Source organism: Bradyrhizobium guangdongense (assembly GCF_006483445.1).
Taxonomy (GTDB): Bacteria; Pseudomonadota; Alphaproteobacteria; order Rhizobiales; family Xanthobacteraceae; genus Bradyrhizobium; species Bradyrhizobium guangdongense_A.
In genome coordinates, this window is record NZ_PPPT01000007.1 from 1 (window position 1) to 46,847 (window position 46,847).

Here is a 46,847-nt window from a genome sequence, read left to right on the forward strand (position 1 = left end):
TGCCGTAATTGCCGGCGCCAAAGGAGGCGCCGCAATAGATCGTGATCTGCGGCACCGTCGCCGAGGTCACGGCCTGGATCATCTTCGATCCATGCTTGATCATGCCGGCTTCTTCATAGGCCTTGCCCACCATGTAGCCGGTGGTGTTGTTCAGATAGAGGATCGGCGTGCGGGTTTGGCAGCAGGCCTGGATGAAATGGGTCGCCTTGTTGGCGCCGGCCGGATCGAGCGGACCGTTGTTGGTGATGATGCCGATCGCCTCGCCCTCGATGCGGGCATGGCCGCAGACGGTGGCGGGGCCGTAATTCGGCGCCATCTCGGTGAAATCGGAATCGTCGATGATACGCGCGATCACCTGCTTCATGTCGACGGGGCGCTTGTGGTCCATCGGCATGATGCCGAGCAGTTCGTCCTGGTCGTAGCGCGGCGGCTTGTAGTCGGCGCTCGCCCGGCCCGGCCGGTCCCACTCCAGCGCTGCCATGATCTCGCGCGCGATGCGCAAGCCATCGCGATCGTCCTCGGCGAGATAGTCGCCAAGGCCGGAGATTGACGTATGCATCTCGGCGCCGCCGAGTTCTTCCTCGGTCGCGATCTCGCCGGTCGCGGCCTTCAGCAGCGGCGGCCCCGCGAGGAAGGCGCGGGTGCGGCCGCGCACCATCACGATATAGTCGGAAAGGCCGGTCTGGTAGGCGCCTCCAGCGGTGGAGGAGCCGTGCGTCACCGTGACGACAGGGAGGCCCGCCGCCGACAGCCGCGCGAGGTTACGAAAGATGTTGCCGCCGCGGACAAAGTCCTCGACGCGATAGCGCAACAGGTTTGCGCCGGCGCTTTCGACGAGTTGCACGTAAGGCAGCTTGTTCTCCAGTGCGAGCTCCTGCACGCGGAGCGTCTTGTCGAGGCCATAGGGCTGCAGCGCGCCGGCATCGATACCGGCATCACTGGCGCTGACCATGCAGCGCACGCCCGACACGAAGCCGATGCCGGCGACGACACCACCACCCGGCACGCTCTTGTTGGCGTCAGGCACGTCGAACATGTAGCCGGCGAGCGTGGAGAGCTCGATGAAGGGCGCACCGGGGTCGAGCACCAGCGCGACACGCTCGCGCGGCAGGAGCTGGCCGCGCTTGTGGAAGCGATCCTTTGCGGCAGCCGAAGCGGCGCGGGTGCGCTCTTCCAGCGCGCGCATGCGGTCGATGAGACCGAGCATGCCGTCGCGATTGGCCTGATAGGCCGCGCCACCGGTGGAGATGGTGTTTTCGATGATGGACATGAACTCTTTCCGCTCGTCATTGCGAGGAGCGAAGCGACGAAGCAATCCAGACTGTCTCCGCGGGAAGATTCTGGATTGCTTCGCTTCGCTCGCAATGACGGTTGAGGCGATACCTTACCGATTCGTCCCAAAAATCTTCCGCGCTTCCGCCGGGCTCGCGATCTCGCGGCCGGCGCGCCTTGCACAGGCGGCGACGGCTTCGATGAGCTGGCCGTTCGACGTCACCTTCTTGCCGTCGGCGAGATAGAAGGTGTCTTCGAGGCCGGTCCGCAGGTGACCGCCGAGATCGGCGCAGCGCTGGTGCAGCGGCCATATTTCCTCGCGGCCGATCGCGGTGACCTGCCAATGCGCCTCGGGGCGCTTCAGCTTGATCAGGATCGGCAGCAGTTCGGGATCGGCGGGCATGCCGGAGGCGACGCCCATGACGAAATTGTACTCCAGCGGCCCCTTGTACATGCCGACTTGGGTGTACATGCCGACGCAGCGGACGATGCCGACGTCAAAACATTCGAACTCGGGGATGGTGCCGACGGCGTTCATAACGTCGAGATAGTCCTTCACCTTCTCGACCGCGTTATCGAACATCATCGGCGGCCAGGCCCAGGTGTTGTCGGCCTTGACCTTGAGATAGTTGAGCGAGCCGGCGTTGCAGGCGGCAATCTCGGGTTTGGTTTCGCGGATGCAATCCAGCGCGCCGGAATAATTCGGGCCGGAGACGCCCGAGGTGTGGTTGATGATCACGCCGGGACAGGCTTCACGGATCGCCTGCTGGATCTCCCTGCTGACGGCCACCTCCCAGGACGGCAGGTGCCCCTTGTTCGGCGCCTGCTGACGCAGATGGATGTGCATGACGCTGGCGCCGGCATCGAACGCGGCCCTGGCCTCGCGCGCCATCTGCTCGGGCGTGACCGGCACGTTGTGCTGCTTGGGATCGGTGAGCACGCCATTCAGCGCGCAGGTGATGACGGCCTTGTCGCTCATGCCTTGGATGTCTCGCAGGTTGAGAATTCAACGCTGCGATCATGTGACGCGCGACATCCTTCTTCTTGCGCGGAGAAGCTAGCGAAAAACGAAGCTTTTCGAGCCGCCTAGCTTGCTTTCGCAAGCTCCTTCACCGTCGTTTCGCCACTGCGATAGATCGCAAGGTCCCGCGAGCCCACGAAGATCGCGCGTGGCTTCAGGCCGTAGAAGCGGCGGATCGAATGGCTGAAATGCGTGGAATCGGGATAGCCGATGTCCTGCGCGAGATGAGCGAGGTTGAGGTCCTGATTGGCGAAGTGCAGCAGATGGCGGGCACGCTTCCAGGCCCGGAAGGAACGGAAGGAGATGCCAGTCTCCTCCTTGAACAGGTGCAGGAAGCGCGACGCCGAGAGGCCGGCTTCCGCAGCGCAACTATCCGCCGTCACGGGCTCGCCGGAGAAGCGGCCGATGCGCGCCACCGCGCGTGTCACACGCGGGTCGAGCGTGCGGCGCGGCAATGCCTCGCCAAAGCACATCTCGTCGAATTCGGCATTGGTGATGTTGCCATAGCGACGCTCACGCAGCATGGCGTAGGCCGCGAGGATCTTGCGGGCGTAGAAAATCTTGTCCGGCCCGGTCAGGCGTTCGGCAAGGGCTTCCAGCGTTCCATCCGGCATGCTTTCCGGCTCGAGCGTCACGCTGATCACAGTGCGGTAGTCGGCGGCAATGGTGTGGCGCTGGTTCGGGAGGGTCACGACCAGCTCGGACGAGGTGTGCATGTCGTCGAGCGTCAGATGCAGGCTGCCCTTCACCGCAACATAGACATGGCAGCAGCCGGGGGTGCGCTTGCGCGGCCGGCCGAGCAGGCCTGCGTAGAACACGCGCTCCGGCGTGATCAGCATCAGGTGGTCGGATTCGCGACCGCTGTCTTTAACTTCGTGGCCTTCCATGGCGGTCCTCCTCGCGCGGCTCTTTAGGCCGCTGCGGACGAGGCCACCTTAGACGAAATTCCAGCGCTGTCACGAAGGGATAGCGCTGTCATTCCGATACGCGAAACGAGTTTTGGAACCTACGCTCGGACCCGCGGCGCGATGTTCTGCTCAACTCCGGCCTTACGTTCTGCTGCAACTGCGCGCTTAAAACCGTCGCGCTGTTGCAAACGCGCCCAATACGCTGCGACATTTGGCCCAAAGTCCTTGGCAAGACCGATATTTTCCGCGAGGCGGAGCGCGTAGCCGATCACGATGTCGGCGGCGGTGAAACGGCCGGCGCACAATGTTTCGGCACTTGCCGTCGCTGCCTCGACGGCACGCAGGCGTCCCAGGAACCATTTTGCGTAGTCGCCCGCGACCTGAGGGTTGCGCCGCTCCTCCGGCTCGAGCTGGGTGTATCGGAGCACCAGCGTTTGCGGGAAGGTTAACGTGGCATCGCTGAAATACATCCAGTTCAGGAACGCGCCGTAGGCGGGGTCCTCGACATCGACCATCAGCGGTGTCGGCGCGTATCTGGTGCCGAGATAATGGCAGATGCCTGAGGACTCCGTCATCTTGGTCTCGCCGTCGACCATGAATGGGATGGTGCCGAGCGGATTGATCGCGAGATATTCCTTGGCGAAGACGCGCGGCGGGAACGGCAGCATCTTCAATTCGTAGGGCAGGCCCATCTCCTCCAGCATCCAGAGCGGGCGGAACGAGCGCGCGGCGTCGCAATGATAAAGCGTGATCATCAATTCTTTCCTTTGCTGCCGGGCAGCGTACCCATCATCTTGCACAATACCATCAGCATGACCTCGTCAGCACCGCCGCCGATCGAGGTCAGGCGGCTGTCGCGATAGGCCCGGCTGACGGGCGTTTCGTTGGTGAAGCCCATGCCGCCCCAATATTGCAGGCAGGCATCGGTGAGCTCGCGCCCGAGCCGGCCGGCCTTCAGCTTGGCCATGGTCGCGAGCTTCGTCACATCCTCTCCCGCCACCAGCGCTTCGCCCGCACGATAGATCAGCGCACGCAGCAGCTCGACCTCGGTCTGCATCTCCGCAAGCTTGAAGTGCACGACCTGGTTGTCAAGAATGCTCTGGCCGAAGGCCTTGCGGTTGCGGGTGTAGTCGATGGTTTCGTTGATGATGTATTCGTGCGCTTTCAGGCAGGCTGCCGCGCCCCAGAGCCGCTCCTCCTGGAACTGGATCATCTGGTAGGTGAAGCCGTTGCCTTCCTCGCCGATCCGGTTGCGCTTGGGCACCCGCACATTGTCGAAGAAGATTTGCGCGGTGTCGGACGAGCGCATGCCCATCTTGTCGAGCTTGCGTGCGATCGTGACGCCCTTGCTCTTCATGGGCACGCAGATCAGGGATTTGTTGCGGTGAACGGGTCCATCGCCGGTGTTGGCGAGCAGGCAGATCCAGTCGGCCTGGGTGCCATTGGTGATCCACATCTTGCCGCCATTGATGACGTAGTCGTCGCCGTCGGAGCGCGCATTGGTCTTGATCGAGGCAACGTCGGAGCCCGCACCGGGCTCGGAGACGCCGATGCAGGCCACGAAATCACCGGCAATGGACGGCGCCAGAAATTCGCGCCGCACCTCGTCCGAGCCGAACCGCGCCAGCGCCGGTGTCGCCATATCCGTCTGCACACCGATCGCCATCGGCACGCCGCCGCAATTGATGGCGCCGAGCTCCTCCGCCATCATCAGCGCGTAGGAATAGTCGAGGCCCGAGCCGCCGAACTCGACCGGCTTGTTCAGGCCAAGGAAGCCGAGGCTGCCCATCTTCTTGAACAGCTCATGCGCCGGGAAGATGTCGGCCTTCTCCCATTCATCGACGTGAGGGTTGACCTCGTTGGCGATGAATTTTTGCAAGCTACGGCGGATGTCGTCGTGGTCGGCGGTGAATAGCATTCTCTTCCTCTCGTCATTCCGGGGCATCGCGAAGCGATGAGCCCGGAATCCATTTCACAGCGGTGCGTACGGCCCGATGGATTCCGGGCTCGCGCTTCGCGCGCCCCGGAATGACGGGTCACAACCCCATCTGCCGGCTGGCCAGATCCTTCATGATCTCCTCGGTGCCGCCGCCGATGGCGTTGACCTTGACCTCGCGGTAGATGCGCTCGGCCTTGATGCCGCGCATGAAGCCGGCGCCGCCGAAGATCTGCACGGCCTCCGAGGCGCAGAACGCCATGGTCTGCGTCGCCTGGTTCTTCATCATGCAGATTTCCGCGACCGGGCTCTCGCCCTGCCCCAGACGCCAGGCCAGCAGCTCCAGCATCGCCTGCGACGCGGCGACCTTCTGGGCCATATCGACGATCTTGTGGCGGATGACCTGGTGCTGGGCGAGCGGCTTGCCGAAGGTCTTGCGCTCCCGGGCGTAGGCGATGGCTTCATCGACGCAAACGCGCGCAAAGCCGGTGCAGCCCGCCGCCATGCCCATGCGCTCGCTGTTGAAATTTTGCATGATGATCTTGAAGCCCTGGCCTTCCTCGCCGATCAGGTTCTCGACCGGCACGCGGCATTCGTCGAAATGCAGCGTCGCGGTGTCCGACGCCCACCAGCCCATTTTCTTCAATTTCGTGCGCGACAGGCCCGGCGTATTACCTTCGATCAGCAGCAGGCTGACGCCACCGGCGCCCTCGCCACCGGTGCGCACGGCAACGGTCAGATAGTCGGCGCGCATGCCGGAGGTGATGAAAGTCTTCTCGCCGCTCACGACGTAGTGATCGCCGTCGCGGCGCGCCTTGGTGCGGAGGTTCGCGACATCGGAGCCACCGCTCGGCTCGGTGATCGCGAGCGCAGAAATCTTCTCGCCGGCGAGAATTTGCGGCAGCACTTTTGCCTTCACCTCGGGCCGTGCCGCGCGCGCGATCGGCGGCGAGCCGATGGTGTGGCTCATCAGGGAGGCGCTGACGCCGCCGGCACCGGCCCGTGCCAGCTCCTGGCTCGCCACGATCTTCATGAACTGGTCGGCGGCGACCCCGCCATATTCCTCGGGGAATCCGAGGCCCAACAGACCGATCTCGGCCGCCTTGCGATAGAGCGTGCGCGGGAATTCGCCAGCCTCGTCCCATTCATGGGCGAACGGCTCGATTTCCTTCTCGACAAAGCGGCGCATCATTTCGCGAAACGCTTCGTGCTCGGCGGTATAGAACGGGCTCTTCATCGCTGTTGCTTTCGCTTGGCGCGCGATTCTTCGTGGTCACCATGGCCGGATCGCAAGGCATGCACTTGCGCGGAGTGGCTGACGCAAGAACGCGCGCCGATCAAGCCACGCCCCAGCAACTCAACGCAAGACAGTTTTCGCAGTGCAACGGCCAACTCCCGGTCAAAAAAGAACCTTGTACATATGACTTTTGGCCGGCCCTTCGGGGTCGGCTCAACATGTTGCAAGGCGTTGGAATTCAGGCGGCACAAGGCCACTCGCTTGTGGAGGACAGATTGCCCGTTCGCTACTACGACTGGATCGCCCACCACAGCCGCCGCACCCCCGGCAAGACCGCGGTCATCGACCTCGCGAGCGGACGCCGCTTCACCTACACCGAATTCAACGACCGCATTGCACGTCTGGCGACGCATTTGCGCGACAGTCTCAACGTCTCGCGCGGCGACCGCGTCGCGGTGCTCGCGCTCAACACGACCGATACGCTGGAGGTACAGTTTGCCTGCGGACGGCTCGGCGCCGTCTTCCTGCCGCTGAACACGCGCCTCACCGTCCCCGAATTGCAGTTCATCACGGGCGATGCCTCACCCAAGGTGATGATCCACGACACGGATCTCGCCGAAACCGCGCTGAGCGTCGCAAAGCTCTGCGGCATCGCCTCGTCGATGTTGCTCGGCCCCGGAGGCTCCTATGAGGCCGGCATCGCCACGGCAAAGCCGCTTGCGGCTGCCGAGGACGTTTCGCTCGATGACATCTCGACCATCATGTACACGTCGGGCACCACGGGCCATCCCAAGGGCGCGATCATCACCCACGGCATGACGTTCTGGAATTGCGTCAATCTCGGCGGGCCCGCCTATATCAATCCGTCCACGGTCCTCCTGACGGTGCTGCCGCTGTTCCACACCGGCGGGCTCAATTGCTACACCAACCCGGCGCTGCATGCCGGCGGCACCGTGCTGATCATGCGCGCGTTCGATCCCGGACAGGCGCTGCAACTGATCGGCGACCCCGCGCAGGGCATCAACGTGTTCTTCGGCGTGCCCGCGATCTACCAGTTCATGGCGCAGCATCCGGCGTTTGCGACGACCGACATGAGCCGTCTGATCATCGGTGGCGTCGGCGGCGCGCCGATGCCGGTGCCGCTGCTCAAGTCCTGGGAAGCGCGCGGCGTCGCGCTGCAGCAGGGTTATGGCATGACCGAGACTTCGCCCTCGGTGCTGGTGCTCGACCGCGAGGATGCGGCGCGCAAGGCCGGCTCAACGGGCAAGCCGGTGTTGCATACGGAGGTCAGAATCGTCCGTCCAGATGGCAGCGATGCCGATGTGGGCGAACTCGGAGAGCTCTGGGTGAAGGGGCCGAACGTCACGCCCGGCTACTGGAACAGGCCGGAGGCCAACAAATCCTCCTTCACCGACGGCTGGCTGCACACGGGCGATGCGACGCGCGTCGATGAAGAAGGCTTCTACTACATCGTCGACCGCTGGAAGGACATGTACATCTCCGGCGGCGAGAACGTGTACCCGGCCGAGGTCGAGAACATCCTGCATCGGCTCGCCGCCATTGCGGAAGCCGCCGTCATCGGCATTCCCGACGCGCAATGGGGCGAGGTCGGCCTGGCCATCGTCGCGGTGAAGCCCGGCCAGCGACTGAGCGAGACCGACGTGATGGCGCATTGCGCGGCCAATCTCGCGCGCTTCAAATGTCCGCGCCGGGTCCGCTTTGTCGACGCGCTGCCGCGCAATGCTACCGGCAAGATCCACAAGCCGACCTTGCGCAAGGAATTCTCGGTGGCCTCCGAGCTGGACAAGGCAAAAGCCGCAAACGCCTGAACGCGACGCCTGGCATCGCGCTTTGGTTACGGCGCTGTGCAAACCATGGTACAGGTGCCGGAGCAGTGCGGGGACGACCTGACTCGGGACAATTTGATGAAGCAGGCCGCCAGCCTCACGGCCGAAAGGCCGTTTTTCTTTCTTCACATCCGCAAGACCGCAGGCGTGTCGTTGCGCGGGCTCTTGGCCAACCGCTTCCCCGCGGACAGAATCCTGTTTCAGGCGCATTCCCGGAGCGGCCCGCAACGGCCCGGCAACGCGCTGTTTGCCACCGGCCATGTCGACTTCGACTATGCCGGGTCGTTCCCGATCCATCCGACCATCTTCACGGTTCTGCGTGAGCCGATGTCGCGCTGCGTCTCCGCCCATGACTTTTTCCAGAGCCACAGCGAGCCGTTCTTCCAGACGCTTGCAACCGAGCTGAGCACCGACGAATACGCAGCGCGGCGCCGGTACCAGGAGCGCGCCCGCGCCCTCGGGCCAAAACGCTTTCTCGGCGAAGAGGAACCTCTCGCGCGCTATTGGCTCGCCAACGTCCAGACGCGGCAACTGGCGGGCGCCTCGTTCGCCAGCCTTCGCGACGACGACCCGCGCCTGCTGGATGCGGCATTGACCAACCTCGCACGGATCGATCTCACCGGCATTCTGGAACGGCAAGCCGATACGCTGAAACTGCTTGGACGGATGATGGGCTGGGGACCGCTGGGTCCCCTGGCTCATCTCAACCGCACCCCGCGATCGAGCCAGAGCGAGCTCGACCCGGCGTCACTCCACATCCTGCACTCATGGAATGAACTCGATCTGCGGCTCTATGAGGAGGCGCATCGACTGTTCGAGCACAGGCTCGCGGCGTCGCCATCCGCCGAAGACAAGGTCCAGCTTGCGGCTCCGCTCGGAGCCGACGGCTTTACGCCGGATCAGCCCCTGCACGGCGCAGGCTGGCACGAGCGTGAACGTCATGAAGGGCGCTGGCTGTGCTGGAATTCCGCACCGTCAGCCACGCTCAACTTGCAGCCAGCAACGCCCGCGCCACGCCGTTTTCAATGTCTGCTGTCGCACGTGTTCAACGAGCACGCGCTCAACCGGATCGGGATCGCAATCAACGACCGGCCCCTCGTGTTGCGCAAGCGTGCAGCCGAGGGCGGCATTCTCATCGAGAGCGATATTCCAGCAAGCGCGTGGGCCGCCGACCCGGCGCACGCCGTCCTGACCTTCCAATGCCCCGTCATGGGAAGCCCGCAGGATCTCGATCCCAACTCATCTGACGCGCGCCAGCTCGGTTTTGCCCTCGCCCGCGTGCTGCTCGACTGAGCATCACATGGGTTTGGCGGATGCAGGCGGCGCATCGCCGGGCTTGGCGGACGATGCACTGACGTCGATGGCGCTAACCGGCAGGCCGAGGCGACGTACGTCCCCGGCAGCGGGAAAGCGCGGGCAGGTCCATGCAAGGGTGACGATACCTGATGCCGGAACGTCGAGGTCCAGTTCGAAAGCACCGTCACGAACCATGATCGACGGATCGGCGATGCGGGCTCCATTGCAATGGAATCGCACCCCGATCCGATCCAGCGGCTCGCGCACATCGAGGCATTCGATACGAACCACATTGCGGCCGGGCTGTACCTTGATCCTGACTGCGGCCTCGGGTTCGCTCCAGCGAAAACTGCGGCCTTGCCAGGTCTCCATGGCGTGAAAGCCGGCCTGGGCGAGCACATATTCGCCCAGGCGCGGCAACGCACTGCCGCCGGCACGGCGCACCTGATGGATGCAGTCGAGCCGCTGCAGATCGATCAGCGCCGCGATGTAACGCTTCAGCTCAAATGCGACGCGCGGGCGCGAGCCGATCCTTACCATGACGGTCAACGTGCAACGCGCACGGACCGCGGCCAGCCACGCCACCGCTCGTGCAAGCCGATCGCCGTACAAGGCGGGCCCGGCCCAGCGCCGGAGTGCCGGCCGTGTCTCGCCGGATCTTCGCGGATCTCGATGCTGACGATTATCCTGCAGCAGCGCGGCAAGCACGGCGCGCGCGAGGCCGGCATCGAAATCATCCTGGCAGTTCCATTCAACGGGAATTTCCAGGAGCGCGCTTCCGGGGCCACGCCTGTCCCCACTGAGATAGCGGATCTCGCCCTGCACGAAGTCGAGCGTGAACCTTTTGAGGTCGCCGACCTTGCCGATATAATAGTGATGGAAGCGCGCGCCCTCGAGATAGCCGATGGCATGGCCGCGCACGTGATAGCTTGCGGCGAGCACCCATTCGGCGAAATGGCCGAGTTCCTCGCGCAAGCCACCGCATTCTTCGTAGACGTCGCGCCGGGTCACGAAACACTGGTCGAGCACTTTTCGCCAGGGATGCACTTTCATGCCGAACTCGATGTCGGCCTGGTACATCTGCGCCTCCGCCTCCGACAGGCGGTTGTGACAAATCGGAATCGACTGGCAGGAAAATCCCGACCATTCCGGATGCTCCGCGATCGCCTTGATGCAGAGCTCGATTACGTCAGGCTCGGGCCAGCAATGCGACTCCGTGAAGAACAAATATTGGCCGCGTGCCCTGGTCGCGCCGTACGCACAGAGCCCGATGTCGTGCGAGGATTCCGTGAACTCGAGGCGTGCGCCGCCGCCCGCCAAGGCCTTCAACTCCGCGCGCGCAGAAAAATCCGGCGGCACGACCAGGATAATCTCGTAGAGGGACCGATCGGCGGTCTGCGACATCCAGCCGAGCCAGGATTGCTCCCACTGCCCGCGGTGATATTCGAGCGGGATGATGACCGAGAACAGCGGCGCCTGGGTATCGGTCTCGGAGTGCGCATTCAGCATGCTGAGGCTGCTAGACGGGCAGGAAGAGTGCAAACGGCTCTTCGACCGTACGGCGCAGATGATCCCGGTAGAGCGTGTAGTTGGCGTTGTCAGGGGCGATGCGGCCGAGCGTGGGGGCCTTGACGTTCGCGAGCGGGACGAAGGCGATCGGCGCGGCGATCGGCGTCAGTTGCGATCCGGGGCCGGCGCGCAATGTCGAGATGATCCCGTACATCTCGCCGGCCACCGTCGGCCGCGACACGGTGATAACGCGGTGCTGGCCATGGCGGTTGATGACGAGGTAGATGAAGCCCGACTGGTGGGGTACCGCGACCTCGCCGGAGTGCTCATAGGCCGCATCGGTCCGTTCGCCTTCGCGGAAGACGAGTGAGGAGACCTTGGGCTCCCAGGCGATTTCGGTGCGGTAGGCGAAGATCGCGTCCTTGTCGCCGAAGGACGGCCGCAACGTGATGTAGACGTCCTCCAGCCAGGTCACGGCGCGGTGCGAATAGGAGCCGAGACTGTCGGGCGCGACATCGTTACCGACCGGCGCGACAGGCGCCGCCGGAGCGCTGCGGCGTAGCGAAACGCCGAGCGCCTGCTCGAGCCGCACCGTGGTCGCCAGCGTGAACGGGCGACGTCCGCCGAGCGCCTTCTCCAGGGTCGAGAGGCTGAGCTTGGCCTGCTCGGCCAGGGTCTGTCGGGAAATCCGGCGTTTGGCGATCTCCTCGCGAATCTTGTCGGCGACTTCACGGCTTTGCTCATCCGTGAGCTGCTTGTCCGGCGTCTGCATCGAGGTCCCTGCTCCCATGGCGCCAGTCTAGCAGACGGACAAATCAGCACAAAACCGTACATCGCCTCCGCCGACCCGCCATCCCTGCACGGACCGCGGCCGAACATTGCCGATCAATCCGCTCGCGAAAATCCGTATTCCCGGCAGATTTGGAGCGTGACCAGCGGTCTTCGGGAGCAGGCGAAATGACCACCATCGACGACTTCGAAAGCGACGAACACCCCATGCTGAAGCGGCTGATCAAGCTGGGGCTGGTTCTCCTGGCGCAGGGCATCGCCGTGATGTTGATCGGCATCGTCGCCCTGCTTGTCAGTCTCTTTGTCAGCCTCGATCCGGCCTGGTCGGCCACCTCGGAGCAGGCGACCCTGCTGCAACCTGCCGATGCCCGTTCGGGCACGCTGCTCCTCAAGAACGACGGCGTCACGAGCGAGGCCGTCAGGCTCGGCATCGACGTCGACATCACCGTGTCAGGTCCGACCTTGCGCGCCCGCGTCACGCAGGTGTTCCGCAACCCCGGCAAGGACTGGGTGGAAGCGATCTATGTCTATCCGATGGCGACAGGCGGCGCCGTCGACACCTTGAAGATGGTGGTCGGCGACCGCGTCATCGTCGGCGACGTCAAGGAGCGCCAGCAGGCGCGCGTGATCTACGAGCAGGCGCGCCGCGATGGCCAGAAGGCTGCGCTGACCGAGCAGGAACGGCCAAATATCTTCACCAACTCGGTCGCCAATATCGGGCCCGGCGAGACCGTGCTGGTGCAGATCGAGTATCAGGAGCCCGTGCATCAGTCCGGCAACGAATATTCGCTGCGCGTGCCGATGGTGGTCGCGCCGCGCTACAATCCCTCACCCGTCGTGCAGAGCGTCGACTTCCGTCCCGACGGCTCCGGCTGGGGCGCGACCAAGACCGATCCGGTGCCCGATCGCGACCGCATCTCACCGCCGGTACTCGATCCCCGGAAGCATCCGCCGATCAATCCGACCAGCATCACGGTTCGCCTGCAGGCCGGCTTCGCGCTCGGCGAGGTCAAGAGCCACCACCATGCCGTCAAGACCGAGAGCCCCGATGCAACGACGCGTATCGTCAGGCTCGCCGACGACACCGTTCCCGCGGACCGCGACTTCGAGCTGACCTGGAAGCCGGCCGCCGAGAAGGCACCGTCGGTCGGACTGTTCCGCGAGCATGTCGGCGACGCCGATTATCTGCTCGCCTTCGTCACGCCCCCGACGCTGGATCAGGCCGCGCAAAAGCCGCTGCCCCGCGAGGTCGTATTCGTGATCGACAATTCCGGCTCCATGGGCGGCACCTCCATCGTGCAGGCCAAGGCCAGTCTTCTCTATGCACTCGGCCGTCTGCAGCCGAACGACCATTTCAACGTCATCCGGTTCGACGACACCATGGACGTGCTGTTTGCGACCTCGGTGCCCGGCGATGCCGAGCACATCCGCGAGGCGACGTCTTTCGTCGGCGCGCTGCAGGCCCGCGGCGGCACGGAAATGGTGCCGGCGATGCGCGCGGCGCTCGCCGACAAGCTCGGTGACATCAATTTGGTCCGCCAGGTCGTGTTCCTGACCGACGGCGCGATCGGCAACGAGCAACAATTGTTCGAAACCATCACCGCGATGCGCGGCCGTTCGCGCATCTTCATGGTCGGCATCGGGTCCGCACCCAACACCTATTTGATGACGCGCGCCTCCGAGCTCGGGCGCGGCGCCTTCACCCATATCGGATCGGTCGAGCAGGTCGAGGAGCGCATGCGCGGCCTGTTCGCCAAGCTGGAAAATCCGGCAGTCACAGGCCTCAGCGTCAAATTCTCGGAGGCGCAGGCCGACGTCACGCCGGCGATCGTGCCCGACGTCTATCGCGACGAGCCGCTGGTGCTTGCTGCAAAGCTCGACAAGCTTCAGGGATCGTTCGAGATCAAGGGCCGCGTCGGCGACCGGCCGTGGTCGGTGACGCTACCGCTGCAAAACGCCGCCGAAGGCAAGGGCCTGTCCAAGCTCTGGGCCAAGCGCAAGATCGGCGACGCCGAAGTCGCGCGCACCATGCGCGAGCTCTCTCCGGAGGACGCCGACAAGACAGTGCTTGCGCTGGCGCTCGAGCATCAGCTCGTCACGCGGTTGACCAGCCTCGTTGCCGTCGACAAGACGCCAAGCCGCCCCGAGGGCGAGCCGCTCAAGCTCAGCGAACTGCCGATCAACCTGCCGGCCGGCTGGGATTTCGACAAGGTCTTTGGCGAGCAGATGCAGCGCGTGCCGGCGCAACTCCTGGAGCGTCGTGCCGATGCGAGCGGCCGGACGACCACCGCGCGACGGCTGGCGCCTGCCGCGCAACCCGACACCGTCCGCCTGCCGAAGACCGCGACCACCTCCGAGCTGAAGATGATCGCGGGCCTGATCCTGCTCCTGCTCAGCCTGTTCCTGTTCGTGTTCAACCGGCGTCAACTCCTTGCTCATTGACGCCGGGTGAAAGAGGAGACCTCACCCGACTCCTCTTCTTGTGCGCGCGCGGCTGCCCGTCCCGTCCAACGGCCGCGCGCGCCTTTTTCTTCTTGAAGCGAACGCAACAATCGACCAATGCCCCGCTTTCACCCACCCCTCGCCCTTGCCCTCGTCGGCGCGATCCTGTTCGGCGATGGCGCCTCTATCCACGCCAAGGCGTGGCTGGCGCAGGTGTTGCTCGAACGCGCCTTTGCGCAGAGCATCGCGACGGGGCAGCCGGTCAAGCCGTGGTCCTGGGCGGACACCTGGCCGGTCGCGCAAATCGAGGTGAAGCGGATCGGCGCACAGGCCATCGTGCTCGCCGGCAGCAGCGGCCAGGCACTCGCCTTCGGACCCGGGCATGTCGAGCAGACTGCAGATGCCGGCGAGCGCGGCGTCGCGGTCTATTCGGCGCATCGCGACACGCATTTCCGTTTCCTGCAACATGTGTCCATCGGTGACGACATCGACGTCACACGCAGCGACGGCAAGCGCTTCCGCTACCGTGCCGACCATTCCGCCGTCGTGCGTTTTGACGCGTCCGGCATCGACCTTGCGACCCAAGGCCACGAGCTGGTGCTGTCGACCTGCTGGCCATTCGACGCACTGACGCCGGGGCCCGACCGCTATATCCTGCACGCCACCCTGATCGGCCCCGTTAACCAAGCGGCCGACCGGTAACTACCTGATCCACTTAGCTCTTCTCATTCGAAGCATGATTCAGGATGCCGCCATTTCGGGCGCAACTGAACTGGTATTGCCGGCCATAGACCTATAAAGGGGGGCAGCGTGCGGAAGCCCTTTTATTCTGCACCTGCAGGACATTGGTATGGACGACGAATTTCAGAAGAAGCTCTTGCAGCAACTGGAGCAGATCGAGAACCGCGTTGCGCTTCTGGAAAGAAACCAGCATCTGATCGCGGCGGGTCAGCGGCGAACGTTGCTGCGCGGGCTGTGGCGGCGTCCACCGATGTGGACCTTCGAGCAGTATCCGCCGCGCCTGCTCAGCACGAAGACGTTTCAGCCGATGCCGTCTCCGCCCGCGAACGCACCGCGCATCGCGATGGTCACGCCGAGCTACAATCACGCGCAATATCTCGGCGCCACGATCGACAGCATCGTCGGCCAGAATTATCCGAACCTCTACTACCACGTCCAGGACGGCGCCTCGATCGACGGCACGCTCGATCTCCTGAAGAGCCGCGGCGACTGCATCAGTTGGCGCAGCGAGCGTGACACGGGTCAATCCAACGCCATCAACCTCGGCCTCGCCGGCGTCGATTGCGACATCATGGCCTACCTCAACAGCGACGACATGCTGCTGCCCGGCACGCTCGCTTACGTCGCGGACTACTTCACGGCGCATCCCGACGTCGACGTCGTCTACGGCCACCGGGTGTTCGTCGATCGCGACGGGCTCGAGGTCGGCCGCGCCGTGCTGCCGCCCTACAATGGCAGGGTGCTGCAATACGCCGACTACATCCCGCAGGAGACGATGTTCTGGCGCAAGCGCGTCTGGGACAAGATCGGGCCGATCGACGAAAGTTTTCACTACGCCATGGACTGGGATTTCATCCTTCGCGCACAGGCGGCCGGATTCAAGTTCCGGCGCCTGCCGCGTTTCCTGGCGTGCTTCCGCATTCATGACGCACAGAAGACCGCGGCGACCTATGCCGTCGGCGTCAAGGAGATGGGCCTCTTGCGGCGGCGTGCGCTCGGATTCGATCCGACGCAGGCCGATATCCGGAGGGCCATCGTGTCGTACCTGGTGCTCCAGATCGGCTTTCACTACGGCTACAAGCTCGGCGTCTTGCGCTACTGAGCGCGGCTGTTCGATCGAATATCCATCAGCACCTATTCCGTCGCGCGGCATTCGGCGCACGCGGTTGCCACCCTTCCAAACTCACCCTACAAAAGAGCGACGCGCCGCCGAGAACGGCGCAGCTAATAAGCGGTGGGGATCGCGCCATGGAAGCTCAGGTGACCAAAGCATCCGTTTCTCCGAGCTCATGGTCGCCCGCGCCGGGTGCCGACGATGTCGTCAAAGGCATCCACGCGATGCTGCACCCGCGCAACATCGTGCTGGTCGGCGCAACCGACAAGCCCGGCAATTATGCCGAGCGCATCTGGAACAATCTCGTCAAGTACAAGTACGAAGGCGGGCTATACCCGATCAACGCCAGGCGCGAGGCGATCTGGGGCGTCACCTGCTTCAAGGACTTTGCGAGCCTGCCCGAAAAACCCGATCACGTGCTGGTGCTGGTGCCGGCACGCTTCGCGGTGCAGGTGATCCGCGACGCAGCCGCGGCCGGTGCGCGCTCGGCCACCATCGTCACGTCAGGCTTCAGCGAGTTGCAGGACGAGGAGAGCCAGCGGCTCGCCGCCGAACTGCAGCAGGCGGTGCGCGAGACCGGGCTTGCGGTCACGGGCCCCAATTGCCTGGGAAACCTGAGCGCCGGTGAGAAGCTCTTCACCAATATCGACGACCGCATCGTGACCATGGAACAGGGCGCGGTGGCGATCGCCGGCCAATCCGGTGCCATCGTCATGGCGGTCCGCCAGGCGCTGGAAGATCGCGGCGTCGGCGTCGGCTACATGGTCACGACCGGCAACGAGACCGGGCTCGAGACCCCGGACCTGATGCGCTATTTCGCGGCCGATCCGAGCATCCGCGTCATCGTCGTCTATCTCGAGGGCGTGCGGAACACCAAGGCATTCCGCGACGCCTGCAAGGCCGCACGCGCGGCGAGCAAGCCGGTGATCGCGCTCAAGCTCGGCGCATCCGAAGGCGGTCGCGCGGCTGCGATGGCGCATACCGGGGCGCTCGCCGGTTCCATCGAAACCTTTGACGCGATCGCCACCCGCGAAGGCGTGATCCGGGTGCGCGGGCTGGACGAGCTGATCGAAACCACCGAATGCTTCGTGCACGCGTCCGTGCCGAAGAGCGACCGGCTGGCAGCCGTTTCGCTCTCCGGCGGCAAGCGCGGCATGCTGATCGACGCCTTCTACGCGGAGGGCCTGAATTTTGCGCCGCTGAGCCCGCATGCCAACGGCGAGCTTGCAAAGATGCTGGGGCCCGGCTCGATCGTCGGCAACCCGCTCGATGCCGGATTTGCCGCGGTGGTCGATCCGTCCGTCTACATGAAGTCGATCAAGCTGATGATCGACGATCCCGACATCGACATCGTCATCATCGATGCCGAGCTGCCAAAGGCGCCGCATGAATTGCGGGAGCGGAACCTGCGCATCGTCGACGAGATGGCGAGCAGGGCCGGAAAGCCCGTGATCTACATCAGCGCGATGTCGATCGGTTTTACCGAGTTCACCAAGGGCCTGCGCAAATCGCTGCCGCATATCGCGGTCATGCAGGGCCTCGACCGCGCGGTGACCGCAATCAAATCGTTGCTCGACTATGCCAGACTGCGCAAGGAAGTGCCCGACATTGTCTCGAGCTCGAAAGCATCCGCCCGCGCGGTGCTGGAGAAGGCGCTGAAGCAGGCGCAGGGCGCGGCGCTCGACGAAGTCGCCTCCAAGAAGCTGCTGAAGGCCTATGGTATTCCGATCTCGAAGGAAGGCATTGCCCAGACGCCGGCAGAAGCCGTCAAGCTTGCGAAGCAGATCGGCTTCCCGGTCGTGGCCAAGCTCGTCAGCGCCGAGATCCTGCACAAATCCGATATCGGCGGCGTGGTGCTCAACCTCAACAGCGCCGCCGAGGTGAAGAAGGCGTTCAACGCCATCACCGCACGGGTGAAGAAGCTGAAGGGCAAGCCAAAGCTCGACGGCATTTTGATCGCGCAGCAGGTCAAGGCCGATCTCGAGCTCGTGGTCGGCGCCTCGCTCGATGCCGAGATGGGGCCGGTGGTGCTGTTCGGCACCGGCGGCATCGACATCGAGCTCATGAAGGACGTGGCGCTGGCGGGCGCACCGCTGGACGAAGCCGAGGCGCGGGCGCTGATCGCTCGCACCAAGGCCGGCATCAAGATGGCGGGCTATCGCGGCAAGCCGGCCCTGCACCAGGCGTCAGCCGTGAAGGCCTTGGTCGGGCTGTCCAACCTGATCGCTGACGCCGGCGACCGCATCGCCTCGATCGACATCAATCCGTTCCTGATCAATCCCAAGACCGGTGTCGCCGTAGACGCCCTCATCGTCCTTAACAATGCCGCGGCAAAGCGGGCGGCAGGACACTAATCAAGGCACTGATCGGCTTCCACTTGCCCCCCTTTGCCCATAAAATCGGCGTGCGACTCCCTCAGGGGTCGGTGGCCGAGGAACGATGGCGCGCACGAGCAATCTGGTGATCGGAACGGTGACGCTGGCGGTGATCGCCGTGGCGTTCGGCAGCATGCTTGCCGTGCAGAAGTTCCGCGCGGCCCAGCAACGCAGCCTGCTGCGCGTGGTGTTCGAGGGCGGTTCCGCGAGCGGCCTGCGCAAGGGCGGGCCGGTTAATTTCGACGGCGTTCCGGCCGGGCAGATCCTGTCGATCAAGCTGGATAATCCGCGCAAGGTCGTCGCGCTGGTCATGCTCGACAACAACGCGCCGATCCGCAAGGACACGGTGGCCGGCATCGAGTTTCAGGGCCTGACCGGCGTTGCCGCCGTCTCGCTGATCGGCGGCGCGCCCGCCGCGCCCCCGGTACCGCTGGACCAGGACGGCGTTCCCATCCTGACCGCCGATCTCAGCGACGCCGAATCGATCGTCGAGACCCTGCACAATGTCGATCGCATGATCGTCAGCAACGAAGCGTCGATCAAGGACGGCCTGCGCACCTTCGAGAGCTACACGGCCGATCTCAAGAGCAAGGGCGAGGCGATCGACGCCATCATGACCAAGACCGAGAACGCGTTCGGAAGCATCGACAACGCGGTGGCCAAGATCGAGAGCGTGGTGCCGAGCCTCGCCAACGGCAAGGCGGATGAGCTGTTCGAAAAGATCAAGTCGCTGCACGAGATGGCCGACAGCATGAAGAAGAAGTCGGCGGCGTTCCTCGACGACGGCCGCCGCATGCTGCTCGACGTCAGCGAAGCCGCCAACAAGATGGCCGGCACGCCCACCCCTCCGCGTCCGCCGCGCAGGCAGCCCCAGCAGCAGAAGCAGTAACGACGCCTACCACGCGTAGCGCACGACGCCCTTGCCGGCGTAGGACCGCGTGACGTTCGAGAACTCGCCTTCGAACGTTCCCGTCGCGGACCAGCCGTTCATCCACTTCATCTCGGCGGAGGCCGTGGTCAGCGCGGAGTCGCGGGACAGCGCCGCGCCGTTGACGACGAAGGCCGAGCCCGGCAGCGTCTGGAACACCGCGCCGACGGTACGGTCCGGATTGAAATCATGCGCCCAGGCGACGCGGCCGCGCAGCGTGATCACGCCGTTAGTGGCGGCAAAGGATTTGTCGCTGCGCAAGCCGAGCTCGGTGCGGGTGTCGGTCACGCTCTTGGCGGCATAGCCGAGCGCAAAGGCGGCGTTGGTGCCGACCACCAGGCTTTCCGCATAGTTCGGCAGGTTGAAATTGGTTGCCTGCAGCGCGGCGTAAGGCGTCACGCCCATCCAGGGCGTGACGTAGCGATAGCCGCCTTCAACTCGGCCCGAGAACGCGTTGGCGTTGAACTGCGCGCGCAACTGGTCGAAGCCGGCCGCGGTGACGATGCGGTTGGTGGTGACGTCCTGCCAGCCATAGGCCACCGCCGCCGTGACGTAGGCCGGGCCCGACGTGTGGCGAACGAAGGCGCCGGCCTGGAACAGATCGGAGTGGCCCCAGCCGAGCCCGTTGACGCCGAAATTGGTGGCGCCGCCGGCGAGCGCGAAACCGGCGATCGTCGCGGGCGAGAACCGATAGTCGAAGCCGACGGCGGTGCCGTAGACGTTGCTGGTCGTGCTGTTCGAGCCGAGCGCCGCATTGCCGTCGGTGGTCTGCGAACCGCCAAAGCCCGCCGCCCACACGCTCCAGCGCTGGTCGAAATCGGCGGCCGGCGCCTTGCGGTAGATGGAGGCGAACGCGTCGCGCGCGCTCTTGCCGGTAGATGCGTTCGCGCTCGCTTCTTCGGCAAAGGGCGTTGCGCCGGGCGCACCGGTGCCGCGGCCGGCCGAGAACGGATCGGTCAGGAGGCCGAGGAACAGGTTCATGGCGTTGAACGTCGCCTGCTGCAACCCGGTGCCCGGCTCGCCGGAGGCTTGTGCCAGCCCCTGGGGCGTGAGGTTGGCCAGCACCACGGGAATGCTGCCCGTGGTGTTGAAGGCGCGCGTCAGGGCGTTGGCGACGTTCTGCTGATTGATGTTGAGGCCGGTGCCGTAGTTGAGCGCGAAATCCAGGAAGACGTTGTTCGGATCGTAGCTCAGGGCTGCCTGCAGGTTCGGCGACAGCCCTGCGACGACCGGGTTGAATGTGTCGACAACGCCGCCGGCCGCGAACAGGATGGTGTAGTGCTTCTGGATCGTGCCGACGGGGACGGCGACGACCGTGGCGCCGTTCAGCGTCGCCGTGCCGCCAACCGCCGTAAAGCCGTTCTCCGGCCCCGAGAGCTGGACCATGTAGGTCGACGCCGCCGTCATCGTGAGACTGCCGTTGACCGTGAACGTGCCGGTCGGGTTGCCCGGCGCCAGCGTGCCGCCATTGATGATGGCGCTGCCGATCTCGCCCTCGCCGCTGAGCGTGCCGCCGGCGGCGACCGTGACGTTGCCGTTGATCACGCCCTGCACGGTGAGCGTGCCGCCTTGCACGCTCCAGTCCTGATTGCCGATGCCGGTCACGGTCCAGTTGGAGCTGTCGACCTTGTTGAAGATCGTGAAGCCGTCATACTGCTGGCCGGCGCCGATGTCGCTGAGGAAGAACGTATCCTTGCCGGTGCCGCCGAGCTGGAACGTGTCGGTGCCCGCGCCGATCACCGCACCAAAAATCCTGCTGCCCGGCCCCAGGGTGAGCGTGTTGCTGGCGCAATTGCAGAACTGGATGGCCGTTCCGGTTCCGGCATTGATGGTGCCCGAATTGAAGACGTTGCCGCCGCCGCTCACGAAGATGCCGACGGCACCGTTGCCGACATTGATGGTGCCGGTGTTGACGACCTGGTTGATGACCGCGCCCGAACCGTTCACGTCGATCGCGGCGCCGCCATCGCCGATGGAAATCGTCCCGCGGTTGGTGATCGTGTTGCCGTCGCCGACGACGAAGATACCCTCGGCAGAGTCCCCGCCCGTAATCGTCTTGTTGTTCGTGATCGTCGATGACGAACCGGTATAGGCGATGCCGGCACCTGCGAAGCCGACGGAAACCGTACCGTTCTGGGTGATCGTGGCGCCAATGCTGTTCACCGAAATGCCGGCTCCGAAGTCCCCGGATGTGATCTTGCCGTCGTTCGTCACCTTCGCGTCGGCGCCAAACACGACGATGCCGGCGCCGGCAATGCCAGCCTGGATGGTGCCGGCATTGCCGACGGTGGTGAAATTGCCCTGCACGAAAATGCCGGCGGAATTCGCCCCAACGGTGATGGTTCCGGTCGCGGTGTTGGTGATCGTGTTGTTGTCGTCCACGGCAGCGATGCCGGCTCCCAGTACGGTTGCGTCGCCGATCGTGATCGAACCGGCGTTGGTGACCGTGTTGTTGCCCACAACGAAGATGCCGTACGAATCGGTCAGCGTGGTGATGACGCCGCCCGCGGCATTGATGATGGTACTGTTCTGTCGGGCAACGATGCCCGCGCTATTGGCTCCGGTGGAGAGCAGGCCGTTGTTGGTAATCGTGTTGTTGTCGAACACGTTTATCGCCACGCCGCCGTCGCCGGTCCCAATCCCTCCATTGTTGACAATGATGTTGTTGTTCACAGCGGAGATGCCAAGGCCATTGTCGATGACATTGATCCCGGCGTTATTGGTGATGGTGTTGTTGCTGCCGGCGTTGATGCCGGTCAGGCCGGACGCTGCCAGCAACGACCCATTGTTGGTGACGACGTTGGCGTCGTTGACGCTGATCGCCGCCGTGCCGTTGTCGTTGACGGTGGCGCCGGCCAACACGTTGACGGTCAGGTTGGTGACGCCGCCGCCGGCCGCAAAGCCGTTGGGATCAAGGCCGCTGCAGGTGACCGTCTGGCCGCTTGTGGCGGGGTCGGGCGCGCAGTCGGCCCGGGCTGAGGTCGTCGACAGGCAGAGGCCGAACAGGGCCGCCAGGACGGCCGACAGGGCCGTGCCGCGGTACAGCCCAGCCTGACCGCGCGATGGCAACCGAACTTCCACGCAACGCCCCTCATTCCCGGGCGCTCCCAATGGCGCCGCCGGTAAAATAGGCGACCGGTTCCCTCCGTGAAACTACGGGCGAGCGGGAATCGTCGGATTCAGCCACAACCGCAGCAGAATCACGCGGTGATGTTGCAACCGAGCCACGTTTTCCTGCGTCCAATTGTCATTCCGGGCACCATCCCGGCGCTCATCGAAAACGAGAGCGCGAAAACAACCCCATGCACAGTAGAAAACGCCGAACGTCCGTTTTTTGCGGACGTCCGGAATAGCCTAGTAATTGGTGGAGGTTAGCTCGTTCGGGATGCCCTCGATCGGGCATTCCTCGGTGCCGACCGTTTGACGTGTCATTGCCTCCACTTTTATGCGCGTTCCTTCCGGATCCGCGATCCAATCCTTGTAAAAGTCGTAAGGACACGCAGCGACGCCGCGCGCGCCTTCGCCGGAGTTGATCATGCCGGTGTAGCCGCGATGCAAGAGCTTGAAGAGGTGGTTCTGCGACTGGCCGTTCTTGCGCGCGTCCCGGATCAGGCTCTTCGAGAGCCCGGCGTACTGAATGCCGTATTCCTCCTCGCCGGTCTCGCCCAGCGTGCGTCCATCAAAGCCGATGATCGCGGAGTGACCGAAATAGGAATAGACGCCGTCAAAACCGGCCGCATTCGCAACCGCGACATAGACGTTGTTGGCCCAGGCCATCGCCTTGGAGATCAGCACCTGCTGCTCCTTGGCCGGATACATGTAGCCCTGGCAGCGCACGATCAGCTCGGCGCCCTTCATGGCGCAGTCGCGCCAGATTTCCGGAAAATTGCCGTCGTCGCAGATGATGAGGCTGACCTTGAGGCCTTTCGGCCCCTCGGAGACATAGGTGCAATTGCCGGGATACCAGCCCTCGATCGGCACCCACGGCATGATCTTGCGATACTTCTGAACGATCTCGCCCTTGTCGTTCATCAGGATCAGCGTGTTGTACGGCGCCTTGTGCGGATGCTCCTCATGGCGCTCGCCGGTGAGCGAGAACACGCCCCAGACTTTGGCCTTGCGACAGGCTTCTGCGAAGATCGCTGTCTCCTCGCCCGGGACGGATGAGGCCGTGTCGTACATCTCCTTGGAGTCGTACATGATGCCGTGGGTCGAATATTCCGGGAAGATCACGAGATCCATGCCGGGAAGGCCGAGCTTCATGCCCACGATCATGTCGGCGATCTTGCGGGCGTTATCGAGCACCTCGGCCTTGGTGTGCAGGCGCGGCATCTTGTAATTGACGACTGCGACGCCGACCGTGTCGTTGCTGGACGAAATATCACCGTGAAGCATTGGCGTTGCCTTCTGTTCTGGTTGGAGTGAGACGCCGCTCAAGCGGCGGCGTTGCCGTCAGTGGCTGATCATCCAGGGACGCGCGGTCGGAAAACCCTTCGCGCCGCTCTTGCTCTTGGTCATCAGCCGCGCAGGCTTCTTTTTGCCCGTGGAGCAGCAGCCGCAGCCGGGGCCGTGCGAGGCCTTGTATTGCGCAAGCGTCTGCGGCGCGTGCGTGCTGCGCTCGTTGACCGCGTGCGCCTTCCGTTTCTCGGCAGGCATGCAGAAGAAGTTCGGCGCTGTCAGGATCACCCGCGGCGCCATCGCTTCGCAGTCAGGGCAGGCCTGCGGATCGTCGCACTCGGCCATCGGCCGGAGATCCTTGAAGGGTCCGCAGTCGTCACAGAGATATTCGTACATCGGCATCGCATCATCCCTACGCATGACCGTTGGTGTGGAAAGAGCCCCTCACCCCGACCCGCTCCCCGTAAGGACGGGGAGAGGGAGAGAGGGAGCGCGGAGCTACTTGTCCGGCGATATCGGCATCTGGATATCGCCCGTGATGTGCTTGATGGGCCCTGCGGCCGACGGCATGACGTCAAAGTCAAAAATTTCCGTCGGCAGCCAGAGCGTGGCGCAGGCGTTGGGCACGTCGACCACGCCTGAGATGTGGCCCTGGCACGGCGCGGTGCCGAGGATCGAATAGGCCTGGGCGCCGGAGTAGCCGAACTTCTTGAGATACTCGATCGCGTTCAGGCAGGCCTGGCGATAGGCGATGTGGACGTCGAGATAGTGCTGCTTGCCGGCCTCGTCGACCGAGATGCCTTCGAAGATCAGATAGTCCTTGTAGTTCGGCGTGATCGGCGACGGCTTGAAGATCGGATTCTTGATGCCGTACTTCGCCATGCCGTCCTTGATCACCTCGACCTTCAGATGCAGCCAGCCGGCCATTTCGATCGCACCGCAGAACGTGATCTCGCCGTCGCCCTGGCTGAAGTGCAGATCGCCCATCGAGAGGCCCGCACCCGGCACATAGACCGGGAAGTAGATCTTTGAGCCGCGCGACAGATCCTTGATGTCGCAATTGCCGCCATGCTCACGCGGCGGCACGGTGCGCGCACCCTCGGCGCCGATCTTGGCTTTCACGTCGCCCTTGGCGCGGCCGCCATGGGCGGTCGGCGCGAACGGCGGATTGGCCAAACCGGGCACGCGGGTCGGGTTGGTCGAGATCAGCTCGGCCTCGCGTTTGTTCCACATGTCCAGCATCTTGGGATCCGGCAGACAGCCGATCAGCCCGGGATGGATCAGACCCGCAAAATTCACACCGGGCACGTGGCGCGACGAGGTGTAGAGACCCTTGATGTCCCAGATCGACTTCTGCGCCAGCGGGAAATGGTCGGTCAGGAAGCCGCCGCCGTTCTGCTTGGAGAAGAAGCCGTTAAAACCCCAGAGGCTTTCCTTGAGCGGGCCGACGTCGAGCAGGTCGACGACCAGCAAGTCACCGGGCTCGGCGCCCTTGACGCCGATCGGGCCGGACAGGAAGTGCACGATCGACAGATCGATATCGCGCACGTCGTCGGCGGAATCGTTGTTCTTGATGAAGCCGCCGGTCCAGTCATAAGTCTCGATGATGAAATCGTCGCCGGGATTGACCCAGGCCACGATCGGGATGTCGGGGTGCCAGCGGTTGTGCACCATGTCATTATCGTAAGCCGACTTGGTGAGATCGACCTTGATCAGTGTCTCTGGCATCAAAATGCTCCCCTTTTACACGGTTGGTTAGACGGACAGATACTTTGAGACTTGCGCGGCATCGACGCTGTCGCGCGGATCGTCGCGCACGATCTCGCCGTTCTCGATGACCAGCACGCGGTCGGCGATATCGAGCGCAAAGCTCAGCACTTGCTCGGACACGACGATCGACAGCCCCTTCTCGTCGCGGATGCGCTTCAGGGTGCGCGCCATCTCCTTGATGATCGACGGCTGGATGCCTTCGGTCGGCTCGTCCAGCAGCAGCACTTTTGGCTTGGTCGCGAGCGCGCGGGCGATCGCGAGCTGCTGTTGCTGACCGCCGGAGAGATTGCCGCCGCGGCGGCCCTTCATCTCCAGGAGCACCGGGAACAGTTCGTAGATGTCGCCGGGCACCTCCGACTCACCGGAGACGACGAGGCCGGTCTCGATGTTCTCCTTCACCGTCATGGTGGAGAAGATCATGCGGCCCTGCGGCACATAGGCGAGGCCCTTGGCGACCCGCTCGTAGCTCGGCAGACCGACGAGCTCCGCCCCGTCCATGCTCACCGAGCCGCTCTTCGCCGGCAAAATGCCCATAAGCGATTTCATCAGCGTGGTCTTGCCCATGCCGTTGCGGCCCATGATCGCCACGATCTCGTTGGGTGCGACCTTGACGTTGAGACCGTGCAGCACCTCGCTCTGGCCGTAGGCGACGTGAAGATCGGAAATTGCCAGCATCGGTTTGCTCCTACGCTCGGTGTTCCTTCCTTCTCCCCTTGTGGGAGAAGGTGGCGCGGGCGTAGCCCGCGACGGATGAGGGGTTTGCGTCAGCGAGTACGAAGGGCAGTTTGACGCGCGGAGAGATACCCCTCACCCGGATCGCTTGCGCGATCCGACCTCTCCCACAAGGGGAGAGGTGAACCGTCAGTACCGCCACAGATTCACTCGAAGGCACGAACACTTCCCTTCTCCCCTTGTGGGAGAAGGTGGCGCGGGCGGAGCCCGCGACGGATGAGGGGTCTGCGTCGGCGGATGCGAAGGGCAGTTGAATGCGCGGAGAGATACCCCTCACCCGGATCGCATCTGGCGATGCGATCCGACCTCTCCCACAAGGGGAGAGGTGCACCGCCACTGCCGCAGCAGATTCGCTCGACTTCGTCATGCTCAGTGCCCCAGATAGACTTCGATGACCTTGGGGTCGTTCTTCACCTTCTCCATGGTGCCTTCGGAGAGGATCTGGCCCTGGTGCAGCACGGTGACCTTGTGCGCGATGTCCTCGACGAACTTCATGTCGTGCTCGATCACCAGCACCGAGCGGTTCTTGATGATGCGGTTGAGCAGCTCGGCGGTCTTGGCGCGCTCGGAGACGCTCATGCCGGCGACGGGTTCGTCGAGCATCAGGAGGTCCGGATCCTGGATCAGCAGCATGCCGATCTCGAGCCACTGCTTCTGGCCATGGCTGAGCAGATCGGCGCTCATGTTCAGCTTGTCCTTCAGGAAGATCATCTCGGCGACTTCATGCACGCGATCGCGCACCGCAGCGTCGCGGGTGAAGGTCAGCGCGCCGAACACCGAGCGGCCACGCGGAAAGGAGATCTCCAGATTCTCGAATACGGTGAGATCGTCATAGATCGAGGGGTTCTGGAATTTTCGGCCCACCCCGGCCTTGACGATCTCGTTCTCCTTCATCCGCGTCAGCTCCTTGCTGCGGAACTGGATCGAGCCTGATGTGGCTTTGGTCTTGCCGCAGATCAGGTCGAGCACGGTGGTCTTGCCGGCGCCGTTGGGGCCGATGATGACGCGGATCTCGTTCTCGTCGACATAGAAGGAGAGATCGTTGACCGCCTTGAAGCCGTCGAAGGAGACGGTGAGGCCGGAGACCGCGAGCAGGAAGTCCTTGGGCTGGTGACCGATGAGCATGACCTATCTCCTCACTCCGCGGGCGCGCCGTCGGCGACCGAGCTATCGGTCCAGCCGGCAGGTTTCGATTTGCGCGACGAGATCAGGCGTTCGATGCGCGGCTGCACATAGTCGCCCCAGATCCCGGCAAGGCCGTTCGGGAAGGCCAGCACCACGGCGATGAACAGCCCGCCCAGTCCGAACAGCCAGAGCTCGGGGAAGGATTCCGACAGGCTGGTCTTGGCGAAATTCACCAGCAGCGTGCCGTAGATGGCGCCGAGGATCGACAACCGGCCGCCGACCGCGGTGTAGATCACCATTTCGATCGACGGCACGATGCCGACGAAGGACGGTGACATGAAGCCGACATTGAGGGCGAACATGGCGCCGCCGATCGCGGCGAACACGGCGGCGATGCAGAAGGCGAAGATCTTGAAGTTGGCGACGCTGTAGCCGGAGAAGCGGACCCGGTCCTCCTTTTCGCGCATCGCGACCAGGATGCGTCCGAGCTTGGAGTGCCGGACGAACTGCGCGATCATGATGCAGGCGAACAGGCAGCCGACCTCGAAGAAGTAGAGCACGACCTTGGCGTGGTCGGGACGGATGTCCCAGCCCTTCAGCGTGCGCAGATCGGTCATGCCGTTGATGCCGCCGGTGTAGCCCTGCTGTCCCACGATCAAAATGGTGAGGATCGCGGCGACGGCCTGCGTGATGATCGCAAAGTAGGTACCGCCGACGCGGCGCTTGAACATCGCGGTGCCGATGATCAGCGCAAAGATGCCCGGCACGAGGATGATGGCGGCGATGGTGAAGGTGAGGCTGTTGAAGGGCTTCCAGAACAACGGCAGCGCGGTGATCTGATTCCAGTCCATGAAATCGGGAATGCCCGGCGTCGACTGTATCTTTGTGTTCTCGACACTCGATGCCTCGAGCTTGAGGAACATCGCCATGCAGTAGCCGCCGAGGCCGAAGAACACGCCCTGGCCGAGGCTCAAGATGCCGCCATAGCCCCAGCAGATCACGAGGCCAAGCGCGACGAAGGCGTAGGTCAGGTATTTTGCGACCAGGTTGAGCCGGAAGACGTCGAGCGTGAGCGGCAGGATCACCACCAGGAAGACCGCGAGCACCAGAATTCCGATGAACTCCGAGCGATTGAAGAAGCGATTGTCGGTCATGGCATCAGCCTCTGTTTCTCACTTGCGGACCTTGAGGGCGAACAACCCTTGCGGCCGCAGCATCAGGATTCCGACAACGGCGAGCAGCGTCAGCACCTTGGCCATCGAGCCCGACATGAAGAATTCGAGGGTGGATTGCGTCTGCGAGATCGAGAAGGCCGAGGCGATGGTGCCGAGCAGGCTCGCGGCGCCGCCGAACACGACCACCAGGAAGGTGTCGACGATGTAGAGCTGTCCGGACGTCGGCCCGGTCGAGCCGATCATCGTGAACGCGCTGCCGGCGACGCCGGCGATCCCGCAGCCGAGGCCAAAGGTGTAGCGATCGACCTTTTCGGTGTTGATGCCGACCGCTCCGGCCATGATGCGGTTCTGCACGACGGCGCGCACCTGGCGACCCCAGCGCGACAGATACATGACGTAGGCGACGCCGATGGTGATGAGAACGGTGAGGCACATCACGAAGACGCCGTTGATCGGCACTTCGATGCTCTCGGTGACGTGGAGCGATCCCAGCATCCATTGCGGCAGCTCGACGCCGACCTCGCGTGCGCCGAACACGGAGCGATAGGCCTGCTGCAACATCAGGCTGAGGCCCCAGGTGGCGAGCAGCGTATCGAGCGGACGCTTGTAGAGATGCCGTATCAGCACCCATTCCACCAGCATCCCCAGCGCACCTGAGGCGACGAAGGCCAAAATCATCGCAAGGAAGAAGTAGCCGGCGAACAGGCCCGGCAGATAGGACTGGAAGAGGTTTGAGGTCATCCAGGTGACGTAGGCGCCCAGGATCATGAACTCGCCATGGGCCATGTTGATGACGCCCATCTGGCCGAAGATGATCGCAAGACCGAGCGCCATCAGGACGTAGACCGAGAACAGGATCAGTCCCGCAAAACCCTGCATGACGAAGATGGAGCCAAGGTCGCCAATCGAGTAATCGCCGAACATCGATGTCCTCCGTCGGGGGAAAAAGGGCCCCGCGCCGCAAGCCGGTTCGCGGCGCGGGGGTCTTGGGCATGGACTTGCAATCCACGCCAGGGAGCTGTGTTGAGGAAGCCGCCGCGGGCGCTGCGACTTACTGGTAGCCCTTCGGGAACGGATCCGGCTCGACGAGATCGGCGGTCTCGTAGATCAGCTCGAACTGACCATCGAGCTTGGCGCGTCCCACGCGGGTCTTCGACCAGAGGTGATGGTTCTCGTGGATGCGCACATAGCCTTCCGGCGCGCCCTTGAACTCGATGCCCGGCGAAGCCGCGGCGATCTTGTCCACGTCGAAGGAGCCCGCCTTCTCCACTGTCAACTTCCACAGCCACGGGCCGAGATAGGCAGCCTGGGTGACGTCTCCGATCACGGTCTTCTCGCCCCACATCTTCTTGAACGCAGGCACGAAGGTCTTGTTGTTGGGGTTGTCGAGCGACTGGAAGTACTTCATGCAGGCGTAGGCGCCGGCGATGTTCTCGCCGCCGATGCCGTCGATTTCGTCTTCGGTGACCGAGATCGTCAGCAGCGCCTGCTTGGAGAGGTCGATACCGGCAGCCTTGAGCTGCTTGTAGAACGCGACGTTCGAGCCGCCCACCACGTCGGTGAAGATCACGTCGGGCTTGGTCAGCTTGATCTTGTTGATGACCGAGTTGAACTGCGTCGAACCGAGCGCGTAATACTCCTCGCCGACGACCTTGCCCTTCAGCACGTTCTCGACATGCTTGCGCGCGATCTTGTTCGAGGTGCGCGGCCAGATGTAGTCGGAGCCGATGAAGAAGAAGGTTTTGGCGCCCTTCTCCTTGGCGATCCAGTTCAGGCCGGCGAGAATCTGCTGGGTTGCTTCCTGGCCGGTGTAGATGACGTTCTTGGACTGCTCCAGACCTTCATAGAAGGTCGGGTAGTAGAGCATGCCGTTGTACTGCTCCATGACCGGCAGCACCGCCTTGCGCGAGGCCGAGGTCCAGCAGCCCATGATCGCCGCGACCTTGTCGTTGACGAGCAGCTTCTTGGCCTTTTCGGCAAACGTCGGCCAGTCGCTGGCGCCGTCTTCCTGGATGATCTTGATCTTGCGCCCGAGCACGCCGCCCATGGCGTTGATCTGCTCGATCGCGAGTTTTTCGGCCTCGATCGAGCCGGTTTCCGAGATCGCCATCGTGCCGGTGGCCGAGTGGAGAATGCCGACCGTCACCTCGGTGTCGGTGACGGCAAGGCCGGTCGTGTTGACCGCCGAGGTCGCCGGCGCCTGCGCGAAAGACGTCTTCGGCAGCATCGTGATGGCGGGCAAAGCCGCCATTCCCATCAATAGCTTACGCCGGAATGGCGACAGCAGGCCCTTGTTCGTTTCGTCTGACATGAGCACCCCACCTTGTTTCGAGGACACGCGATTGGTGCGGTGAGGATGGCTCGGATTTGTGCAGCGCACAGATACGCAAGATCGCGTATATTGCACCGCAAAATACCGACGTAGGCTTTTGGTACGGGATTTGCGAGGGCCCTGGCTGGTTCTCAGGAGTGGGGTGAGTGGCAGGGCGGCAGCGAATAGACCGCGTCAGGCGCCAGTACAATCAATGGGTCGCCAACCAGACGCTGGAAGACTACGCGCTGCGCTTCACCGCCAAGAGCGCGCGCCGCTGGTCGGCCGCCCGCGTCGCCAACACGGCGCTCGGCGCGATCTCGTTCCTGGCGATGGAGGCGATCGGCGGCACCATCACCCTCAACTATGGCGTCACCAACGCGGCTGCCGCGATCCTGGTCGTCTCCATCATCATCTTCTGCTGCGGCGTGCCGATTGCCTATTATGCCGCCAGATGCGGCATCGACATCGACCTCCTCACCCGCGGCGCCGGCTTCGGCTATATCGGCTCGACCATCACGTCGCTGATCTACGCCTCCTTCACCTTCATCTTCTTCGCGATCGAAGCCGTGATCCTGGCGTCCGCGCTCGAGATGTGTTTCGGGATTCCGAGGCCTGTCGGCTATCTCATCAGCGCCGTCGTCATCATCCCCTTGGTGGCCTACGGCATCACGCTGATCAGCCGCTTCCAATTGTGGACGCAGCCGCTGTGGATCGTGCTGCACATCCTGCCCTTTGCCGCGATCGCCTGGGCCAATCCGCATTCCTTTGCGGAGTGGCGCAACTTCTCGGGCGAGCACGGCGACTTGAACGGGCATTTCGACCTGCTGCTGTTCGGTGTCGCAGCCTCGGTGGTGTTCTCGCTGGTGGCGCAGATCGGCGAGCAGGTCGACTTTCTGCGCTTCCTGCCGCGCGACCGGCGCGCCTCGCGGGCATCCTGGTGGATCGCGCTGATGAGCGCAGGCCCGGGCTGGATCGTGCTCGGCGCGCTCAAACTGCTGGCGGGGTCGTTCCTCGCCTTCTTCGCGCTCAGCCATGGCGTGCCGCCCGAGGAGGCCGCCGAGCCTGCGCATATGTATCTCGAAGCGTTCCGCTACGTGCTCTCGCAGCCCGACCTCGCACTGGCGCTGACCGGCACGTTCGTGATCCTGTCGCAGGTCAAGATCAACGTCACCAACGCCTATGCCGGCTCGATCGCCTGGTCGAACTTCTTTTCACGCCTGACGCATAGTCATCCCGGCCGCGTGGTCTGGCTGGTGTTCAACGTCATCGTGGCGCTGCTGCTGATGGAGATCGGCGTCTACAAGGCGCTGGAGCAGACGCTGGCGCTCTATTCCAACGTCGCGATCGCCTGGGTCGGTGCGCTCGTGGCCGATCTCGTCATCAACAAGCCGCTCGGGCTGCGGCCGCAGCAGATCGAATTCAAGCGCGCGCATCTCTACGACATCAATCCGGTCGGCGTCGGCGCGATGACGATCGCGACAATCATCTCCATCAGCGCCTTCTACGGCCTGTTCGGGCCGGTCGCGAGCGCATTGTCGGCCTTCATCGCGCTCGCGGTGGCCTTCATCGCCGCACCGCTGATCGCTTGGGCCACCGACGGCAAATACTACATTGCGCGCAAGCCGAAGCGGAGCTGGCAGAACATCGAACAGATCCAGTGCTGTATCTGCGAGCACTCCTTCGAACCGGAGGACATGGCGTCCTGTCCGGCCTATGCCGGGCCGATCTGCTCGCTGTGCTGCTCACTCGATGCGCGCTGCCACGATCTCTGCAAACCGCACGCGCGCGCCGGCGCGCAGGTCTCCGACATGCTCGGAAAGATTTTGCCGCAGCCGATCTATGCGCGGATCAATTCGCAGTTCGGCCATTACATCGGCGTGTTCGTGGTCGCGGCGGGGCTGGTCGCGCTGGTGCTGGGGCTGATCTATCTCCAGACGTCGGCGAATCTGCATGACAACATGCTCGTCTCCAACGTGCTCTGGAAGGTGTTCTTCTCGCTCAGCATCATCATCGGCGTGGTCGCCTGGCTGTTCGTGCTGGCGCAGCAAAGCCGCCGCGCCGCCGAGGCCGAGACGCGACGGCAGACGGCGCTGCTGATCCAGGAGATCGACGCCCACAAGCGCACCGATGCCGAACTGCAGCGCGCCAAGGAGGTCGCCGAATCCGCCAACCTCGCCAAGAGCCGCTATGTGGTGGGCCTCAGCCACGAGCTGCGCTCGCCGCTCAATGCCATCAGCGGCTATGCCCAGCTCCTGGAGCAGGACGCGACGCTGCAGACCAAACCGCGCGACCAGGTGCGCGTCGTCCGCCGCAGCGCCGATCACCTCTCCGGCCTGATCGACGGCATTCTGGACATCTCCAAGATCGAGGCGGGTCGGCTGTATTTGTCGCGCGACGAGGTGCGCCTAAGCGAATTCCTGGATCAGCTCGTCGGCATGTTCCGCCTGCAGGCCGCGGCCAAAGGCATCGACTTCGTGTTCCGGCGGCCGGCCGTGCTGCCGGTCGTGGTCTATGCCGACGAAAAACGGCTGCGGCAGATTTTGATCAATTTGCTCTCCAATGCGATCAAGTTCACGCAGACCGGCAGCGTCAATTTCGTGGTGCATTACCGCAGCCCCGTCGCCGAGTTCGAGGTGACCGACACCGGCCCCGGCATTCGCAGCGACGATCTCGAACGCATCTTTGCACCCTTCGAACGCGGCGCGCTCGGCGTCTCGCAGCCGCAGAGCGGCACCGGGCTGGGGCTCACCATCAGCCGCCTGCTCGCGGGCGTGATGGGCGGCGACATCAAGGTGACCAGCACGGTCGGGACCGGCAGCACGTTCAAGGTGAAGATTTTGCTGTCGGAGGTGACCAATCCCCGCCGTACCGCGCCGGTGGCGGCGCCGGTCTCCGGCTATCACGGCGCGCGCAAGACGATTTTGGTCACCGACGACGACCCCGTGCATCGCGACCTCCTGCGCGAGGTGCTGGCGCCGCTCGGATTCATCCTGCTCAGCGCAACCGACGGCCCCGGGTGCATCGCGCTGGCGCAGCACTGCCGGCCCGATCTGTTCCTGCTCGACATCTCCATGCCCGGCATGGACGGCTGGAAGGTCGCGGAGACATTGCGCGCCGACGGTCATCACCAGGCGCGCATCCTGATGGTGTCGGCGAGCGCGCTGGAAGCGCACGGCACGCCGCTGGCGCAAACGTTCCATGACGGCTATCTGATGAAGCCGATCGACATTCCAAAGCTGCTGGAGACCGTCCGGCAGCTCCTCAAGCTCGAATGGCAATACGGCTCGGACGAGATCGTCGTGCCGCTATGGCGTCCCGACGTCGGCACGCGGCCGCCGGTGAGGCATATCGAGGAGCTGATCGGCCTCGGCCAGATCGGCTACGTCAAGGGCATCCAGTTGAAGCTGGACGAGCTCGGCAGCGAGCACCCCGAACACGCCGATTTCGTCGCGCAGATGCGTTTCCTGGTCGACCGCTTCGATCTCGACCAGTACATGGCCACATTGAAGACATTGCACGCGTATGAACACTGAGCCGAAGAAGCGCGACGTCGCGCTCGTTGTCGACGACTCGCCGGAAACCTTGCGGTTGCTCACCGACGCGCTCGACGGCGCCGGCATGACCGTGATGGTCGCGCTCGACGGCGCCAGCGCCATGCGCATCGTCGACCAGATCACGCCCGACATCGTGCTGCTGGACGCGGTGATGCCGGGCATGGACGGGTTCGAGACCTGCCGGCGGCTGAAGCGCGATTCGGGGCTCGACAACGTTCCCGTGATCTTCATGACGGGGCTCGCCGAGACCGAGCACATCGTGCGCGGGCTCGAAGCCGGCGGCGTCGATTATGTGACCAAGCCGATCGTGATCGAGGAGATGCTGGCGCGCATCCGCGTGCATCTCGCCAATGCGCGGCTGACGCAGAGCGCACGCGCCGCGCTCGACGTCTCCGGACGTTTTCTTTTTGCGGTCAGCAAGCAGGGCAAGGTGCTGTGGGCGACGCCGCAGGCGCAGAAGCTTTTGGCCGATCACCACGGCGCGAGCGCGAGCGACGACATCGGCCTCCCGGCCTCGATGCTGCAATGGCTGGAGCAGGCCAACAAGGGCCGCAGCGGCGCCAAGGCGCAGGCCGCCTCGCTCCCCGACAATCCGCAGCTCCGGCTCTATTACATGGGCGAGCTCGCCCCGAACGAGGTCTTGCTGCGGCTCTCCAAGGAATCCGGCACCGCACTGCCGCCGGAATTTTCCAGCGAGCTCGGCCTCACCACCCGCGAGGGCGAGGTGCTGGCCTGGCTCAGCAAGGGCAAGACCAACCGCGACATCGCGCAAATTTTGGGGTTAAGCCCGCGCACGGTGGACAAGCACCTGGAGCAGATCTACGCAAAGCTCGGCGTGGAGAACCGCACCGCGGCGGCGGCGGTGGCGACGAATGCGACGAGGCGGAATTCCTGATCACAATCTCGCCATCGTCCCGGACAAGCGCAGCGAAGCGGCGCGCCGATCCAGGACCCATTACCCCGGGAAACAGTTTGACGAAGACTCGGGGTTACCACTTCGCGCCACATCTTCTCCCTGGGGTAATGGGTCCTGGCTTTCGCCAGGACGACATTGCCCTCACTTATAAACAAACGCCGCATCATCGAGATCCGCCTTCGGGATCTCGTCCTTCTCGGTCCAGTAATCCTGGCTGTGCTGCCATTCCGGCTTGTCGCCGCGCTTGGGCAACAGGTTCATGTTGCGCATCATGTAGCCGGGGTTGAAGTTCTCCGGATCGATCCAGGGCAGGATCGGCATGTTGTGGTCTTCGGGGCGCAGCTTCACCTCGACCTTCTTGGCGCCCTTCTTTTTCATGTGTCCGAGCAGGCGGCAGACGAAATCGGCGACGAGATCGACGCGCAGGGTCCAGCTTGCGCGGAAATAGCCGAACACCCAGACCATGTTCGGCACGCCCGTGAACATCATGCCGCGATAGGTGACGGTGTTGCCGAAATCGAGCGGCTTGCCGTCGATCTCGAAGGCGATGTCGCCGAGCGTGCAGAGATTGAAGCCGGTCGCGGTGACGACGATGTCGGCCTCCAGCAGCTTGCCGGATTTGAGCTGGATGCCGTTCTCGACGAAGCATTCGATCTCGTCGGTGACGACGGACGCCTTGCCGCTGGCAATGCCCTTGAACAGGTCGGCGTCAGGCACAAAGGCGATGCGCTGCCGCCACGGGCGGTAGCTCGGCGTAAAATGCTTGTCGACGTCATAGTCCGGACCGAGGATCGCAGCGATCTGGCCGATCAGCTCCTTCTTGACCGCTTCCGGATTGGAGATGCAGAGCTTCGTGAACGCGTCCTGCTCGAACAGGATCTTTCGCCGGACGATCTCGTGGATCCATTCCTCGTCGACTTGCAGCCGGCGCAGCTCTTCCGCGATCTCGATGGCGTTGCGGCCGATCCGGAAATAGGTCGGCGATCGCTGCAGCATGGTGGCGTGCGCGCATTTGTCGGCGATGCTCGGCAACAGCGTCGCCGCGGTCGCGCCGGAGCCGATCACCACGACCTTCTTGTTGGTGAGATCGAGATCATCCGGCCAGGTCTGCGGATGCACGATGCGGCCCTTGAAGCGCTCGGTGCCCTTCCATTCCGGCGTGTAGCCTTCGGAGTGGCGGTAATAGCCCTGGCACATCCAGAGGAAGTTTGCGGTGAACATTCTGAGTTCGCCGCTATCGGTCGTGACGGCTTCGATGGTCCAGAGATTTGTCTCGCTCGACCAGCTCGCGGAATTGATCTTGTGCTTGTAGCGGATGTGTTTTGCGAGATCGTTGTCCTCGATCACGTCGTTCATGTAGTCGAGGATCTCTTCGGCGGTTGCGATCGGCGGGCCGACCCAGGGCTTGAAGCGATAGCCGAAGGTGTGGAGGTCGCTGTCGGAGCGGATGCCGGGATAGCGATGCGTGATCCAGGTGCCGCCAAAACTCTCCTTCGTCTCCAGGATAACGAAGCTCGTGCCGGGAAGCTGCTTGGTCAGGTGATACGCGCTGCCGATGCCGGAAATGCCGGCGCCGACGATCAACACGTCGAAATGTTCGGAAGCTTGCTTTTTGCTCGTGGCCGAGCGAACGGCGACATTCATTGTTGGCTTTGCTTTCTTTATCCGTCGTCCGTTTTTCGGACGGCGCGTTTCCTCCGCGACAGGCATCGTCGCCCATCGCGCTTCCTTCGCAAAATGACATAGATCAATTCGCGATCAAATCACAACGCCGCACCCCAGCTCCGCGCTGTCTGCAGTATCCAGTCGCGATAGAGCGTGAGCGGCGTGACGCCGGTCAATCCGCCGCAGCCGTCGCTGCCGTTCGGCCCCGTCGACCAGCTGATGACACCGATGATAGCGGGACCATTTGGCTTGTCCTCGATCACCGGACCGCCGGAATCCCCGGTGCAGGCGCCGATTCCGGCGCTGCTCCCGTTAGTTACGGGATCGACGAGGCGAATCTGGAGCGTGCCGGGCTTGCCTGTCGCGACGAGGCTAGCGACGCGCGTCGCACCGCCGCTCTTGCCGTCACCGCGCACGGTGACGCCGATGCCGGCGATGGTAAAACGGCTGCCGACCTGAATTGGAATCTGCGGCGTGCCGACTGCGACCGTCGATTTTCCTTTCAGTGGAATTTCCAACTGCAGCAGCGCGACATCGGCAGTGGCTCGATGCGACTGCATCGCCTGCATGTTGAAGCCGGGATGGATCGCGATCGCGCGGATATTTTGCAGCTCCGGTTTGCCGTCGGCGCCGGTGGCGACGATCTTGTAATCGGCGCCCGGCTGCACGCAATGCGCGACCGTGAGAACGATTTTTGGCGCGATCAGGCTGCCGCTGCAGAAGTTTCCGCGCGAGCCGACGATGGTGACGACCGCGCGCGCAACGCCCTCCGTCTGCGGCGTGCCGCCATTGACGATGGCATGGGCCGGCGCGGCGAGCAGCAGCGCGGCGATGGTCAGGAGTTTCGCGGTCTTCATGGGGACTTGGCATAGCCGCTCGCAACGCTTCGGGCTAGTCCCGCCCGCAATCGCATGCTAGCCGTCGTCTGAAACATGCGAGGATACGACAGTGGCGATCGAGGCGGTGATCTGGGATTTTGGCGGTGTGCTGACGACCTCGCCGTTCGAGGCGTTTTCGCGGTTCGAGACCGAGCGCGGCCTGCCCGCCGACATCATCCGGCGCACCAATGCCGCCAATCACCTCGAAAACGCCTGGGCAAAATTCGAGCGCGCCGAAGTGGACATCGAAACCTTCGATCATTTATTCGCGGCGGAATCGCTCGCGCTCGGCGCCGAGGTGCGCGGTCGCGACGTGCTGCCGCTGCTGCAGGGCGACCTTCGGCCGGAAATGGTCGAGGCGCTGAAGCGCATCAAGGCGCAGCACAAGACCGGCTGCATCACCAACAATCTGCCGGCCAACGCGATCGGCAGCAGGACCGGGCGCTCACTTTACGTCGCCGAGGTGATGGTGCTGTTCGACCACGTCATCGAGTCAGCCAAGATCGGCCTGCGCAAGCCCGACCCGCGCATTTACCAGATGATGGTCGAGACGCTGAAGGTGGATCCGACACGGTGCGTCTATCTCGACGATCTCGGCGTGAATTTGAAGCCGGCGCGCGAGATGGGGATGACGACGATCAAGGTCACGAGCGGCGCGCAGGCGATCGCGGAGCTTGAGGCTGCGACGGGGATGAAGCTGCGGTAGTGACGTAGCCCGCATGAAGCGCAGCGCAATGCGGGACCAGCGGCCCCGGATTACGCTTCGCTCCATCCGGGCTACGCCCGTGCAATCCGCTCCGGAAACGCGGCCGCGAGCGACGCGCGGTCGGGCTTCAGCACACCGCGTTCGGTGATCAGGCCGGTCACCAGCCGCGCCGGTGTCACGTCGAAGGCATAGTTCGCGACCGGCGATCCCTTGGGCACGATGCGCACCGTCTCGAGGCGACCGTCTGCGGTGCGGCCGGTCATGTCGGTGACCTCCGTGCCGCTGCGCTGCTCGATCGGAATATCCCTGATGCCATCATTGACGGCGAAATCGATCGTCGGCGACGGCAGCGCGACGTAGAACGGCACGTTGTTGTCGTGCGCGGCGAGCGCCTTGAGATAGGTGCCGATCTTGTTGCAGACGTCGCCATTGGCGGCAACGCGGTCGGTGCCGACGATGGCGAGATCCACCATGCCGTGCTGCATCAGGTGACCGCCGGTGTTGTCGGGGATGACCGTGTGCGGCACGCCGTGATGGCCGAGCTCCCAGGCGGTGAGCGAGGCGCCCTGGTTGCGGGGCCGCGTCTCGTCGACCCAGACATGAACCTTGATGCCGCGCTCATGCGCGAGATAGATCGGCGCCGTTGCGGTGCCCCAGTCGACGGTCGCAAGCCAGCCGGCATTGCAATGGGTCAGCAGATTGACGGTCTCGCCGCGCTTCTTCGCGGCGATCGCCTCGATCAGCGCAAGACCGTTGCGGGCAATGCCCCGGTTGATCTCGACATCCTGTTCGGCGATCTCGTCGGCGCGCGCGTAGGCGGCTTCCGCACGTTCTTCCGGATCGACTGGCGCAAGCGCTGTGCGCATCTCGTCCAGCGCCCATTTCAGATTGATCGCCGTTGGCCGCGTCACGATGAGGGTGTCGTAGCCACGCTTCAAGCCGGCATCGGAACTGTCCTCGCGCATCGCGAGCGCCATGCCATAAGCCGCGGTCGCTCCGATCAGCGGCGCGCCGCGCACCAGCATGTCGCGGATTGCGACCGCCGCGTCCTCGCAGGTGGTCAGCTTCGCAACAATGAACTCATGCGGCAGCCGGCGCTGATCGATCGCTCCGACCGACCAGCCGTCGCGCTCGCGCCAGATGCTGCGATAATGCTTGCCGTCGACCTTCATCGCGCCTCACTTCCAGCCTTAGCCGCGCAGAATGCGTCCCGCGACCGCATCGAGCTTTTTCAACAGCTCCGGATCGCGCGCCTCCGGTGCCGTGATCAGGGCGGTGTCGAGCGCGCGGTCGGAGCCGATCGGGCACGGCTCGTGCTCGCGCGGAAAATCCCTGGCCAACCGGGCCACCAGCGCTTTCGCGCGGTCCGCGTTCGACGTCAGCACGCGGATGATATCCTGGACCGTGACGGCATCATGGTCGGGATGCCAGCAATCGAAATCGGTCACCATGGCGACGGTCGCGTAACAGATCTCCGCTTCGCGCGCGAGCTTGGCCTCGGGCATGTTGGTCATGCCGATCACGGAATAGCCTGCCGTCTTGTAGGTCATGCTCTCGGCATAGGTCGAGAATTGCGGCCCTTCCATGCAAACATAGGTGCCGCCCCGCGCGATCGCGATGCCTTCGGCGTCCGCGGCCGCGGCGAGGTGAATGCGCAGCCGCGGCGACACCGGATGCGCCATCGAGACGTGCGCGACGCAACCTTTGCCGAAGAACGAGCTCTCGCGCTTGTGGGTGCGGTCGATGAACTGGTCGACGAGCACGAAGGTGCCCGGCGGCATCTCCTCCTTGAAGGAACCGCAGGCCGACAGCGAAATCAACGACGTCACGCCGGCGCGCTTCAGCACGTCGATATTGGCGCGATAGTTGATGTCGGAGGGCGACAGACGATGGCCCTTGTCGTGCCGCGGCAGGAACACGATCGGCAGGCCGGCGATGCTGCCGCGTCGCACGGGCGCGGAAGGCTCACCCCACGGGCTCTTGATCGCCTCTTCGCGCGCGTTTTCGAGTCCCGGCAGGTCATAAATGCCGGAGCCGCCGATGATGCCCAATACCGCCTGCGCCATGAATGCTCCACCCGTGTGTATGGGGAGAAGCTATGCCAGTTTTGGGAGGGATTTGGAACGGGGGATGGTGCTGGCCTGACTATCAGGAGCGCTGAGGCGCTTCACACCCTCGGTGTCGTCCTGGCGAAAGCCAGGACCCATTACCCCAGGGAGAAGTTTGGCGAAGACTGGTCGTTCGGTACGACTACCATCCGCAATCGATAGATTCCGCGGTATGGGCCCTGGCCTTCGCCAGGACGACGCCGGGGAGGTACAGTCGCGTACCTCGCTCGCAGTTCTTCCGGCGAGGCGGACTACGCCGCCTTCACCGGCTGCAACTGGCTCACCACCATGCGCAGCAGCGAGTCCACCGACTGGAAGTTCTCCGGGGTGATCTCTCCTTGCGGGATCGTGAAGTCGAACTCGGCTTCGACGCCCAGCATCAGGTTGACCATGTCCATCGAGGTCAGGCCGATGTCGACGAGGCGCGCGGCCGGGGTGACGTCGGCGGACAGCGAATTCTGCGCGAGGATGCCCGCGACCAGCTTGATAATGCGATTCTGAACGTCGGTCTCGAACGCCTGCATCTGTATGCTCCCTTATTATCCCCGGCCGATGATTCCTGGGCCGGTCCGGCAATTGGGCGGCACCATAGCCGCGCTGTCTTAGGAAACGATGACTCACGTTGAATAAAATTGGACTTCTTAGAAATCGCTAACGCGATGTTAGGAATTCGGGGGCGCCTGCAAACCAGACCTTAACTGTTCGCTCCGAATGAATTTTGTTTACCCTCAATTTCGTCGACGAATTTGAATTAAATCCGTAGCCTCTGGTTCCAAGCAAACATGGTCGGATGATCGTTCACGCATCGGCTGATGCCGATCGATCTCGAACGACAAAGCAGAGGCGGACAGTCATGAACGTGCGTGAAGCAACCCTTCAACCTGCCGACGACGCCCAGGCGAGCTTTCTGGACCGGGTGCCGTCGCTCGTCGAACGCGCCGGCAAGATGGCCAAGGCGGCCGCGGCCGATGCCGAAGCCGTGGACCGCGAAGCCCGCTTTCCGCACAAGGCATTTGACGTCGCGCGCGAGGAAAAGCTGCTCGGCATCATGATCCCGGTCGAGTTCGGCGGCTTTGGCGGCTCGATCTACGACGTCACCGACGTCTGCTACACGCTGGGACGCGCATGCGCCTCCACCGCGATGATCTATGCGATGCACCAGACCAAGGTCGCCTGCATCGTTCGCCACGGCCATGGCATTCCCTGGATGGAAACCATGATGCGCCGGGTCGGTCGCGACCAGTGGCTTCTGGCGTCCTCCACCACCGAAGGGCAGAACGGCGGCAACATCCGCTCCAGCGCCGCCGCCGTCGGCCACGACAACGACATGATCTCGCTGCTGCGCGATGCGACCGTAATCTCCTACGGCGCCGAGGCCGACGGTCTCGTGACCGTCGCGCGCCGCGCCAATGATGCCGCCTCCTCCGACCAGGTGCTGCTGGCGCTCGCCAAGGACGACTATTCGCTCAAGCGCACGCTCGGCTGGGAAACGCTCGGCATGCGCGGCACCTGCTCGACCGGGTTCGAGCTCCGGGTCGACTGCCCGGCCGATCGCGTCTTCCCCGAGGGCTATGACAAGATCCACAGCCAGACCATGACGCCGTTTGCGCATCTGTGCTGGTCGTCGGCCTGGGCCGGCGTCGCCGCTGCCGCGGTCGAACGTGCGCAGGCTTTCATCCGCAAGGCGGCCCGCTCATCCGGCGGACAGATGCCCCCGGCCGCCGCGCACTTCACCGCCGCAAAAATGTCGCTGGCGAGGCTCCGCGCGCTCATCGCCTCGAATGTCAGTGCTTTTGCCCGTCACGAGCATGACGAGCGGGCGCTCGGCTCGCTGGACTTCCAGTCCTCGATCACGCTTCTGAAGGTCCAGGCCTCCGAGCTCGCGGTCGAGACCGTGATGCATGCAATGCGCACGACCGGCCTCTCCGGCTATCGCAACGACGGCGACTTCACCATGGGCCGCCATCTGCGCGACATCCTCTCCTCGCCGATCATGATCAACAACGACCGCATTCTCGCCAATGCGGCGACCTCCACGCTGATGAGCGGCGTGCCCGCCAGCCTTCACGACTAAAGAGCCGCCACGATCAAGCGCCTTAACGACCAACAAAGCCTTCAAGAAGAAAAAATCAGATAGCAGGAATTGAAGCCATGAACGTCGCCGTTCTCCCCAGTTCGCCCAGCACCGCGCCTGACGCCGCCGATCCGCTCGATCATCTCACGGAAAAACTGTTTCACCGCATGGGCGCCGACGGCGTCTATGCGCGCACCGCGCTCTATGAGGACATGGTGGAACGGCTGGCCGCACTGATCAGCCGGCATCGCGAAGCCGGCACCGAGGTGATGCGCTTTCCCCCGGTGATGAGCCGCACGCAGCTCGAGAAATCCGGCTATCTCAAGAGCTTTCCGAACCTGCTCGGCTGCGTCTGCGGCCTGCACGGCACCGAGCGCGAGATCAACGCCGCGGTGAGTCGCTTCGATGCCGGCGGCGACTGGACCTCGTCGCTCTCCCCCGCCGACCTCGTGCTGTCGCCGGCGGCCTGCTATCCCGTCTATCCGATCGCGGCGAGCCGCGGCCCGTTGCCGAAGGGCGGCCTGCGCTTCGACGTCGCCGCGGATTGCTTCCGCCGCGAACCGTCAAAGCATCTCGACCGGCTGCAGTCGTTCCGGATGCGCGAATATGTCTGCATCGGCAGCCCCGACGACGTCGCCGATTTCCGCGAGCGCTGGATGGTGCGCGCGCAGGCGATCGCCCGCGACCTCGGACTGACCTTCCGCGTCGACTATGCCAGCGATCCCTTTTTCGGCCGCGTCGGCCAGATGAAGGCGGTCAGCCAGAAGCAGCAGCAGCTCAAGTTCGAGCTCCTGATTCCGCTGCGCTCGGAAGAGCAGCCGACGGCCTGCATGAGCTTCAACTATCACCGCGAGCATTTTGGCACGACCTGGGGCATCCAGGACGCCAATGGCGAGCCCGCGCATACCGGTTGCGTCGCCTTCGGCATGGACCGGCTTGCGGTCGCGATGTTCCACACCCACGGCACCGATCTCTCGACCTGGCCCGCCAAGGTCCGCGACATTTTGGGACTTCAGCCGCAGGTCGCGGTCGATGCCCATGGCGAGGGCTGGCGCTAGGCCGAAAGGCCTGCCCGGATTTTTGTCTTGACGCGTTTTCTTCACGCGAACCGGGATCCACTTCGCTCGAAAACGCTTTGTGAACAGGCAACACCAACATGGCGCAGACCATGGTCCGATGCCGCGAAATCAGGGAGTCCGACGTCGATGCCGTCGCGGACTTGCTGACGCGCGGCTTCGGCCGGTCCCGCGCCTATTGGATGCAGGGTCTGCAGCGCCAGGCGTTGCGTAACATGCCAGAAGGCTATCCCCGCTTCGGCTACATGCTCGATCATGACGGTGCGCCGGTCGGCGTGCTGTTGCTGCTCTACACGGCGCGCAAGGAGGGCGGCGAGACCGCGATCCAGTGCAATCTGTCGAGCTGGTATGTTGAGCCTGATTTCCGCAACTACGCGACCATGCTGACCAAGGTCGCGCAGCGGCACAAGGACGTCACCTATCTCAACATCAGCCCGGCGACCAAGACCTGGCCGATCATCGAGACGCAGGGCTTTCGCTCCTATTGCAGCGGATTGTTCTTCTCGTTCCCACTGCTGGCACCGGCACGACCCGACGTTGCGGTCGAGATCGTCTCTGCCGACGCGACAGGGATCGACGACATATCGGCGGCGGAAGTCGAACTGCTCACGCGCCACGCCCGGTATGGCTGCCTGAGCCTGGTGTGCCGCACGGCGGATGGCGCATTCCCCTTCATCCTGCAACCGATGCGCATCCGCCGCGGCTGGATCGCGCCGCCGGTGATGCAGCTGATCTATTGCCGCGACATCGCCGACTACGTCGCCTGCGCGAGCGCCATCGGCCGCGTGGTGCTGCGGCATGGCAAGATCTCGGTGAGCCTCGATTCCAACGGGCCGATCGCAGGGCTCGCCGGCATCTACACCGAGGCCCGCGGGCGGAAATATTTCAAAGGCCCAAAACCGCCGCGGCTTGCCGATCTCACGGATACGGAGTTGGTGCTGTACGGGCCGTGAGGGACGCGTAAGCGGCGGCCCGCTCTCCGCAGTCGTCCTGGCGAAAGCCAGGACCCATTACCACCAGCGGGAATTGCTTTCGGGATCGTTGTTCCCCCACCCGTCGCACCACGAGCACTCGGGGTAATAGGTCCTGGCTTTCGCCAGGACGACGTTGGAGAGGCATCGCGCCTCCCGCAAGCTCGGAAAGCGTGGTAAAAACTACCATCCCGGAGCCACCCCATGTCCACCCGCAGCACCCATTGGGAAAACGTCTACGCGACCAAGGGCGAGACTGAGGTGAGCTGGTTTCAGGACTCCCCCGCCATCTCGCTCGCGTTAATCAAGGCCGCAAATCCCGACCCCACGGCAGCTATCATCGACATCGGCGGCGGCGCGTCGCGGCTGGTCGATTGTTTGTTGCAGGAGGGATACCGCTCGCTCGCCGTGCTCGACCTCTCCGCCAATGCGCTGGAGGCCGCCAAGGCACGGATCGGTCCGGCCGCGTCAAGCGTCGACTGGATCGTGTCCGACGTCACGACGTGGCGGCCGACAAAATCCTACGACGTCTGGCACGACCGCGCGGCGTTCCATTTTTTGACCGAGCCCCGCGACCGGGCGGCCTATGTCGAACGCCTGCAATCGGCCGTCCGCCCCGGCGGAGCGGTCATCATCGGCACGTTTGCCCTCGATGGCCCCGAAAAATGCAGCGGCCTGCCGGTGCAACGCTACGACGGCAAGAGCCTCGCGGTGGAGCTCGGCGCGTCATTCGAGCTGATCGAGACGCACAGCGAGATCCACAGCACGCCGTGGAAATCGACCCAGGCGTTCCAGTTCAGCCGATTCCGGAAGATCTAAGCCGCCAGCCGCACCGCGTGCGCAAAATCCCAATAGAGCTTTCGCGCCTTGGTGTAGAACGGGCCCGGCTGGAGCTGGCGATCGTCGATGCGGATGACGGGCGCGACTTTTGCAAAGTTGCCGGTCGAGAAAATCTCGTCGGCGGTCTGGAAATCGGCATAGCGCAGCGTCGCCTCGACGACGGTGACGCCGTCGCCGCGCAGCAGCGAGATCACGCGCTGGCGGGTGATGCCGTTGAGGAAGGTGCCGTTCGGCGCCGGCGTATAGACGATGCCGTCCTTGGCCATGAACACGTTGGAATTGCCGAACTCCGCGACATTGCCGAGCATGTCGAGCATCAGGGCGTTCTGAAAACCGCGCGAGGCGGCCTCGGCCAGCGCACGCGAATTGTTCGGGTAGAGGCACGCCGCCTTGGCATCGACCGGCGCGCTTTCGGCGGTCGGCCGGCGGAACGGCGACAGCGTGATCGCGTTACCGACCGGCTTCGGCATCGGCGCCTCGTAGATGCACAGGCACCAGTTGGTGGTTTCGGGGTCGAACAGCACGCCGCCACCCGAGCCGTTCTCGGCCCAGTACATCGGGCGGACGTAGAGCTCGGCCTTCGGCGCAAAGCGGGCAATGCCTTCACGCGCGAGCGACAGCCAGGTGTCGGTCTCGACGACCGGCTTCAAGCCAAAATTGATCGCGGATTGATTGGCGCGGGCGCAGTGGCGGTCGAGATCGGGAGCGACGCCTTCAAAAGCGCGCGCGCCGTCAAAAATGACCGAGCCCAGCCAGGCGCCATGCGTGCGCGGCCCCATGATCGGGACGTTACCGTCGTGCCATTGCCCCTCGAAGAAGGTCCAGCTCGGCGAGTATTCGATGGGTTTCTTGATCTCGGCCATGAACGGGCTCTCCTTAAAATTCGTCGCTGGCATAGTACCGTAATGTGGCGGCACTATTGTCCCAATTTCTAAAGGATTCGCTGCGGTTTTCACCCTCTCCCCTTGTGGGAGAGGGTGGCTTCGCGGTAGCGAAGCCGGGTGAGGGGTCTCTCTCCGCGAACTCACCTGTGGAGAGAACCCCTCATCCGGCGCCGTAGCCGAAGCTTCGCTTCGGCGTTCTTAAGAACGGCGGCCGGAAGGCCGCCTATGCCACCTTCTCCCACAAGG

Annotated in this window: 37 protein-coding genes; 14 read left to right on the forward strand and 23 right to left on the reverse strand. The window is 63.9% G+C overall.

Going from position 1 to position 46,847, the window contains the following annotated elements:
- The 6 genes from C2U70_RS01060 to C2U70_RS01085 all read right to left on the reverse strand — a co-directional run.
- Positions 1-1,270 (reverse strand): acyl-CoA carboxylase subunit beta (locus tag C2U70_RS01060; RefSeq protein WP_140976013.1); only part of this gene is annotated, 1,270 nt, incomplete at its 3' end.
- A gap of 114 nt (positions 1,271-1,384) precedes the next feature.
- On the reverse strand, positions 1,385-2,251 hold the full coding sequence (locus C2U70_RS01065) for a 3-keto-5-aminohexanoate cleavage protein (RefSeq protein ID WP_140976014.1): 867 nt from the start codon (positions 2,249-2,251) through the stop codon (positions 1,385-1,387).
- 107 nt (positions 2,252-2,358) lie between these two features.
- Complete coding sequence (locus C2U70_RS01070) at positions 2,359-3,180, reverse strand: AraC family transcriptional regulator (RefSeq protein WP_140976015.1); 822 nt, start codon at positions 3,178-3,180, stop codon at positions 2,359-2,361.
- 119 nt (positions 3,181-3,299) lie between these two features.
- The gene (locus C2U70_RS01075) at positions 3,300-3,956 is read right to left on the reverse strand and encodes a glutathione S-transferase family protein (RefSeq protein ID WP_140976016.1); all 657 of its coding nucleotides are present in this window, start codon (positions 3,954-3,956) and stop codon (positions 3,300-3,302) included.
- Positions 3,956-5,119: an acyl-CoA dehydrogenase family protein gene (locus C2U70_RS01080; protein WP_140976017.1), complete on the reverse strand. Its 1,164-nt coding sequence runs from the start codon at positions 5,117-5,119 to the stop codon at positions 3,956-3,958. The genes C2U70_RS01075 and C2U70_RS01080 overlap by 1 nt, the downstream gene beginning before the upstream one ends.
- Positions 5,120-5,237: 118 nt before the next feature.
- The gene (locus tag C2U70_RS01085; RefSeq protein ID WP_140976018.1) at positions 5,238-6,374 is read right to left on the reverse strand and encodes an acyl-CoA dehydrogenase family protein; all 1,137 of its coding nucleotides are present in this window, start codon (positions 6,372-6,374) and stop codon (positions 5,238-5,240) included.
- A 275-nt stretch (positions 6,375-6,649) separates the two neighbouring features.
- Between C2U70_RS01085 and C2U70_RS01090 the strand changes: the two genes are divergently transcribed.
- Both C2U70_RS01090 and C2U70_RS01095 read left to right on the forward strand, forming a co-directional pair.
- Positions 6,650-8,203 (forward strand): acyl-CoA synthetase, encoded by a 1,554-nt coding sequence (locus tag C2U70_RS01090; RefSeq protein WP_140976019.1) that lies wholly within the window; start codon positions 6,650-6,652, stop codon positions 8,201-8,203.
- Between the two features lie 96 nt (positions 8,204-8,299).
- Positions 8,300-9,514: a sulfotransferase family 2 domain-containing protein gene (locus tag C2U70_RS01095; RefSeq protein ID WP_186293990.1), complete on the forward strand. Its 1,215-nt coding sequence runs from the start codon at positions 8,300-8,302 to the stop codon at positions 9,512-9,514.
- 3 nt (positions 9,515-9,517) lie between these two features.
- Here the strand turns inward: C2U70_RS01095 and C2U70_RS01100 are convergent, their stop codons facing one another.
- Together C2U70_RS01100 and C2U70_RS01105 are read right to left on the reverse strand one after the other, a co-directional pair.
- A complete protein-coding gene (locus tag C2U70_RS01100) occupies positions 9,518-11,026 on the reverse strand; it encodes a glycosyltransferase family 2 protein (protein ID WP_140976020.1) in 1,509 nt (502 codons plus the stop codon).
- Between the two features lie 10 nt (positions 11,027-11,036).
- Positions 11,037-11,798 carry a helix-turn-helix domain-containing protein gene (locus C2U70_RS01105; RefSeq protein ID WP_140976021.1) on the reverse strand — a complete coding sequence of 254 codons (762 nt, stop codon included), beginning with the start codon at positions 11,796-11,798 and terminating at the stop codon, positions 11,037-11,039.
- A gap of 185 nt (positions 11,799-11,983) precedes the next feature.
- On the opposite strand from C2U70_RS01105, the gene C2U70_RS01110 reads away from it, so the two are divergent.
- The 5 genes from C2U70_RS01110 (at position 11,984) to C2U70_RS01130 (ending at position 19,376) form a co-directional block, all read left to right on the forward strand.
- On the forward strand, positions 11,984-14,257 hold the full coding sequence (locus C2U70_RS01110; RefSeq protein ID WP_140976022.1) for a marine proteobacterial sortase target protein: 2,274 nt from the start codon (positions 11,984-11,986) through the stop codon (positions 14,255-14,257).
- Positions 14,258-14,374: 117 nt separating this feature from the next.
- Positions 14,375-14,959, forward strand: coding sequence for a class GN sortase (locus tag C2U70_RS01115; RefSeq protein WP_140976023.1), 585 nt, complete (start codon positions 14,375-14,377; stop codon positions 14,957-14,959).
- A 148-nt stretch (positions 14,960-15,107) separates the two neighbouring features.
- A complete protein-coding gene (locus C2U70_RS01120) occupies positions 15,108-16,100 on the forward strand; it encodes a glycosyltransferase family 2 protein (protein WP_140976024.1) in 993 nt (330 codons plus the stop codon).
- A 146-nt stretch (positions 16,101-16,246) separates the two neighbouring features.
- Positions 16,247-18,466 carry an acetate--CoA ligase family protein gene (locus C2U70_RS01125; protein WP_140976025.1) on the forward strand — a complete coding sequence of 740 codons (2,220 nt, stop codon included), beginning with the start codon at positions 16,247-16,249 and terminating at the stop codon, positions 18,464-18,466.
- A gap of 85 nt (positions 18,467-18,551) precedes the next feature.
- A complete protein-coding gene (locus tag C2U70_RS01130) occupies positions 18,552-19,376 on the forward strand; it encodes an MlaD family protein (RefSeq protein WP_140976026.1) in 825 nt (274 codons plus the stop codon).
- 6 nt (positions 19,377-19,382) lie between these two features.
- Here C2U70_RS01130 and C2U70_RS01135 read toward each other — a convergent pair whose 3' ends face one another.
- From C2U70_RS01135 to urtA, 9 genes are all read right to left on the reverse strand, one after another.
- Positions 19,383-22,496 (reverse strand): autotransporter outer membrane beta-barrel domain-containing protein, encoded by a 3,114-nt coding sequence (locus C2U70_RS01135; protein WP_140976027.1) that lies wholly within the window; start codon positions 22,494-22,496, stop codon positions 19,383-19,385.
- 273 nt (positions 22,497-22,769) lie between these two features.
- Positions 22,770-23,810, reverse strand: coding sequence for an aliphatic amidase (locus C2U70_RS01140; RefSeq protein ID WP_140976028.1), 1,041 nt, complete (start codon positions 23,808-23,810; stop codon positions 22,770-22,772).
- 57 nt (positions 23,811-23,867) lie between these two features.
- Positions 23,868-24,215: an FmdB family zinc ribbon protein gene (locus C2U70_RS01145; protein ID WP_140976029.1), complete on the reverse strand. Its 348-nt coding sequence runs from the start codon at positions 24,213-24,215 to the stop codon at positions 23,868-23,870.
- 96 nt (positions 24,216-24,311) lie between these two features.
- The gene (gene fmdA / locus C2U70_RS01150) at positions 24,312-25,541 is read right to left on the reverse strand and encodes a formamidase (protein WP_140976030.1); all 1,230 of its coding nucleotides are present in this window, start codon (positions 25,539-25,541) and stop codon (positions 24,312-24,314) included.
- A gap of 27 nt (positions 25,542-25,568) precedes the next feature.
- On the reverse strand, positions 25,569-26,258 hold the full coding sequence (gene urtE / locus C2U70_RS01155; RefSeq protein ID WP_140976031.1) for an urea ABC transporter ATP-binding subunit UrtE: 690 nt from the start codon (positions 26,256-26,258) through the stop codon (positions 25,569-25,571).
- 426 nt (positions 26,259-26,684) lie between these two features.
- A complete protein-coding gene (gene urtD / locus C2U70_RS01160) occupies positions 26,685-27,440 on the reverse strand; it encodes an urea ABC transporter ATP-binding protein UrtD (RefSeq protein ID WP_140976032.1) in 756 nt (251 codons plus the stop codon).
- A gap of 11 nt (positions 27,441-27,451) precedes the next feature.
- On the reverse strand, positions 27,452-28,594 hold the full coding sequence (gene urtC / locus C2U70_RS01165; RefSeq protein ID WP_140976033.1) for an urea ABC transporter permease subunit UrtC: 1,143 nt from the start codon (positions 28,592-28,594) through the stop codon (positions 27,452-27,454).
- Between the two features lie 18 nt (positions 28,595-28,612).
- The gene (gene urtB, locus C2U70_RS01170) at positions 28,613-29,539 is read right to left on the reverse strand and encodes an urea ABC transporter permease subunit UrtB (protein WP_140976034.1); all 927 of its coding nucleotides are present in this window, start codon (positions 29,537-29,539) and stop codon (positions 28,613-28,615) included.
- 127 nt (positions 29,540-29,666) lie between these two features.
- Entirely contained in the window at positions 29,667-30,926 is a 1,260-nt protein-coding gene (gene urtA / locus C2U70_RS01175) for an urea ABC transporter substrate-binding protein (protein WP_140976035.1), read from the reverse strand.
- Between the two features lie 167 nt (positions 30,927-31,093).
- Between urtA and C2U70_RS01180 the strand changes: the two genes are divergently transcribed.
- Both C2U70_RS01180 and C2U70_RS01185 read left to right on the forward strand, forming a co-directional pair.
- A complete protein-coding gene (locus C2U70_RS01180) occupies positions 31,094-34,462 on the forward strand; it encodes a hybrid sensor histidine kinase/response regulator (protein ID WP_140976036.1) in 3,369 nt (1,122 codons plus the stop codon).
- Positions 34,452-35,378 (forward strand): response regulator transcription factor, encoded by a 927-nt coding sequence (locus tag C2U70_RS01185; RefSeq protein ID WP_140976037.1) that lies wholly within the window; start codon positions 34,452-34,454, stop codon positions 35,376-35,378. The genes C2U70_RS01180 and C2U70_RS01185 overlap by 11 nt, the downstream gene beginning before the upstream one ends.
- A 162-nt stretch (positions 35,379-35,540) precedes the next feature.
- Here C2U70_RS01185 and C2U70_RS01190 read toward each other — a convergent pair whose 3' ends face one another.
- Both C2U70_RS01190 and C2U70_RS01195 read right to left on the reverse strand, forming a co-directional pair.
- A complete protein-coding gene (locus tag C2U70_RS01190; protein ID WP_246666635.1) occupies positions 35,541-37,043 on the reverse strand; it encodes a flavin-containing monooxygenase in 1,503 nt (500 codons plus the stop codon).
- A gap of 119 nt (positions 37,044-37,162) precedes the next feature.
- Positions 37,163-37,921: a S1 family peptidase gene (locus C2U70_RS01195; RefSeq protein WP_140976039.1), complete on the reverse strand. Its 759-nt coding sequence runs from the start codon at positions 37,919-37,921 to the stop codon at positions 37,163-37,165.
- A gap of 91 nt (positions 37,922-38,012) precedes the next feature.
- Between C2U70_RS01195 and C2U70_RS01200 the strand changes: the two genes are divergently transcribed.
- A complete protein-coding gene (locus tag C2U70_RS01200) occupies positions 38,013-38,648 on the forward strand; it encodes an HAD-IA family hydrolase (protein WP_186293991.1) in 636 nt (211 codons plus the stop codon).
- Positions 38,649-38,719: 71 nt separating this feature from the next.
- Here the strand turns inward: C2U70_RS01200 and mtnA are convergent, their stop codons facing one another.
- The 3 genes from mtnA to C2U70_RS01220 form a co-directional block, all read right to left on the reverse strand.
- Positions 38,720-39,820: an S-methyl-5-thioribose-1-phosphate isomerase gene (gene mtnA, locus C2U70_RS01205; RefSeq protein ID WP_140976040.1), complete on the reverse strand. Its 1,101-nt coding sequence runs from the start codon at positions 39,818-39,820 to the stop codon at positions 38,720-38,722.
- An 18-nt stretch (positions 39,821-39,838) separates the two neighbouring features.
- Positions 39,839-40,714: an S-methyl-5'-thioadenosine phosphorylase gene (locus C2U70_RS01210; protein ID WP_140976041.1), complete on the reverse strand. Its 876-nt coding sequence runs from the start codon at positions 40,712-40,714 to the stop codon at positions 39,839-39,841.
- Positions 40,715-41,007: 293 nt separating this feature from the next.
- Positions 41,008-41,280: a phosphopantetheine-binding protein gene (locus C2U70_RS01220; protein WP_140976042.1), complete on the reverse strand. Its 273-nt coding sequence runs from the start codon at positions 41,278-41,280 to the stop codon at positions 41,008-41,010.
- Positions 41,281-41,609: 329 nt separating this feature from the next.
- Here C2U70_RS01220 and C2U70_RS01225 point away from each other — a divergent pair, with 329 nt between their 5' ends.
- The 4 genes from C2U70_RS01225 to C2U70_RS01240 all read left to right on the forward strand — a co-directional run bounded on the left by C2U70_RS01225 (position 41,610) and on the right by C2U70_RS01240 (position 45,696).
- On the forward strand, positions 41,610-42,830 hold the full coding sequence (locus C2U70_RS01225; protein ID WP_140976043.1) for an acyl-CoA dehydrogenase family protein: 1,221 nt from the start codon (positions 41,610-41,612) through the stop codon (positions 42,828-42,830).
- 77 nt (positions 42,831-42,907) lie between these two features.
- Positions 42,908-43,888 carry an amino acid--[acyl-carrier-protein] ligase gene (locus C2U70_RS01230; protein WP_140976044.1) on the forward strand — a complete coding sequence of 327 codons (981 nt, stop codon included), beginning with the start codon at positions 42,908-42,910 and terminating at the stop codon, positions 43,886-43,888.
- A gap of 98 nt (positions 43,889-43,986) precedes the next feature.
- Entirely contained in the window at positions 43,987-44,859 is an 873-nt protein-coding gene (locus tag C2U70_RS01235) for an acyl-CoA acyltransferase (protein WP_140976045.1), read from the forward strand.
- A 222-nt stretch (positions 44,860-45,081) separates the two neighbouring features.
- Complete coding sequence (locus tag C2U70_RS01240) at positions 45,082-45,696, forward strand: class I SAM-dependent methyltransferase (protein WP_140976046.1); 615 nt, start codon at positions 45,082-45,084, stop codon at positions 45,694-45,696.
- On the opposite strand, the gene C2U70_RS01245 is transcribed toward C2U70_RS01240, so the two are convergent.
- Positions 45,693-46,580 carry a branched-chain amino acid aminotransferase gene (locus C2U70_RS01245; RefSeq protein WP_140976047.1) on the reverse strand — a complete coding sequence of 296 codons (888 nt, stop codon included), beginning with the start codon at positions 46,578-46,580 and terminating at the stop codon, positions 45,693-45,695. The genes C2U70_RS01240 and C2U70_RS01245 overlap by 4 nt on opposite strands.
- Positions 46,581-46,847 lie beyond the last annotated feature (267 nt).

Excerpts from the sequence above, each read along its gene's own strand:
- C2U70_RS01095 (WP_186293990.1), top strand. The coding sequence starts at position 8,300 with ATGAAGCAGGCCGCCAGCCTCACGGCCGAAAGGCCGTTTTTCTTTCTT.
- C2U70_RS01085 (WP_140976018.1), bottom strand. The coding sequence starts at position 6,374 with ATGAAGAGCCCGTTCTATACCGCCGAGCACGAAGCGTTTCGCGAAATG.
- C2U70_RS01120 (WP_140976024.1), top strand. The coding sequence starts at position 15,108 with ATGGACGACGAATTTCAGAAGAAGCTCTTGCAGCAACTGGAGCAGATC.
- C2U70_RS01110 (WP_140976022.1), top strand. The coding sequence starts at position 11,984 with ATGACCACCATCGACGACTTCGAAAGCGACGAACACCCCATGCTGAAG.
- C2U70_RS01190 (WP_246666635.1), bottom strand. The coding sequence starts at position 37,043 with ATGAATGTCGCCGTTCGCTCGGCCACGAGCAAAAAGCAAGCTTCCGAA.
- C2U70_RS01140 (WP_140976028.1), bottom strand. The coding sequence starts at position 23,810 with ATGCTTCACGGTGATATTTCGTCCAGCAACGACACGGTCGGCGTCGCA.
- C2U70_RS01145 (WP_140976029.1), bottom strand. The coding sequence starts at position 24,215 with ATGCCGATGTACGAATATCTCTGTGACGACTGCGGACCCTTCAAGGAT.
- urtC (WP_140976033.1), bottom strand. The coding sequence starts at position 28,594 with ATGACCGACAATCGCTTCTTCAATCGCTCGGAGTTCATCGGAATTCTG.
- urtA (WP_140976035.1), bottom strand. The coding sequence starts at position 30,926 with ATGTCAGACGAAACGAACAAGGGCCTGCTGTCGCCATTCCGGCGTAAG.
- C2U70_RS01080 (WP_140976017.1), bottom strand. The coding sequence starts at position 5,119 with ATGCTATTCACCGCCGACCACGACGACATCCGCCGTAGCTTGCAAAAA.
- C2U70_RS01210 (WP_140976041.1), bottom strand. The coding sequence starts at position 40,714 with ATGGCGCAGGCGGTATTGGGCATCATCGGCGGCTCCGGCATTTATGAC.
- C2U70_RS01075 (WP_140976016.1), bottom strand. The coding sequence starts at position 3,956 with ATGATCACGCTTTATCATTGCGACGCCGCGCGCTCGTTCCGCCCGCTC.
- C2U70_RS01185 (WP_140976037.1), top strand. The coding sequence starts at position 34,452 with ATGAACACTGAGCCGAAGAAGCGCGACGTCGCGCTCGTTGTCGACGAC.
- urtE (WP_140976031.1), bottom strand. The coding sequence starts at position 26,258 with ATGCTGGCAATTTCCGATCTTCACGTCGCCTACGGCCAGAGCGAGGTG.
- C2U70_RS01220 (WP_140976042.1), bottom strand. The coding sequence starts at position 41,280 with ATGCAGGCGTTCGAGACCGACGTTCAGAATCGCATTATCAAGCTGGTC.
- C2U70_RS01230 (WP_140976044.1), top strand. The coding sequence starts at position 42,908 with ATGAACGTCGCCGTTCTCCCCAGTTCGCCCAGCACCGCGCCTGACGCC.
- fmdA (WP_140976030.1), bottom strand. The coding sequence starts at position 25,541 with ATGCCAGAGACACTGATCAAGGTCGATCTCACCAAGTCGGCTTACGAT.
- urtD (WP_140976032.1), bottom strand. The coding sequence starts at position 27,440 with ATGCTCATCGGTCACCAGCCCAAGGACTTCCTGCTCGCGGTCTCCGGC.
- C2U70_RS01115 (WP_140976023.1), top strand. The coding sequence starts at position 14,375 with ATGCCCCGCTTTCACCCACCCCTCGCCCTTGCCCTCGTCGGCGCGATC.
- C2U70_RS01235 (WP_140976045.1), top strand. The coding sequence starts at position 43,987 with ATGGCGCAGACCATGGTCCGATGCCGCGAAATCAGGGAGTCCGACGTC.
- C2U70_RS01100 (WP_140976020.1), bottom strand. The coding sequence starts at position 11,026 with ATGCTGAATGCGCACTCCGAGACCGATACCCAGGCGCCGCTGTTCTCG.
- C2U70_RS01070 (WP_140976015.1), bottom strand. The coding sequence starts at position 3,180 with ATGGAAGGCCACGAAGTTAAAGACAGCGGTCGCGAATCCGACCACCTG.
- C2U70_RS01245 (WP_140976047.1), bottom strand. The coding sequence starts at position 46,580 with ATGGCCGAGATCAAGAAACCCATCGAATACTCGCCGAGCTGGACCTTC.
- C2U70_RS01195 (WP_140976039.1), bottom strand. The coding sequence starts at position 37,921 with ATGAAGACCGCGAAACTCCTGACCATCGCCGCGCTGCTGCTCGCCGCG.
- C2U70_RS01130 (WP_140976026.1), top strand. The coding sequence starts at position 18,552 with ATGGCGCGCACGAGCAATCTGGTGATCGGAACGGTGACGCTGGCGGTG.
- mtnA (WP_140976040.1), bottom strand. The coding sequence starts at position 39,820 with ATGAAGGTCGACGGCAAGCATTATCGCAGCATCTGGCGCGAGCGCGAC.
- C2U70_RS01105 (WP_140976021.1), bottom strand. The coding sequence starts at position 11,798 with ATGCAGACGCCGGACAAGCAGCTCACGGATGAGCAAAGCCGTGAAGTC.
- C2U70_RS01125 (WP_140976025.1), top strand. The coding sequence starts at position 16,247 with ATGGAAGCTCAGGTGACCAAAGCATCCGTTTCTCCGAGCTCATGGTCG.
- C2U70_RS01225 (WP_140976043.1), top strand. The coding sequence starts at position 41,610 with ATGAACGTGCGTGAAGCAACCCTTCAACCTGCCGACGACGCCCAGGCG.
- C2U70_RS01065 (WP_140976014.1), bottom strand. The coding sequence starts at position 2,251 with ATGAGCGACAAGGCCGTCATCACCTGCGCGCTGAATGGCGTGCTCACC.
- urtB (WP_140976034.1), bottom strand. The coding sequence starts at position 29,539 with ATGTTCGGCGATTACTCGATTGGCGACCTTGGCTCCATCTTCGTCATG.
- C2U70_RS01240 (WP_140976046.1), top strand. The coding sequence starts at position 45,082 with ATGTCCACCCGCAGCACCCATTGGGAAAACGTCTACGCGACCAAGGGC.